Source organism: Streptomyces chartreusis (genome assembly GCF_008704715.1).
Lineage (GTDB): Bacteria > Actinomycetota > Actinomycetes > Streptomycetales > Streptomycetaceae > Streptomyces > Streptomyces chartreusis.
Map to the genome: position 1 here is coordinate 5,596,785 of NZ_CP023689.1, position 57,671 is coordinate 5,654,455.

Genomic DNA, 57,671 nt, shown 5'->3' on the forward strand with positions numbered 1-57,671 from the left:
GCAATCCGCGTCTCGTCGGCTATCTGACCGGGCCCGGTGTGGACGCCCGCCAAGTGCGGGACGAGCTGGCGCAGTTGCTGCCCGCGTACATGATCCCGTCCACCTGGCTGGTCCTGGACGCCATGCCGCTCACGCCGAACGGCAAGCTCGACCGCAAGGCGCTGCCGCAGCCCGCGCTCGGCGGGCAGGAGTCGGTGCGTGGGCCGCGTACCGAGCGTGAGCGGGTGCTGAGCGGGATCTACGCGGAGGTGCTCGGCACCCGGGACGTCGGGATCGACGAGGACTTCTTCGCGCTCGGCGGCGACAGCATCCGTTCCATCCAGGTCGTCAGCCGCGCTCGGAGCGCCGGCCTCGCCCTGACCACGCGGGACGTCTTCGAGCACAAGACCGTCGCCGCCCTCGCCCGTGCCGCCGGCAGCCTCGACGCCGACGCGACGCGTGAGCCGGAGGACGACGCGGGCGGCGTGGGGCCGTACGAACTCACGCCGATCATGGGGCAGTTGCACGAGGATGCCAGGTCCCTGACCGGGCCCGTCGTCAAGTACAGCCAGCATGTCGTCGTGCATGTGCCGGCGGGGCTCGACGCCGAGCTGCTCGAGGCCGCCCTGCACGCCCTGGTCGACCACCACGACGCCCTGCGCACCCGCGCCACCGAACCGGCACCCGGACTGTGGCACACGGAGGTGCTGGAGCGCGGCGCGCTGGCCGGCGTACGGCTGGTGGCGAGTGCGGACGCGGGCGGCGCGCGGGGCAAGGACCTGCTCGCGTTCGCCGAACGCCAGGCCGCGGCGGCACGTGCCCGGCTGGACCCGGGCACGGCGGTGATGCTCCAGGCAGTGCTGATCGACCCCGCCGTCGCCGACCGCGGGCCGGTGGGGGCTGATCGCGCAGTTCCCCGCGCCCCTGAAGGTCGGCCCGGCGGCAGCCAACCCAGGGGCGCGGGGAACTGCGCGGCCAGCCACCGTGAGCCCGCAGCCGGCGACGTAACCGATCCCACCCCGCCCGGCACCGCCCTCCTCGTGCTGTGCGGGCATCACCTCGTCGTCGACGGAGTCTCCTGGCGCATCCTGCTGCCCGACCTGGCCGCCGCCTGCAAGGCGCTCGCCGAGGGCCGCACCCCCGCGCTCGACCCCGTCGGCACCTCGTACCGCGCCTGGTCCCGGCTGCTCGGCGAGCAGGCCCGTACCGAGGTGCGCGGCGCCGAACTCGCCCTGTGGCAGGGGATCCTGGACGGCCCCGACCCGCTGGTCGGCACTCGCCGCCTCGACCTCGCCAAGGACGTGTACGGCACCCGGCGCACCCTCCGTCTCGAACTCGGCCCCGACGTCACAGGCCCGCTCCTCACCGACGTCCCCGCGGCCTTCCACGCGGAGGTCAACGACGTCCTGCTGACCGGGCTCGCCCTCGCCGTCGCCGACTGGCGCCGCCGGCACGGCCACACCCACTACGCGCAGACCCTGATCGAGCTGGAGGGCCACGGCCGCGAACAGCTCACCGACGGCCTCGACCTGTCCCGCACCGTCGGCTGGTTCACCAGCGCCTTCCCGGTGCGGCTCGACCCCGGCGCCCTCGACTGGGACGAGGCGTGGGCGGGCGGCCCCGCGCTCGCCACCGCCCTCAAGCGGGTCAAGGAACAGCTGCGCGCCCTGCCCGACCGGGGCGTCGGCCACGGCCTGCTGCGCTACCTCAACCCGCACGCCGCCCGCGTCCTCGCCCGCCACGAGCGCCCGCAGCTCGGCTTCAACTACATGGGCCGCTTCGACGCCCGCGAGAACCGGCTGTGGGAACCCGCGGGCGGCGACGGCGTCGTCGGCACCGGCGCCCACCCCGCCATGCCGCTGCCGCACCTCCTCGACGTCACCCCGGCCACCGAGGACCGCCACGACGGCCCGCACCTGATCGCCAACTGGGCGTGGGCCGGGCAGGCGGTCGCCGAGGACGACGCCCGGGACATCGCCGAGACCTGGTTCCGCGCCCTGGACCTGCTGGTCCGGCACACCGCCGAGCCCGGCACGGGCGGCCGTACACCGTCCGACCTGCCGCTGGTCGACCTCACGCAGGACGAGATCGAGGCGTACGAGAGCGAACTCGCGGACGCGGGCACCGCCCTGACGGACGTGCTGCCGCTCACCCCGCTCCAGCAGGGCCTGCTCTTCCACGCGGACTACGACCGCGACGCCACCGACGTCTACACCCTCCAGATCGTCGCCGAACTGGAGGGCGACATCGACCCGGCCGTGCTGCGCGCCGCCGGGCAGGCGCTCCTCGACCGGCACCCCAACCTGCGCGCCGCCTTCCGCGCCCGCGCCACCGGCGACCCCGTCCAGCTCGTTCCCGACCACGCCGAACTGCCGTGGCAGGAGACCGACCTGCGCGATCTGCCGGAGCCGCAGCGCGGCGCCGAACTCGACCGGATCACCGAGTCCGAGCGCACCCGCCGCTTCGACCTGACCGCCCCGCCGCTGCTGCGGTTCGCGCTGGTCACCCACGGCGAGGGACGGCACCGCTTCATCTGGACCAGCCACCACATCCTCGTCGACGGCTGGTCGATGCCGCTGCTCGTGCGGGAGCTGTTCGCCCTGTGCCGCACCGACGCGGACGTCACACTGCTGCCCGACCCGGCCCCGTACCGCAACTATCTCGGCTGGCTCACCGGCCAGGACCGCGAGGGAGCCCGCGCCGCCTGGCGGGACGCCCTGGACGGCGTCGAAGAGCCGACCCTGCTCGTCCCCGCCGACCCAGACCGGGCCCCGGTCCTGCCGGAGGCCGTGCACGCCGAGGTGCCGCGCGAGCTGACCGCCGCCCTGTCCGGCTGGGCCCGCACCCAGGGCCTCACCCTCAACACCGTCGTGCAGGGCTGCTGGGCGCTGCTGCTGGGCCGGCTCACCGGACGCCAGGACGTCGTCTTCGGCGCCGTCACCTCCGGCCGCCCGGCCGAGGTGCCCGACGTCGAGTCGATGATCGGCATGTTCCTCACCACCGTGCCGGTCCGCGTCCCGCTGGACCCCGGCGCCACCCTCACCGAGCTGCTGCACACCCTCCAGGACCGGCAGACCGCGCTCATGCCGCACGAGCACCTGGGCCTCGCCGAGATCCACAAGGCGGCCGGGCTCGCGGGCGAGGTCTTCGACACGGTGGTCCTCTTCGAGAACTTCCCGCTCGACGCCGCCGGCACCGACACGGGCACCGACGGCGTCCGGGTGCTGCGCACCGAGGCCAGGGACGCCCGCCACCACCCGCTGAGCATGGCGGTCTTCCCCGGCGACACCCTTACCCTGCGGCTCGACTACGCACCCGACCGCTTCACCCGCGCCGACGTCGAGCGCGTCGCCCTGATGTTCCGGCACCTGCTGCGCACCGTCGCCGACCACCCCGCCCTGCCGCTCGCCCGGATCGACGTGACCGCCCCGACGACGCTCGCCGGACCCGGCACCCCCGGCGAACTCGGCGGTCTGCTCGGCACCTGGGACCCCTCGATCCCCGAGGAGAGCCTCGGTGTCGTGGAGCGGGTGCGCGCGGTCGCCGACCGCATCCCCGACGAGCCCGCGGCGACCGACGGCACGACCTCCCTCACCTACCGGGAACTCGTCGAGACGGCCGGCGGCCTCTCCGCCCGCCTCACCGCGGCCGGGGTCACCACCGGCTCCGTGATCGCGATGCTCGCCGACCCCGGCGTGCCGTTCGTGACGGGCGTGCTCGGCGTCCTGGGTGCCGGCGGCGCCTACCTGCCGCTGGACCCGGCCGCCCCCGCCGCCCGCAACGCCGGCCTGCTGCGGGACAGCGGCGCCGGGTACCTGCTGGTGGGGACCGCGTACGAGGCCGAGGCCCGCGAGATCACCGGTGACGTCACCGTCCTCGTACTGGAGGACACCCTCACCGACCGCGCCCTGCCGCCCGCCGTCGGCGGTGGCCTCGACCTGGCGTATGTGATGTTCACGTCGGGTTCGACGGGCCGTCCGAAGGGCGCGATGGTGCAGCGCTCGGGGATGGTGAATCACCTGTGGGCGAAGGTCGGGGATCTGGACCTCGCGGCTGGTGAGGTGGTGGTGCAGAACGCTCCGCTGACCTTTGACGTTTCGGTGTGGCAGATGCTGGCTCCGCTGCTGGTGGGCGGTCGGGTGCGGGTGTCGGGTACGGAGATGGCGGCGGATCCGTCCGGGCTGTTCGCGATGGTGCGCGAAGAGCGGGTGGCGGTGCTGGAGGTGGTGCCGTCGCTGCTGCGGGCCGCGCTGGATGCCTGGGACCTGGACGAACGCGCTCCGGAACTGCCGGATCTGCGGTGGCTGATGGTGACGGGTGAGGCCCTGCCGGCCGATCTGTGCGAGCGGTGGCATGCCCGCTACCCACGGATCCCGCTCATGAACGCTTACGGTCCGACGGAGTGCTCGGACGATGTCACGCACGCGGTGATCCGTGCCGAGGACGACCTCGGTGGCCGGGTCCCGATCGGCGGCGCGGTGCGCAACACACGCCTGTACGTCCTGAGCGACGAGCTCCAGCCGGTTCCGGTCGGCGTCCCGGGCGAGTTGTACGTCGGTGGCGCCGGCGTCGGACGCGGTTACCTGGACGACCCGGCGCGCACGGCCGGCACCTTCATGGCCGACCCGTTCGCCGGGCCCGGCACGCGGATGTACCGGACCGGCGACCGGGTGATCCAACGCCCCGACGGGCAGCTGGAGTTCATCGAGCGGCGTGACCACCAGGTCAAGATCCGCGGCCGACGCGTCGAACTCGGTGAGATCGAGGCCGCCGTACGGGGGCTCGACCAGGTGACCGACGCCGCCGTGGCCGTCGTACCGGACGCGTCCGGCAATCCTCGTCTGGTCGGCTATCTGACCGGGCCCGGTGCGGACGCCGGTCAAGTGCGGGACGAGCTGGCGCAGTTGCTCCCCGCATACATGATCCCGTCCACCTGGCTCGTCCTGGACGCCATGCCGCTCACCCCGAACGGCAAGCTCGACCGCAAGGCGCTGCCCGTGCCGGAGCGGGCCGACGAGGCGGAGCAGGCGCGCGGGCCGCGTGACGAGCGCGAGGAGATCCTCTGCGGGATCCTCGCCGAGGTGCTCGGCATGCCGGCCGTCGGCATCGACGAGGACTTCTTCGCCCTCGGCGGCGACAGCATCCGTTCCATCCAGGTCGTCAGCCGCGCCCGCACCGCCGGCCTCGCCCTGACCACCCGGGACGTCTTCACGCACCGTACGGCCGCCGAGCTCGCCCGCGCCGCGGGCGGCGTCGAGGCCGAGCCCGCCCCGGAGCCCGAGGGCGACCTGATCGATCTGACCGACGAGGAACTCGCCGATCTGGAATTCGAGTTGAGTGAGGATCTGTCGTGACCGAGCCCACAACCGGGTCGAAGAGCGGAGCCAGATCGAGGATCAGCGCGGTGCTGCCGCTCTCCCCGCTCCAGCAGGGCCTGCTCTTCCTTTCCTCCTACGACCGCACCGCCCCGGACCTCTACACCCTCCAGTTCGTCGCGGACATCGACGGCGACGCAGCCGACCTGGAGCGCCGGCTGCGCACCGCGTCCGCCGCGCTGCTGCGCCGCCACCCCAACCTGCGGGCCTGCTTCCGCAACCGCAAGAACGGCGAGCCCGTCCAGGTCGTCCCGCACGAGGACGAGGTGCGGCCGCCGTGGGCGGTGCACGACCTCACCGACCTGCCCGAGGAGGAGCGCGAGGCGCAGGCCCGGCGGATCGCCCGGGAGGACCGGCTGCGGCGGATCGACCCGGCCCGCCCGCCGCTGATGCGGTTCGCGCTGCTGCGGCTCGGCGAGCGCCGCTGCCGGCTGGTGTGGTCCGTGCACCACATCCTGGTCGACGGCTGGTCGCTGCCGCTGGCCGTGCGCGAGCTGACCCTCCTCGCCGACGAGCGGGGCGCGGCGGCCCTGCCCGAGCCGACCGCCTACCGGACCTTCCTGAACTGGCTCGGCACCCGCGACCGCGCCGCGGCCCGCACGGCCTGGGCGGGACTGCTGGACGGACTCGACGGGCCCGTGCGGGTCGCGCCGGAGGCGACCGGCACGGACACCGAACTGCCTCAGTCCGTACGGGACTTCCTGCCCGAGCGGGAGACGGCCGCCCTCACGGCCTGGGCGCGCGGGCGCGGGCTCACCCTCAACTCCGTGGTGCAGGGCTGCTGGGCGGTGCTGCTGGGCCGGCTCACCGGCCGCGAGGACGTCGTCCTCGGCGCCGTCACCTCCGGGCGGCCCGCCGAGGTGCCGGGCGTCGAGTCGATGATCGGGCTGTTCGCCAACACCCTGCCGGTACGGGCCGACGTGCGCCCGCAGCGGCGGGCGGGCGAGCTGATCGAGGAGCTGGCCCGGCAGCAGCTGGCGATGATGCCGCACGAACACCTGCCGCTCGCCGAGGTCCAGTCCGCGAGCGGCATCCAGGGCGAACTCTTCGACACCGTCCTCGCCTTCCAGAGCTACCCGCTGGACGAGGAGGGCCTGCGCCGGGAGACCGGCGGAGCGGTGAGCGCGGCCCAGGTGCACTCGGCCACCCACTACCCGCTGCACCTCACGGTGCTGCCGGGGGAGCGGCTGGAGATGCAGCTGGCGTACCGGAGTTCGGTGCCGGGCGCCGAGAGCGTCCTCGGCCGGCTAGTGCGGGTCCTGCGCCAGGTCGCCGACGACCCGGACGTCCTCCTCGCCCGGCTCGGCGGCCTCGACCCGGCCGAGGAGCGGCGGATCCTCACCGAGTGGAGCGGCACCGCCGAGTCCGGTCCGGCCCCCGCCCGCCGTACGACGATTCCGGAGCTGTTCGCGGAGCGGGCCGCGCGCACGCCCGACGCCGTGGCGGTGACCGCCGGCACCACGAGCCTCACCTACCGGGAGCTGGACGAGCGCGCCAACCGGCTCGCGCACCTGCTCGCCGCCCGGGGCGCCGGGCCCGAGACGTTCGTGGCGATCGCGCTGCCGCGCAGCGCCGACCTGATCGTCGCCGTCCTCGCGGTCCTGAAGTCGGGCGCCGCATACCTCCCCCTCGAACCCGCCCACCCGGCCGACCGCGTCGCCCACACCCTGCGCGACGCACGCCCCGTACTGCTGCTGACCGGCGCCGGCGCCGACGTGCCCGCGGCACCCGACCTGCCGCGCGTCGACCTCGCCGCCGCGGGGACCAGGGCCGAGCTCGCCGCCTGCCCCGCCACCGACCCCCGCGCGGCCGTGGCGCCCGAGCACGCGGCGTACGTCATCTACACCTCCGGCTCCACCGGCCGCCCCAAGGGCGTGGTCGTCCCGCATCAGAACGTGGTGCGGCTGCTCGACGCCACCGACGACTGGTTCGGTTTCGGGCCCGACGACGTGTGGACGCTGTTCCACTCCATCGCCTTCGACTTCACCGTCTGGGAACTGTGGGGCGCCCTGCTGTACGGCGGCCGTCTCGTCGTCGTGCCGTACGACGTCACCCGCTCGCCCGACGCCTTCCGCGAGCTGCTCGCCCGCGAACGGGTCACCGTCCTCAACCAGACCCCGTCCGCCTTCTACCAGCTGATGCGCGCCGACGCCGAGACGGACAGCGAACTCGCGCTGCGGTACGTGGTGTTCGGCGGCGAGGCCCTCGACATCGGCCGCCTCGGCGACTGGTACGCACGGCACGCCGACGACGCCCCGCGCCTGGTCAACATGTACGGCATCACCGAGACCACGGTCCACGTCTCCTACCAGGAGCTGGACGCCGCCACGGCCGCCGCCGGCGGGGGCAGCGTCATCGGCCGCGGCATCCCCGACCTGCGGGTGTACGTCCTCGACGGAGCCCTGCGCCCGGCGGCGGCCGGTGTGCCCGGCGAGCTGTACGTCGCCGGGCCCGGCCTCGCGCGAGGCTACCTGGGGCGCCCCGACCTCACCGCCGACCGTTTCGTGGCCTGTCCCTTCGGACCGGCCGGCGCGCGCATGTACCGCACCGGCGACCTCGGCCGGTGGCGGGCCGACGGCACCCTGGAATACCTGGGCCGCGCCGACCAGCAGGTCCAGCTGCGCGGTTTCCGCATCGAACTCGGCGAGATCGCCACGGTCCTCGGCCGCCACCCCGGCGTCGCCGAGGCGGCGGTCGTGGCACGGGAGGACCGCCCGGGGGACCAGCGCCTGGTGGCGTACGTCGTCTCGGCAGCCGAACTCGGCGCAGAACTCAGAGAGTTCGCGAGCACCCGCCTTCCCGACTACATGGTCCCGTCGGCCGTCGTACGGCTCCCCGCGATCCCCCTGACCGCCAACGGCAAGCTCGACCGCCGCGCCCTGCCGGCGCCCGAGTACGCCACCTCCGACCGCGCCCCGCGCACCCGCGAGGAAGAGGCATTGAGCGCGATCTTCGCCGAGGTCCTCGGCCTCGAACGCGTCGGCGTCGACGACGACTTCTTCGCCCTGGGCGGTCACTCCCTCCTCGCCACCCGCATCGTCAACCGCGCCCGCGCCGAACTGGGCACCGAGCTCGGCATCCGCGACCTCTTCGAGGCCCCGTCGGTGTCCGCGCTGGCCGCCCGAGTCCCGGCCGCCGCACCCGGCCGAACCCCCCTGGCCGCCCGCCCGCGCCCAGCCACCCTCCCCCTGTCGTACGCCCAGCAACGCCTCTGGTTCATCGAACACCTCGGCGCCCCCGACGGCCTCTACAACATCCCCCTCGCGGTACGCCTGTCCGGCCCACTGGACGTGCCGGCCCTGGAGGCGGCACTGGCGGACGTGGTGGCCCGCCACGAGTCACTGAGAACAGTTTTCCCGCAGCACAGCGCCCCAAAGGGGCGCGGGGAACTGCGCGACCAGCCACGACGGACCGGCAGCCGCGAGACCGCACAGCACGGCCCCACCTCACCCGCCGTCGGCCCCGCCGAACAGCGCGTGCTCCCGCCGGCCGAAGCCCCCGTCCCCCTCCCGGTCACGCCCGTCGACGAGGCCGCCCTGCCGGACGCACTGGCCACCGAGGCAGCCCACGGCTTCGACCTCGAGCACGAGGTCCCCGTCAGGGCCCGCCTCTTCACCCTCGCCCCCGACGACCACGTCCTCCTCCTCGTCCTGCATCACATCACCGCGGACCGCTGGTCCCTCGCCCCCCTCACCCGGGACCTGACCACGGCCTACGAGTCCCGCCGCAGCGGCCGAACCCCTGAACTTCCCCCGCCGGCCGTGCAGTACGCCGACTACACGCTCTGGCAGCGCGACCTCCTCGGCGACGAGTCCGACCCCGACAGCGAACTCGCCCGCCAGCTCGCGCACTGGAAGAAGGCCCTCGACGGCCTGCCCGAGGAACTCCAGCTCCCCTTCGACCTCCCGCGGGGCACCCGTTCCGGCCACCACGGCGGCCTCGTACGGGCCGACGCCCCCCGAGAGCTGGTCACGGCACTGCGGCACCTCGCGGCGGAGTGGGGCGTCAGCGTGTTCATGGTGCTCCAGGCCGCCCTCGCCGCCCTGCTCACCCGGCTCGGCGCGGGCACCGACATCCCGCTCGGCTCCCCGGTGGCGGGCCGCGCCGACGAGCGCCTGGACGACCTGGTCGGCATGTTCGTCAACACGCTCGTGCTGCGCACCGACACCGACGGAGACCCCGGCTTCCGCGAACTCGTCCAGCGGGTCCGTGAGTTCGACCTGTCCGCCTACCGCAACCAGGACGTGCCGTTCGAGAAGCTCGTCGAGGTGCTCAACCCCGAGCGGTCGATGTCCCGGCACCCCCTGTTCCAGGTGATGCTCGGCCACCAGCAGGAGGCCGACCTGCCGCGGGGCGCCACGAGCGGCGGCCTGTCCGTACGGCAGCAGGAGGTGCCCGGGGCCACCGCCAAGTGGGACCTGTTCTTCCAGCTCACCGAGGAGGGCACCGACGGTCTCTCGCTCGCCCTGGAGTACCGCACCGACCTCTTCGAGCCCGCCACGGCCCGCCGGATCGTCGACTCCTACCTGCGCCTGCTGGCCGCCGCGCTCGCCGAACCCGGCCTGCCCCTGTCCCGCCTGGACCTCCTCGACCCCGCCGAGCGCACCGACCTGCTGGCCCGCGGCACCCGCCGCACCGGCACCGAACGCACCACCCTCACCGAGCTGGTGGCCCGCCGGGTCGCCGCGGCCCCGGACGCGGTGGCCCTGGTTCACGCCGACCCCGACGGGGCCCTGGTCAGCACGACGTACGCCGACCTCGACGCCGCCGCCAACCGGCTCGCGCACCTGCTCGCCGGGCGCGGCATCGGCCGCGGCGACCTGGTCGCGCTGTGCCTGGAACGCGGACCGGCCACCGTGACGGCCCTGCTGGCCATCGCCCGGACCGGTGCTGCGTACCTGCCGCTCGACCCGGCGTATCCGGCGGAGCGGATGCGGGGGATGCTCACCGACAGCGGCGCCCGGCTGCTGCTGACCCAGGAGTCGCTGGCGCAGGCGCTGGAGCCGCTGCGGGCCGAACTCGTCGTCCTCGACGACCCCGCCGTCCGCGGCAGCCTGGTCCACCTCCCGGTGACCCCGCCCGACGTCGCCCCACCGGCCCCGGACGACCTCCTGTACGTCATCTACACCTCCGGCTCCACCGGCCGGCCCAAGGGCGTCGCCGTCTCGCACCGCGCCGCCGCACGGCTCGTACAGGGCCTGCCCGAGCTGGAGTTCACCGCTCGCGACACCTTCCTGTACTTCGCGCCGGTCGCCTTCGACGCGTCCACCTTCGAGATCTGGGGGCCGCTCACGCAGGGCGCCCGGCTGGCGATCTGCCCGCCGGGACCCGCCGACCCCGAGGCGCTCGGGGAGTTCTGCGGCCGGGCCGGGGTGAGCGTCGCCTTCCTCACCACCCAGTTCGTCAACGCGGTCGCCGACACCCGGCCCGCGGCGCTCGCCCCGCTGCGGATCCTGCTCACCGGCGGCGAGGCGCACTCCCGCGACCACCTCGAACGGCTGCGGGCCGCGCTGCCGGACACCCGCGTGTTCAACGTCTACGGCCCGACGGAGACCACCACCTTCGCCACCCTCCAGGACCTCGCCGCCGCCGAGGACACCCCGGTGAGTGTCCCCATCGGACTGCCCATCGGCGACACCTGCGCCTACGTCCTGGATGAGGCCCTGCGGCCGGTGCCGCGCGGCGTCGTCGGCGAGCTGTACCTCGGCGGGCCGGGCCTCGCCCTCGGGTATCTCGGGCGGCCGGCGGCCAGCGCGGAACGGTTCGTGGCCTGCCCGTTCGGGGAGCCCGGCGAGCGCATGTACCGCACGGGGGACCTGGTGCGCTGGGACTCCCGCGGCCGTATCGACTACGTCGGCCGGGCCGACCAGCAGGTGAAGATCCGCGGCTTCCGCATCGAACCCGGCGAGATCGAACGCCACCTGACGGCGCACGCCGAGGTCGCGCGGGCCGCCGTCCTCGCCCCCGCCGGGCCCGGCGGGCAGCGGCACCTCGTCGCCTACGTCGTTCCCGTGCCGGGCGGTCCGGCGCCCGAACCGGAGGCGCTGCGCGCCCACTTGGCCCGCACCCTCCCCGGCTACATGGTGCCCGGCGCCTTCGTCACGCTGGCCGATCTGCCGCTCACCCCCAACGGGAAGCTCGACGTCCGGGCCCTGCCGGCCGCCGAGGCCGCTCCCGTCGACCGTGTCGTACGGGCGCCGGGCACCGAGGCGGAGCGGGTGCTGTGCGCTGCGGTCGCCGAGGTGCTCGACGTGGGGCCGGTCGGACCCGATGACGGGTTCTTCGCGCTGGGTGGGGACAGTCTGAAGGCGATTCTGCTGGTCAGCGCTGCCGCGCGGGGTGGGCTGCGGATCAGTCTTGCGGCCGTTTTCGAGCACCGGACCCTTGCAGCTCTCGCCGGCAGTGCCGAGACGGGTCGTAGTTCGGGTGCGGCGCCGTCTGGGCTGGTCGCGCAGTTCCCCGCGCCCCTATGGGGCGCTCCCGTGCTGGCGATTCGCTCCACCGGCTCCCGCCCCCCGCTGTTCTGCGTCCACGGTGGGCTCGGCTTCGGGATTCCGTTCGTCGCGCTCGCCGAGCATCTCGATGCCGAGCAGCCCGTGTTCGCGCTCCAGGCCCGTGGGCTCGGCGGTGACGAGCCGTTGCCGCGGGATATCGCCGAGGTCGCCGACGAGTACGTGGAGCGGATCCGGGGCGTGCAGCCCAGCGGGCCCTACCACCTGCTCGGCTGGTCCTACGGCGGAGTCGTCGCCCATGAGATGGCGGTGCGGCTGCGGGCGGCCGGAGAGGAAGTGGCCTATCTCGCCAACCTCGACGCCTTTCCCGACGACGCGCGCGGCGCCGCGCCGACCGACGAGGAGTTCCTCGCTGACTTCCTCACCGAAGCCGGCGTCGGCACGGACGGCGTCGGCCGGCTCACCCCGGCCGCCGTCGCCGCGCACCTCGCGCGCACCGGCGGCCCGCTCGCCGGGCTCGGCGAGGCGACGCTGGAGCGGCTGATCGGCGTCATGCGCAACAACCTCGCACTGTTCCAGCGGTTCACGCCCGGCCGGTTCGACGGCTGCCCCATGACGCTGTTCCTGGCGACCGGCGGCGGCCTCGGCCAGGAGGAACGCGCACTGCGCACCAAGAGCTGGGAGCCGCACCTCGCCGGGGCCCTCGACGCGTACGACGTCGACTGCGGCCACCAGCAGATGCTCGGCCCCGGTCCGGCGGCGGTCATCGGCCGTCGCGTCGAGCGAGACCTCGCCGCGCTGACGGCCGCCCGCTGAAACCACGTACCCGAATGTCCGACCCATCCGCACAGATCTGGAGAACCGTCATGGCCAACCCCTTCGACAACGAGGACGGCACCTTCCTCGTCCTCGTCAACGACGAGGGGCAGCACTCCCTGTGGCCGTCCTTCGCCGCCGTGCCCGACGGCTGGCGGGTGGCGCTCGACGCGAGCGACCGGGCCACCGCCGTCGCCCACGTCGAGAGCAACTGGACCGACATGCGTCCGCTCAGCCTCCAGCGGCAGGCGGGCTGAGCGTGTCCTCGTCCGACATAGCCATCCTCGCCGAGGGCCTCGGCAAGACGTACCGGTCGCACACCGCGCTGCACGGCATCGACCTGTCCGTGCCGGCCGGCAGCGTGCTCGGGGTGCTCGGGCCCAACGGCGCCGGCAAGACGACCACCGTGCGGATCCTCGCCACCCTCGTCCAGCCGACCGCCGGGCGGGCCACCGTCGCCGGGCACGACGTCGTGCGCGACAGCGTCGAGGTGCGCCGCCGCATCGGGCTCGCCGGGCAGTACGCGGCCGTCGACGAGCTCCTGACGGGCCGCGAGAACATCGTGCTCCTCGCCAGGCTGCTCCGGTTCGGGCGGCGCGGAGCCGCCCGGCGCGCCACCGAACTGCTCGAACGCTTCGAGCTCACCGAGGCCGCCGACCGTCCCGTGGGCACCTACTCCGGCGGGATGCGCCGCCGGCTCGACCTGGCCACCTGCGTCATCGGCGAGCCCGAGGTGCTGTTCCTCGACGAGCCGACGACGGGGCTCGACCCGACGAGCCGGGTCGTCCTGTGGGACGTGGTGCGCGACCTGGTCGCCGACGGCGTGACCATCCTGCTCACCACCCAGTACCTGGAGGAGGCCGACGAACTCGCCGACCGCATCGCCGTGATCGACGCCGGACGCGTCATCGCCGAGGGCACCCCGCAGTCCCTCAAGCGGCAGGTCGGCAGCGAACGCCTCGAGGTCACCGTGGCCCGCCCGGAGAGCCTCGGCGACGCGGTGGCCGCCCTGGCCTCGCTCGGCGGCCGGCCCCCGGTCGTCGACGAGGCCGCCCGCCGAGTCTCGGTCCAGCTGGGCGACGACGGCCTGGACGAGGTGTCCCGCGCCGCCCTGGCGCTGCGCGAGAAGGGCGTCGCCACCGCCGACTTCGAACTGCGCAAGCCCACCCTCGACGACGTCTTCTTCGACCTCACGGGCACGGGCCGCAAGGAAGGGACCGAGGAGACCCGGTACCGGAAAGAGGAGATCCACTGATGGCCACGGCAACCGCGACCCGCCCCGCACCCTCCGGCGGCGCGTTCGCCGGGCACGTCGGCGACACCCTCGCGCTGGCCGGCCGGCACCTGACGCACCTGCGGCGCTCGCCCGGCCGGCTGATCCTCGTCACCATGAACCCGCTGGTGATGCTGATCGCCGTCGGCTACCTGTTCCGCAACTCCATGCAGGTCCCCGGAGGCGTCGCCTACGAGGACTTCATCATGGCCGGCATCGCCATCCAGGTCGGCCTGACCAGCGTCGGCCCCACCGCCATCGGCGTCGCCCTCGACCTGCGGCACGGCCTCGTGGACCGGTTCCGCTCGCTGCCGATCTCACCGGCCTCGGTGCTCGTCGGCCGCACCCTGTCCGACCTGTTCGTCGGCGCCGTCAGCCTCACCACGGTGTCCCTGGTCGGCCTCGCCGTCGGCTGGCGCCCGCACGAGGGCGTGCTGCGCACCGCCGCCGGATTCGGCGTCCTGCTCGCCTTCGTCTACGTGATGCTCTGGGTCGGAATTCTCCTCGGCACCACACAGAAGAACATCGAGGCCATCGACGGCACCGGCGCGCTCGTCCTCGTCGTGTTCAGTTTCCTTTCCAACGCCTACGTCTCGGTGAGCGGCCTGCCCGGCTGGCTGCGCCCGGTCGCCGAATGGAATCCGGTGACGTCCGTCATCACCACCTGCCGACGGCTGTGGGGCAATGACCCCGCGGGCGCAGCCGGCAGCGGATTCCCCGCCGAGCACCCCGGTCTGGTCACCGCCATCACCCTGTCCGCGCTGCTGGTCGTGGCGGTCGCGGGGAGCGTACGGGGCTTCCGGCGGGCCGTCGGACGCTGACCGGCAACCCCTGTCAGCGGTCCATCAGTTGGACGTCAGCGCGCAGTCACCGGCGCTGGCTAATTTCGTGCCAGAGCTGAACCTGAAGAGAGGAACGAACAAATGACCACGGTCGCACCCCAGCACCTCTCCCGTATCCGGGAAATCATCGCCGAAAACATCGACGTCGACCTCGACGGGCTTTCCGACACCGCCCTGTTCATCGACGAACTCGGCGCGGACTCGCTGAAGCTCATCGACGTCCTCAGCGCCCTGGAGATGGAGTACTCCATCGTCATCGACATGAACGAACTGCCCAAGATGACCAACGTGGAGGCCACTTACCAGGTGACCGCCGCGGCCGCCGGTTGGTGAGCAGAACCCACGGGGGGAGGAGAACCCACATGTCCACCGCAACCGCACGCCGCCGGGTCGTCCTGACCGGCTTCGGGGTGATCTCCAGCATCGGCACGGGGGTCGAGGAGTACACGGCGGGGCTGCGGTCCGGCCGCTCCGGAGCGCGGCCCATCACCCGGTTCGACACCGAGGGCTTCGGCCAGAACACCGCCTGCGAGGTCCCCGACTTCGAGCCCGGGCGCTGGATCCACAACGTCCCCCTGGACGACATGGGCCGCGCCGGCCAGTACGCGGTCGCCGCCGCGCGGATGGCCGTCGACGACGCCGGGCTCACCGAGGACGACCTCGGCGAGCGGCAGGCCGTCATCACCGTCGGCACCACCGACGGGGAGTCGCACGACATCGCCGTGCTGCTGGAGCAGGAGCTGGCCGCCGGGGACCCGGAGGCGATGGACCCGGTGCTGTCCCGCCGTATCAACGCGGGCCGGCTGTCCACCGTCATCGCCCGCGAGCTGCGCATGCCGAACGTGGAGGCCACCACCGTCACCACGGCCTGCGCGGCCGGCAACTACTCCATCGGCTACGGCCTGGACTCGATCCGCTCCGGCGAGGTCGACATCGCGCTGTGCGGCGGCGCGGACGCCGTGTGCCGCAAGGCGTTCGCCCTGTTCAAGCGGTTCGGGGCGCTCACCCCCGACGTGGTGCGGCCCTTCGACAAGGACCGCCAGGGCATCCTCACCGGCGAGGGCGCCGGCATCCTCGTCCTGGAGAGCCTGGAGTCCGCCCTCGCGCGCGGCGCCCGGATCCACGCCGAGGTCCTCGGCTACGGCCTGTCCTGCGACGCCGCGCACCCCACCGCGCCCAACCGCGACGGCATCGCCCGCGGCATCCGCCTCGCCCTCGACGACGCCGGCGTCAAGCAGGAGGAGATCGACTTCATCTCCGCGCACGGCACCGGCACCAAGGCCAACGACAAGACCGAGTCGGCCGCCATCGTCGACGTGTACGGCGACGCCCCGCCGCGCACCGTCGCCGTGAAGTCGATGCTCGGTCACTCGATGGGCGCGGCCAGCGCGCTCGGCGCCATCGCCTGCGGCCTCGCCATCGAGCACGGGTTCATCCCGCCCACCATCAACCACCGCGAGACCGACCCGGACTGCCCGCTCGACGTCGTGCCCAACCAGGCCGTCGAGGCGGACGTGCGGATCGTGCAGAACAACTCCAGCGCCTTCGCCGGCAACAACGCCGTCCTGATACTCGGCACGTACGGGGAGTGAGTGACGACCATGAGCACCGCAACAGCCAGACCGGAGGCCACGCTGCCGCCCGGCACACCCGTCATCACCGGCTGGTCGGCGGTCTCGCCGTACGGCATCGGCCGTGAGGAGTTCGCCGCCGGGGTGCGCGCCGGGGCCAAGACGGCCGTCAAGGCGGACGCGGGCCTCGGACCGCTGCCGTCGTCCGACGTGTGCACGGTGCCCGGCTTCGACATCCAGGAGCAGCTCGGCCCGCGCGGCACGGCCAAGATGGACCGGCTCACCGCGCTCGCCCTGGTCGCCTCCGACGGACTGCTCCTGGACGCCGACGGCAACCGGGCCGTGGCCACCGACGAGCTGACCGGTGTCGTCCTCGGCATCACCATGGGCAGCCTGGAGAACGTCACCGACTTCCTGCGCCAGTCGTACACCAACGCCCGCCCCTTCTACGTCGACGCGGGCCGCATCCCCTTCGGCAGCCTCAACCACGCCGCCGGTGCCACCGCCATCCGGCACGACCTCAAGGGTCCCAACACCACGGTCGCCGGCGGTCGGGTCAGCGGGCTCCTCGCACTGAACTACGCGCGTCGCCTGATGGGTCAGGGCCGGGCGACGAAGTATCTGGTGGGCTCCGCCGAGGAGTTCTCCGCCGCGCACGCCTGGTTCGAGCACACCGCCACCGCTTCCGGCGACCCGGCCCCGCTGCTCGGGGAGGGCTGCGGACTGTTCCTGGTCGAGCAGGCGGAGGCCGCCGAACGCCCGCCGCTGGCCGCCGTGCTGAGCGTGGAGACCCGCGTCGACATCGACGACGACCCCGGCGCGGCCGTCACCGCCTGCGCCCGCCGCGCCCTTCAGCGGGCCGGCGTCGACGCCGGCGAGGTGTGGGCGGCCGTGCCGTGTGCCGCGCCCACCGCCGCCGGACGCGCCGAGCACGAGGCCCTCGCCGCGCTGGTGCCCGCCGACGCGCTGTCCCGCGTGCCGTCCATGGAACTGCTCGGCGACACCAGTGCCGCCTCCGCGTCCTTCCAGATCGCCGCGGTGCTCGCGGTCGCCGAGGCCGACGCGGACTCCCGGGGCCGTACCGCCCTGGTCTCCGCCGTCGACCGTGACGGCGCCGTCGCCGTGGCGGTCCTGCGACTGATGGGGGAGCAGCGATGATCGCGCTGGTCAGCGGCGGTTCCCGGGGCATCGGCAGGTCGATCGTGCTGCGCCTGGCGCGGGACGGGCACGACGTCGCCTTCTGCTACCGCTCCAACGAGGACGCCGCCGAGCGCCTCGCCAAGGAGGCCGCCGAGCACGGCACCCGGGTCACCGCGACCCGCTGCGACGTCGCCGACGGGGACGACGTACGCGACTGGTTCACCCGCACCGAGCGTGAGCTCGGCCCCGTCGACGCGGCCGTCACCTCCGCCGGCATCACCCGGGACCGGCCACTGGTGCTGATGCCCGAGGACGACTGGAACCAGGTGCTGCGCACCAACCTCGACGGCGTGTACCACGTGTGCCGGGCCGCCGCGTTCTCCATGAGCAAGCGCAAGTCGGGCGCCATCGTCAACCTGTCGTCGGTCGCCGGGGTCTACGGCAACGCGGGCCAGGCCAACTACGCCGCCTCCAAGGCCGGGATCATCGGCTTCACCAAGTCCCTCGCGAAGGAGTGCGGGCCGCGCGGTGTGCGCGCCAACGTGGTCGCGCCGGGCCTCATCGAGACGGACATGGTCGGCGAGATGCCGGAGGCGGTGCTCCAGAAGCAGCTGAAGAACGTGGCGCTGGGCCGCCTCGGCCGGCCCGAGGAGGTGGCCGACCTGGTCTCCTTCCTGGTGTCGGAGCGGGCCGCGTACATCACCGGATCGGTCTTCGAGATCCACGGCGGCGGCACCTTCTGATGAGCAGCAGAACGCGAGAGCACAAGCGCGGCGCACAGGACCTCGACGGCCGGCACTTCGACGCGATCGTCGTCGGCAGCGGCATCGGCGGCCTCGTCGGCGCCGGATATCTGGCCGCCGACGGCCGCCGGGTCCTCGTCCTCGAACAGCACGACGTGGCGGGCGGCAACGCGCATGTGTTCCGCCGGCGCCGCAAGTACGAGTTCGACGTCGGCACCCACTACCTCGGCGACTGCGGCGAGGACGGACTGCTGCCGGCCGTCCTGAACGGGCTCGGCGTGCGCGACCGGGTGAGCTTCCGCCCCATGGACAACGAGGGCGGCTTCGACCGGATCATCACGCCCACGGCAACCGTGGACGTCCCCGCCGGCTGGGAGGCGTACCGCACCCGCCTCAAGCAGGCCCTGCCCGCCGAGGCCGACCGCATCGACCGCTTCATCGACCTCGCGACCGCCGTGGCCGGCGCCAGCCGGGCCGGGCTCATGGGCGAGTCGATGGTCGAACTGTTCCGCCGGTCCCCGGGGACCATGCGCTGGACCCGCCGCACCCTCGGCATGGCGCTCGACCACTGCGAGCTGTCCCCGAAGGGCCGCACCCTGCTGGCCGCGCAGGCCGGCAACTACGGCGCCATGCCCGACGGGATCGGCTTCGCCGAGCACGTCAACATCATGGACCACTACCTGCGCGGGGCGTACTACCCCGAGGGGGGCGGCCAGACCCTCGTCGCCGCGTTCGTGGAGGCCCTCGAGTCCTACGGCGGAGAACTGCGCACCCGCAGCGAGGTGCGCCGCATCCTCATCGACGACGGCCGCGCCACCGGCGTCGAACTCGCCGACGGGCAGAAGGTGTTCGCGCCGCTCGTCGTCTCCAACGCCGACTACCGGCGCACCGTCCTCGACCTGTGCGGCGGGGAGGAGTCCTTCTCCGCCGACCTCGTGGCCCGGACCCGCGGGGCGACCATGCGCAGCGCGGTCGTCGCCGTGTACGTCGCACTCGACACCGAGCTGGAGGGCCTGCCCAACGCCAACATCTGGTGGCACGACAGCGACGACATGGAGTACGCCCACGCCTCGGTCCAGGAACGCTACGAACGCGACGGCGTCTTCGACCGCGTGCCCCAGCTCGCCTTCTCCTTCGCGTCGCTGAAGGACTCCGGCTCCGCGGCCGTGTGCCCGCCCGGGCACAGCAACTTCCAGCTGATGACGGGCTGCCCGCCCGGCTACGGGTTCTGGGGCGTCGGCGCCGGCCCGGTCGACGGCGAGCCCTACCGCCGCAACCCCGCCTACCTCGCCCGCAAACGCGAGGTCACCGAGCTGATCCTGGACGCCGCCGAGAAGGTCCTCGGCCCGATCCGGGACCGCATCACCCATGTGGAGACGGCGACCCCGCTCACCAACGAGCGCTACATCCGCGCCAGCGGCGGCACCCCGTACGGCATGGCCAGCTGGGGCTCCGAGGGCCGCCGTCCCGACGTGCGCACCGACGTCGAGGGCCTGTACGTCGTCGGACAGAACGTCCGCTACGGCAGCGGTGTCGGCGGTGTCGCCACCGGCGGCATGGCCGTGGCCTCGCAGATCCTCGACCGGCCGCTGCTGGCCGAGGTGTACGCAGGCACCGTGCTCGGCGACCCGGCCAGGCTGCCCGAACGACGCGCGGACTGGGACCCGTTGCTGGTGTCCCGGGGACGTGCGCGGCACGGCGCGAAGGGGCTCGCGCGCATCGGCTGACGGCCGCGCCCCGAGTCCCGTACGACCTTCCCTCACTTCTCAGGAGCAGCATTCCCATGAATCAGGTCCCACCCTTCGCCGTGGTATCCGGCGCCCAGGTGCACGAGGTGCTCGACGGGCACGAGAGCGAGGTCGTCGCCGCGGTCGAGGCCGCCTACCGGCTGCACGGCGAGGGACAGACGGTCAACCCCGACTCCTACTTCCTGCGCTTCCCCGACCGCCCCTCGTCCCGGATCATCGCCCTGCCCGCGTCCGTCAAGGGCGAGGTCGGCGTGCACGGCATGAAGTGGATCTCCAGCTTCCCGGAGAACGTGGCCGCGGGCATCCCGCGCGCCTCGGCCGTGCTGATCCTCAACGACGCCGAGACCGGCTACCCGTTCGCCTGCCTGGAGAGCTCCATCATCAGCGCCGCCCGCACCGCCGCCTCCGCGGCCCTGGCGGCCGACCGGCTCAGCACGGCACGCGGCACCCGGCCCACCCGGGTCGGCTTCATCGGCGTCGGCCTGATCGCCCGCTATCTGCACACCTACCTCGCCGCGAACGGCTTCGACTTCGAGGCGATCGGCGTGCACGACCTGTCCGCCGAGCACGCCGAGGGCTTCACCGGCTATCTGCGCGGGGCCGAGGGCGCAGGCGTCGAGATCACCGTCCACGACAAGGCCGAGGACCTCATCCGCGCCTCGGACCTGGTCGTCTTCGCCACCGTCGCCGGTGAACCGCACGTCACCGACCCGCAGTGGTTCACGCACAACCCGCTGGTGCTGCACGTCTCCCTCCGCGACCTGTCCCCGGAGATCGTCCTCGACTCCTGGAACGCCGTCGACGACATCGAGCACTGCATGAAGGCCGGCACCTCACCGCACCTGGCCGAACAGCGTGTCGGCCACCGCGACTTCGTCGCCGGGACGCTGTACGACGTGCTCACCGGGCGCATCACCCCGCCCGCCGACCGGCCGGTGATCTTCTCGCCGTTCGGCCTCGGCGTGCTCGACCTGGCCGTCGCGAAGTACGTCCACGACCGGGTCGCGGGCGCCGGTGAACTGCACACCGTGCCCGGCTTCTTCCACGAGATGAAGCGGTACGGCTGACGGCACCGCCGACGCATCCGCTGACGAACGACTGACGGCGCGCTGACGGCCAGGTTCCCTGGCCGAGGCGCGCCTTGTCCCTTCCCCAGGCCGCACAACAGAATCGAAATCATGAGATCTTTCGCCAGTCTGGCCGATTTCTCCGCCGCCACCGGTGAACACCTGGGCTACAGCGATTGGCTGGAGATCACCCAGCACAAGGTGGACCAGTTCGCCGACGCCACCGGCGACCTGCAGTGGATCCACGTGGATCCGGAGCGTGCGGCGAGCGGCCCGTTCGGCGGGACCATCCTGCACGGCTACATGACGCTGGCGCTGCTGCCGGAGATGATGCGCGCGATCTTCGACATCGAGAGGATCGAGATGGGCGTCAACTTCGGCCTGGACAAGGTGCGTTTCCCGCGCCCCGTCCCCGTCGGCGCCCGGGTGCGCGGCGGCGCCAAGCTGACCGGCGTCCGCGAGACCCCCGCCGGCCACCTCGCCGCCGTACGCATGACGGTCCAGGTGGAGGTCGACGGACAGCCGCAGTCGGCCTGCGTTGCGGACACGCTGTCCCTGTTCATCGCTCCCGCGACCGCGGGCGGGTAGAAGAAGCACCCCTTTTCGGCCGCACAAGAGGGGAGTTTTTCCCACCGCGCCGGCACCCCGGCGGTCGCAACAATGAGGGCACGGGCGCTTCGGCCCTTGAACCGCACAGGCAGCAGAGAGGAGCGAGTCGTATGGACCGCACGATGCAGCTCGGGGTGAACCGCCCGCCGGACGAGATCAGGGGATTCTCGGTCGCGGCCGGAATAGTGGGACTGCGACGGGCGATGGCCCTGTGCTGGATGTCCATGTCGGCCTTCGGCAGGTCCCTTGCGGTCTCCGGCGCGATCTGGCTCGTCGGCCCCGGCCTCGGCGTGGTGCCGCGCGCCATGGAGGGCGTGCGCAACCTGGCCGCCCGCCAGCGCGAACTGGCGCTGCGCTGGTCGGGGGTGGAGATCCCCGGCCCGCCCGGACCGCTGCCGCCCGTGCCCGAGGGCGCCTCCGGGGCGGCGGCCCGCTACCGGTGGATCATGAGCGACCCGCAGACCCGGCGGGAGTGGGTGTGGGTGCTCGTCGACCCGCTGGCCGGCGCGTTCTTCGCCTTCTTCCCGCTCGCCCTGATCCTGAGCGGCGTGTGGGGCGTCTTCCTCGCCTTCTTCGGGGTTCCGCTGTCCGTCGAGTGGGACGGCCTGTGGTACCAGTTCATCCCGATCGAGGGCCAGGCCACCGCCGTCCTCGCCGGTGTCCTCGGCGTCCTCCAGCTGCCGCTGGCCCTGTGGTCGGCGCCGCGCGCCGTGCGCAGGCACGCCCTGTACACCCGCTCGATGCTCGCCCCGAGCGAGAGCGAGATGATGGCCAGCCGCATCCAGCACCTGGCCACCACCCGCTCCGACGCCGTCGACACGCAGATGGCGGAGATCCGCCGCATCGAACGCGACCTGCACGACGGCGCGCAGGCCCGCCTGGTCGCGATGGGCATGACCCTGGACGCCGCCGAACACCTCCTGGAGACCAACCCGGAGGCCGTGCGCGCCCTGCTCATCGAGGCGCGCGAGTCCTCCTCCAAGGCGCTGGAGGAACTGCGCAACCTGGTCCGCGGCATCCACCCGCCGGTCCTCGCCGACCGCGGACTCGCGGACGCCGTAAGGGCGTTGGCCATGGTCTGCCCGGTCAACACCGAAGTGCAGGTCGACCTGCCGGGCCGGCCCGAGATGCCGGTCGAGTCCGCCGCGTACTTCGCGATCTCGGAGATCCTGACCAACGTCGCCAAGCACTCCGGCGCCGACCGGGCCTGGATCGACATCCGTTACGATCGCGGAATGCTGCGCATCACCGTCACCGACGACGGTCACGGCGGCGCCGACGTCTCGCGCGGCAGCGGCCTGCGGGGCATCGAACGCCGGCTCGCCACCTTCGACGGTGTGCTGGCCGTGAACAGTCCGGTGAACGGACCGACCATGGTGACGATGGAGCTTCCGTGCGTATTGCCCTCGCCGAAGACCACTTCCTCCTGAGGGACGGACTCATCCGCCTCCTCGGCGCCTACGGCCACGAGGTCGTCGCCGCGGTGGACAACGGTACGGAACTGCTGGACGCGCTCATCAGGGAGCAGCCGGACGTCGCGGTCGTCGACGTCCGGCTGCCGCCGACGTTCACCGACGAGGGCCTGCGGGCGGTGCTGGCGGCCCGCGAGCAGATGCCGGACCTGCCGGTGCTGCTGCTGTCCCAGTACGTCGAGCCGCTCTACGCGCGGGAGTTGCTGACCAGCGGCGGCCGGGGCGTCGGCTACATGCTGAAGGACCGCGTCACCAACGGCGCCCAGTTCCTGGACTCCATCCGACGGGTCGCCGAGGGCGGCACCGCGATGGACCCCGAGGTGATCTCCAAGCTCCTGGTCCGCAAGGAGCGCGACGAGGCCGTGGGGAGCCTGTCGGAGCGGGAGCGCGAGGTGCTGGAGTGGCTGGCTCAGGGCCGCTCCAACGCCGGTATCGCGCAGGGCCTGTTCATCTCGGAGAAGGCCGTCGCCAAGCACATCAGCAACATCTTCACCAAGCTGGGGCTGCTGCCGACGGACGGCGACAACCGGCGGGTGCTGGCGGTGCTCACGTATCTGGACCAGTGAGGTCCGGCACCGACTCGAAGGATGGCCGGAACCTCACGCTGCGTGTGGTCAGCCGGCCTCCGGCTGTCCCCCCTTGTGGCGCTGGTAGTGCCGGGCGACCCGCATCCGGTTGCCGCAGCGGGCGGCCGCGCACCAGCGGCGGCGCGGGTGGGCGGGCAGGAAGAGCATCACGCAGTCGTCGGCCTCGCACTTGCGGATCGAGCCGACCGCCGGATCCGCCAGCAGCTCGACGGCGGCCTCCGCCAGCCCGGCGGCCAGCCGCACCCCGGGTGAGCCCTCGCGCCGCCGTACGACGGCCACCGCCGACCCGTCCCACACCGGCTCACTGATCGCCGGCGCGGCACGCTGCGCCCGGTTGAGCCCCTCGACGTCCTCGTCCGGGGGCCGCTCCCCCCTGCGCACCCGGTCGAGGGCACGCGCGATGTGCTCCCGCACGGCGAGCACCGCGGCCAGATCCGCGCCGCCGACCTCCTTGGGCACGTCCTCCGAGAGCCGGTCTGCCTCCAGCACCCACCAGGCCCGCAGCCCGTCGGGCGTGGTCAGCAGGTCGCCGGTGGACGGCCGGGTGTTGACCAGGTCCAGGGCCAGGGGCTCTCCGGTCAGCGGTGCGGAATCGCTCATGAGGCTAATGGTACATCCAGGGGTTGACACGTTAGTAGGCATCGGCGCACGCTTGCTCTAACGCATAAAGCAAGCCGTAACCCATTAGAACCTCGGCTCGAAGGAGACCGCTCATGCTTGCTCCGACCCCCCGCATCGCCCACCGCCACCTCGACGTGGACGGCGTCCGCGTCTTCTACCGGGAGTCCCTCCCCGACCGCCCCGACGCGCCCGTACTGCTGCTCCTGCACGGCTTCCCGTCCGGCTCGCACCAGTTCCGCGGCCTCATCGACGCCCTCGGCTCGCACTACCGGCTGATCGCCCCCGACCACGCCGGCTTCGGCCACACCCGGGCCCCCGACGGCTTCACGTACACCTTCGACCGGCTCGCCGACATCACCGAGGGCTTCGTCCGGGGCCTGGGCCTCGACCGGTTCGTGATGTACGTCTTCGACTTCGGCGCCCCCATCGGCCTGCGCGTCGCCGAGCGCCACCCCGAGTGGATCGCCGGACTCGTCGTCCAGAACGGCAACGCCTACGAGGAGGGCCTCTCCGACATGGCCCGGGGCCTGATCGGCCTCACCCCCGAGACCCCCGGCGCCGACGCCACCATCGACGGCGTGCTCACCCTCGACGGCACCCGGAGCCAGTACGAGACCGGCGTAGCCGACCCCTCCCTGATCGCCCCCGACAACTGGACCCTCGACCAGCACTTCCTGGACCTGCCGGGCCGCAAGGACGCCCAGCGGTCACTGATCTTCGACTACCGCTCCAACTTCGCGCGCTACGGCGACTGGCAGGCATGGCTGCGCCGCCACACCCCGCCCACCCTCATCACCTGGGGCCGCAACGACCCCTTCTTCACCGAGCCCGGCGCCCGCGCCTACCTGCGCGACCTGCCCGACGCCGAACTGCACCTCCTGGACACCGGCCACTTCGCCCTGGAGACGCACCTGCCGGAGGTCGCCCCGCTGATCGCCGACTTCCTGGACCGCGCCTGGAAGTAGTCCGGGACGGCCGGGCCTGCGCGGACCCGCACCAACGGTGCGAAAATCGATACGGACCTCTGTGGCGCGGACAGCTCCGCAAAGCCGGCGCGGAGAGGGAACGCCGATGGACCTGGAAACTGTCGCCGACGAGCTGTACAGGCTGCGGCCGGAGCAGTTCACCGCCACCCGCGCGGCCCGGATGGCCGAGGCCCGCACGGCCGGCGACCGGGCCCTCGCCGACAGCATCGGCAAGCTGCGCCGCCCGAGCCTGTCGGCCTGGGCCGGCAACCTCCTGGTCCACGAGAGCCCCGGCGAGGTCGAACCGCTGCTCCGCCTCGGCGAGGGCCTGCGGCAGGCCCACCGTGACCTGGACGGCGCGCAGCTGCGCGAGCTGAGCCGACAGCAACGGGTCCTGATCACGGCCCTGTCCCGGCAGGCAGGACAACTCGCCGCGCAGGCCGGCCACCCGATCACCGAAGCGGCCCGCCACGAGGTCGAGAACACCCTGCGCGCGGTGCTCGCGGATTCCGACGCGGCGCGGGAGTGGGCGAGCGGCAGGCTGGTCAGACCACTGGCCGCGGGCACGGGCTTCCCCGCGATGGGGGAGGGGGCCGCGCCCGCGCCACCGCGTCCGGCCGCCAAGAAGGCCGGCGCCGTCAAGACCTCCAAGGCCGCCAAGTCGACGGGGCCGGGCAAGGCCGAGGCCGCGGAACGCCGTCGGCGGCTCACCCGGGCCCGCAAGGAGGCGGACCGGGCCGCGCGGGAACTCCGTACCCGACAGAAGGCGGCGGCGACCGCGAGCCGGGAGGCGTTCGCGGCCAAGAAGAACTGGGACGAGGCCCAACAGCGCGTCAGCGACCTCACCGCCGAACTCCAGCACGCCAGGGAGGCGCAGCAGCAGGCCCGTTCCGCGGAACAGACGGCACGCGAGCGGGCGCGCACGGCGGACCGGGGTGTCAGGGAGGCGAGGCGGAAGGCGGACGCGGCGGCGGAGGAGGCACAGCGCCTGGAGGCACCGGAGCAGTGAGGCGGGCGGCCCGTGCTGCCTCTGATGTCTCCGTGCTGTCACCGATGTCACGGAACCCGAACTCCCCGCGGATTGGAGCGGTTCCGGCATGAACGGATCCGGTCCGGCGGCCGTATCCTTACCCGATCGAGGTGCGCATTAGGGCGAATTCACCGATCTTCATGGGGTTTGTGCACACGGGTCGCGAGTACTGCGACCTCGGGGGGATGAGAGGCGACCATGACGGCAGCGAGCAACGCGGTGCGCAGCGGCACCGTGCTTCCGGTGCGGGCGGCACGCGGGGCGATGTGGACATTCGTCATCGTCAACGTGGTGATCGTCGAGGCGTTGTTCATCAGCGCCGGTGAGGGCAAGAACGGCGTGCTCACGGTCGCCAAGTTCTTCGGCCTGCACGCGGCCCTGCTGATGCTGTTCCAACTGCTGCTGGTGGCCCGGCTGCCGTGGCTGGACCGCCGTATCGGCATGGACCGCCTCACGGTGTGGCACCGCTGGACCGGCTTCACCCTGCTGTGGACGATCCTCACTCACGCCACGCTGGTGGTGCTCGGCTACGCGACGCTCGACGACACGTCCATGGCGAAGACGTTCGTGGCGCTGAGCGGCGTCCCGGCCTCCCTGCTCGGCATGCTCGCCGCGGCCATCGTCGTCGTGATCGGCGTGATCTCCACCCGCGGCCTGCGCCGCCGCCTCCAGTACGAGGTCTGGCACGGTCTGCACCTGCTGCTCTACGTGGCCCTGGGCCTGGCGTTCGTCCACCAGTTGCAGGAGACGACGACGTTCACGTCCTCCGCGTTCGCGACGGCGTACTGGTGGATCCTGTGGCTGTTCGCCTTCGGCTCCCTGCTGACGGGCCGGCTCGTCATGCCGCTGTGGCGCAACTCCTACCACCGCTTCACCGTGGCCGCCGTGGTGCCGGAGTCGGACAACGTGGTCTCCGTGTACGTCACCGGACGCCACCTCGACAAACTCCCGGCCCGGGCGGGCCAGTTCTGCATCTGGCGGTTCCCCGGACACCACCACTGGTGGCTCGCCAACCCCTTCTCCCTGTCGGCGGCGCCCGACGGACGCGGCCTGCGCCTCACGGCGAAGGCGGCCGGCAGCACCAGCGCGGGCCTGCGGAACGTCCCCGTCGGCAGCCGCGCCTACGTCGAGGGCCCGTACGGCGCGTTCACCTCTCTCCACCGCTCCCGCCCCGGCGCCCTGCTGATCGCGGGCGGCGTCGGCATCACCCCCGTACGCGCCATGCTGGAGGACCAGACGAGCGGCGACTTCGTCGTCCTGTACCGCGTCCGCAGCGAGGCCGACGCCGTACTCCTGGACGAGGTCCGCCATCTGGTGGCACTCCGCGGCGGACGCCTCCACCTCCTCACCGGCCGCACCGGCGAGAACGCCGTCCCACCCTTCGACCCGGCCAACCTGCACCGACTGGTCCCCGACATCACCGACCGCGACGTGTACGTCTGCGGCCCACCGGCCATGACGACGGCCGTACTGGGCGGACTGCGGCAACTGCGGGTTCCGGCGGACCAGGTGCACGCGGAGAGGTTCGGCCTGGCCTGACGGATCCTGTCGTGCGGGACGGCGGCCTCCGGAACCGAGCGGCCGTCCCTCACTCCCGTCCCCCGGGTGACACATGCTCACCTTCCTGCGCTCCTCGAACGGGAGGCCGAAAACGGCCTCCCAACTCCGAGGAGGTTCTGTTCACTTGCGCATCCACAAACGCGCCGCCCTCGCGGCCGCAACGGCACTGATCGGCTCGCTGACCCTGATCGGGGCGGGCTCGGTGACGGCCACGGCAGAGGAGACCGCAGGGGCGGCGGGCGTGGCGCTGCCGAGCGCCTCGTTCCGGGACATCGTCGTCGACGGAGTGCACGACCGGGTGTTCGTGAGCGACCCGAGCGGCGGCACGATCGTCGTCACCGACTACGAGGGCGCGGTGGTCGGGCAGATCACCGCCGAGGAGGGGGCCGCCGGCCTCGTGCTCTCGGCGGATGCCGACAAGCTGTACGTGGCCCTGTCGACGGCCGACGCGATCGCAGAGATCGACACGGCCACCCTCACCGAGACCAACCGCTGGCCGACGGGCACGGGCACCTCGCCCCAGACCCTGGCGATGGCGGGCGGCAAGCTGTGGTTCGGCTACACGATCGCCAGTAGCGGCGGCATAGGCGTACTGGACGTCGCTTCCCCGTCCCCCACGGCGACGCCGGTCCCGAGCGGCCGGTACTGGTACTACGCCCCGACCCTGGCGTCGTCCCCCGCCGACCCGAACGCGCTGGTGGCGGGCGAGGAGGGCGTCAGCCCGGCAACGCTGGCGGTCTACGACACGTCGACGGGAACCCTGCAGAAGCGCGCGGAGCGAGGCTTCTCGTCCGCCCCGTCGATCTCGTACATGAACGACTTCGCGGTGACGGCGGACGGCCAGAACATCGTGGTGGCGGCGAACAACCCGTACGACCACCAGATCGTGCGCGTGTCGGACCTGTCGTCGAACGGCTCCTACTCGAGCTGGCAGTTCCCGAACGCGGTGGCGGTGGCGACGGACGGCACGGTGGCGACGGGCGCGGACGGCGACTTCGTCAAGACCTACCGCCCGGGCACGACCTGGCCCGCGCTCCACGAGTACGCCGTCGACGACCTCCAGCGTGACGGCCTCGCCTGGGCGCCGGACGAGAACCGCCTCTTCGCCGTCACCGGCTTCTCCTACGGCAGCGCCCCAACCCTCCACGTCCTCCCGAACGCCGGCAAACTCGACACCACCCTCTCCCTCCAGTCCCCACCGACATCCCGCAGGGGCAAGCCCCTGACGGTGACGGGTTGGCTGACGGCAGCGGAACCGCTCCCGGCAGGCACGACGGTGGAGGTGACCCGCACCGACCCGGACCACCCGACGGGCACCCGGGTGGGCACCTTCCCCATCTCCGCCACAACGGGCGAGTTCACGTTCACGGAAAGCCCGCGCACGCTGGGCGACATCACGTACACGGCCACGTACAGCGGCGACGGCGGACACGTCCCGGCAACAGCGGAGACGACGGTGACAATCACCAAGTAACCACGCAGTCCACCCACCGATGGCCTCAATCCCCGGGGTGCGGGGCCATCGGAGCCACCCACGACAGCATGTCGATCCCTGCGGCTCAGACGCGGGTGGCGTTCTGGTCGAGGATGTTCCGCAAGCGGTCGACGTCCGCCGGTTCCGTGACGCCTCGCTTGGGGAGCACGACGATGCCGACGCCGTACTTGTCGGGCGTCATCAGCACATACAGCGCATCGGTCTCCGTGTAGCGGCTGATCATCGGCCACCGGTGCATCGTCTCGCTGTCCCGCGAGGTCAGCCGCACGCCGACGTCATCCACAACGGCCCGGAACTCCCCCTGAGGGGCGACCATCCGATGCACCTGACGCCCTTGCAGGGCAGGCATCAGCACGTACGCCCCGACACACAAGGCCAGCGCCGCGAGGCAGAGCACCGTCACACCGAGGTCGGGACCGTTGGGCAGAGTGAAGCTCACGGCAAACGCGCCGAGCACGACGATCGCGCTGGCCAGAATGATCCGGCTCTGCAGCCGCCCCGCCGGCGTGGCCCGCATCCGCGCGCGAAGCGCCCCCGTCGCGTCCGCACTCGTCGGCACGTAGGCCAGCTCAACGGCGCTCGCTTCCTGCACGTTGGCCCCCAGATCATCGCGCTGTCGAGCGGCGATCGTAGCGGGGCACGCATGCCCATACCCTCCGGGGCCACGCTCGCCGAGCCGGCGCAACCTGTTGCCGGGCGAGCGATCGTTCGTCGATCCGGCTGCGGCAGTGTCGGTGCGTCGCCGTTGGTGTCAGCCCGACACCTACGCGCTGATGGGCAACTCCCGTGCCTGCCGACGAGCATCGGCCCTCAGTTCCACACTGAGGGCGGCTTCCCCGGCCTTGCCGAAAAGTCATGCGCTTGCCGCCGCCCACACGGCGCAACTCAAGTCCGAGCAGGCAGCCGAGAGTGAGCCGCAGCGTCGAACCGGCTGCGTTGCCTCGGTAGTGGTGTCGCACGCGCTTCCGCAGGTTCTGCGTGCTGGTCCGGTTCGCCATGTACCGCGGGGCAATACCGACGTAGAGCAGGTGTCCGGCCACCAAGTCCGGGTGGGGCGCCTGCTCGAAGTGCCATCCGTAGACCCCCGCCACCGCCGGAACAGGGCTCGGGCGCCCCAACACCTACTACGCGGACCACAGTCGCTCCGGACTCCCCGGCAACAACTGGCGTCAGCGGCCGGCTGGCCACGATCGGCGGGTTCCGCACCACCGTGAACCAGCCGGGCGGCCTCTGGGTCGGCACCAGCTGAACGGGTCGCAGCCGCCGCAGCCCGTGGCGGCTGCGACACACCCGAACCTCCAGGCCTCTGATTCGCAGGCAAGAGCAGCCGTGTCCTTCAGCATGCGCCGCGCCATGTTCCAGGCGCATGCTGGGAAGGCGGCGACGAACCTACCTGCGGCGCGCACATCCGTGGCACCGCCTGGGTAGCGCCGTGGCACGTCAGAAGGTTCTTGGTGGCCTTAGGGCGCCGACGCCGAGCGCGCCCGCACGACCTCGCGCCCGAGTATTCTCCGAAGCCCAGGCTCGCCTTGATCGTGACTACGAGGAGGGCGCGTGATGTCGGATCAGTTGAACGCCGCACTTTCGGGCCGGGCCCCTACAGCGCTTGCCGAAAGCGTCTCTCTAGCGACTCCACTGGCTGCACCCCGCATCGCCGGTCGTGACGCTGCTTCGGCAGCTCTCGGTACGTACCAGCAGGCGCTCACCGCGCCTGAAGCTACAGTCCGGCTCGCGGGAGACGAGGTGGAGGGGATCGTGTACAGCGCGAGCCCGGGCGGACGTGAGACAGAGATCGTGGCGCTCGCCCGGCACAATGCTGCGGGCCTGATTGACACGATCGACGTCTACGGTCGGCCGTGGCCATTCATGGCCGCTCTGCGTGAAGTGATTGCGAAGACAGACCCCGCTCTCGCAGACCCGAGCCTCGGATCCGAACCATATGCCCCGGATGGGCCGACACCGGTCTGGGTCGACCATCCAGCTGTCCCGCCGCTGGCGCGGGACGTCACCCTGTACTCCCCGATCCTGCGCGAAGAGCCGACGGGTAAAGCTGTCGTCGGGCCCGTCTTCAAAGCAGCGGCGCAGAGTTTCAGCGACCTCAAGGTACGTGCCGTCCTCGAAATCGAGGGCCAGTCGGGATTCGCGGTGGTGATCGACGAGTACGTGGACGGCGGCCACGTTCAGCAACTGGTCGAGATCTTTACGCTGAACGATGCGGGCGAGGTCGGGGCGATCCGAATCTTCACCCGCCCATGGCTCGTGACCGCCCATTTCCGAAAGAGCATGCACGCCCTGCTGAAAGACACTCTCGGCCCCGAGTTCTGGGAGGGGCCAGACACGGAAGACCCCTTGCCCACTCCGTGACATGAGGCCCCGCCGGGACTCAGACGGCCTCCTGGAGACATCCCGCGATGACTGCGCGGTGTGCGTGGAAAGCCGGGTACAAGAGGTGTCCAGGCGGGATGAGCAGCGGTGACGAGCAGGAGTTCGGTCACGTTGTAGGCGCACAGATCCTTCAGGTGGTGGGTGTGGATCTTCAGCTTCTCCGCGAGGCGGCGGTATCGCTGGCTGACGCCTTTTGGGCACGAGCGGGACGGTGCTGTCGGCTTCGCCCGAGAACACGAAGGCGTCGCGGGCGAGTTCACCGCCCAATGCCTTGCAGCGTTCCTGGGCGCGGGATCGGTGGGCGGCCAGCACGGAGCGTGTGACGACATCGATGGCCTGCTTACGGCGCTGGTGAGTCTTGGTGTCCTTGATCCTTCGACGTTGTTGGAGTGCTTCACTACGAGTTCGAGACGGTCGAGGTCGATGTCCGACCAGCGCAGCGCGCACATCTCGCCGCGGCGTGAGCCGGTGACCATGGTCATGAACAGGAAGGTTCCCCAGTCCAGGTCCCTCGGCCAGGCGGTATTCAGAACCAGGGCCGCTTCCTCGGGAGTGGGTGGGTCGGGGTTGGGCTTGGGTTGGGATGGCGGCTCGGCGAGGGCCGCCACGTTTGTGGTCACGTAGCCCCATCGCACACCGCGGTTGAGCGCCGGGCGCAGGGTGAAGTGAATCTTGCGGATGGTGTTCGGGGCGAGGGGCTCGCAGACGTGCTTCTGCTTCGTCTTGGTGTCGGTCTTGCCGTTGCGCCGGCCTTCGCACTGTTCCTGACACTGTCGAAGACGGGCGTAGAACAGCTCCAGCATCTCGGCGGTCAACTTGGCCGCCTTGAGCTCGCCGAACGTGGGCTTGAGGTAGTTGCGGATGATGCCCTCGGCCCGCTCGTACGACGACTCGTCGTGCTACGGGACACCCAGCCACCGGACGAGCAAGAACGCCACGGAAACCTGCTTCTTGGGGTGGCGGGTCTTCTCCGCCTCGACCTCCGTCTCGGCCTGCTCGTGGAGATAGAGATCCTTCTTCGTGAGCGGGTCACGCCCGGCGTAGACCCGGACCTGGAAGCCGGTCCCGTTGGGGGCGGGGATGCTGCCGCGCTGACGTCGCTTGTTATTGGTGTTCGCCATGGTTCTGGAACCTATTCATGGTTAATGCCATGGCTACGACGAACAGCGCGCCTACCTGGGAGGGGTAAACGCGCTGGTCAGGCAATGTGCCCCCGGCAGGATTCGAACCTGCGACACCCGCTTTAGGAGTTCGATCCGACGCCCTTAGGTGTCGGCTGTTGCAAGGCTTGGGCTGATGCCTACGACCGCCCGGAGTTGGCGGCGTCCGGGGCCGTTGATGTCAGCCGTGGATGTCAGGCGACCCAGTCTGTTTCGGCTACGGGCGACGGTACTCGGCACGGTCGGTTCCGGCTGCCGGCACCCGGGACATGCCCAAGTAGCACGGGTAGTCGGGGTCACCTTTACTACGGGGCGGATGTGGTCGATGGCGTCGGGCAGGCCAGGGCGCAGACGACGCAGACGTCGGCGCGCATGAGGCGGGCGCCCAGTTGGCGGTACTCGTAGCTGGTAAGTTCGTCACGGTCTGTCATGCCAAACCTTTGTGCCCGTGTTCCTGTGTCTAGTGCTCGTCGTGCGGTTCCTGGAAACTGTCAGCCTGAGGGCGAGCGATCGCTTGAACTGTTGGCTAAACGTGAGCAGTTGTACGGGCGGCGTACAGGAATGCTCTGGGGGGAGATTTCGACGTGGGCTCGAAACGAAGTCGTAGTCGTCGCCGAGTGCTAAGGGAGGCAGCGGCAGAGGAGAGGCGGCGTGCCGTCGACGCCGCTCGGGAGAGGCGTGCTGCCACGGCAGCAGCCGTCGCCCGAGGCAGGAAGAGCAGGGCTGAAGCACGTCAGCAGATCAAGTGGTGGAACATGGCCGGCTTGGACACGGAGTCAAAGGGCGCGTCAAAGCCCAAGAGCGTGTGGGTCTCTGTGTTCCCAGGTGGTTCCCCTGGTCTTGGTAGGTAGGCGGCTGAGCATGACGAAGCCCTAGACCCCCTCGATGCGAAAAACGTGCGGAAAGATCGCTGACCAGGGTCGTTGTGTATACGTGCAGTTCAGAGCCTTGGTGTGTGTGGGTCGGCGTGGTGCGGCGCGGCGTCATTTTCTGGAACGGTCTCGTTGGTTGGTGAAGTCGTCCCGTGTCGATGTCACCAACGGCCAACCATCGCTGCTGTGACCTCTGAGCTCGTGAGGGGTTGCCCCCACCAGGCTTTCCAACTGTGGTGGTGGGGTGTGTGCAGGGCCGTTCACCTGCGTTCATGGGCGGCTGATCACAGACGTGGCCTCGGCACGTGGTCCCGTTTTGAACACTCGTGAACGGTGCTGAATGAGACGGGCTGGCCCGCTCGCGCTTGCCCGCCGGCTAGAGCTCCTGGCTCGCTGACGTGGCCCAGTCGCGGAACCGGCTCAGAACTTCGCTGAGGTTGAGCGGGCCGCAGGAGGCCTCAAAGACGTCGTTCGACACCTTCGTCATCACCCAGTCGGAGTTGCTGCGTTGGATGTCCGTTCTCACGTAGGGCCGGCCGGATAGTGTCGTCTCCTCAAGGTCGATGTGTACTGTCCAGCCTGGGTTGTCGAGCGTCGCGATTCGAACGCCCCATTCGTGCTCCCAATCGCCGTCGCACTGGGCTTGGTACCACTGCTCCAGCCAACTGAGTTCTCCGCCTGCGTCTGCCATGACCGCTGATCGTACGAGGTCGTGATCTGGCTCGTACAGGGCATCTGCTGCTGGCCCTCAGCTTGGGAAGCTGCGGGCATTCGCAGTCCGTCTGGGCTCTGACCTGCGTGTACGGCTGCGGTGAGGCCTTGCGAGGATGGATCGCTTTCAGCGTGGTTCCCCGCTGTTCCCCGCTCGATCTGGTGCGCCTGTGGTGTGGTCACGGTGCGCACACCATGACCGCACCTTCTGATCTGTGGCGCTCTAGAGATCGGGCGTTGGAGGTCATACAGGTTGCGGGGAGGGCGGTGAGGGCCGGTGGTGTCTGCTGACGGTTGCTGGGGTTGCTGTACTTCGTTGCTGTACAGCAGGATCCTGACCGGGGGTGAGGCTATGGAGCGGGAACAGCTCGAACAGCTGCTGGGCGGAGGCGACGAAACATCGTTGGCCGCACTGTCCGCTCTCCGCGCTGGCGCTTCTCACGCCGTCTGGGACGGAACGACGTCAGCCAAGTCGCTTGCGACGATATACGGGCGCCGACTCCGCAACACCCTTCGGAGAGGTATCGAGACCTCCGGCTTGGCGCGTGCCGTGCAACGCCTCGACCTGTACGGCCGACCGGTTCGGCTGGGCCAGATCAGGACTGCCGACGGATCGTGGGCCTTCATGCTGTTTCTCGACGAGGACGGCAGCACGCTCGTCGCGTGCACCGGCGTCCGGCAGACGCAACCGGCCCCGCCACAGCCAGACACTTGCTGAAACTCTGCACCGCCCAACACGCTTTCCAACTGTGTTGGTTCATAGCCGGGGCACGTACAGCCTCGTTCACCTGCGTTCACGGGTGGTCGGAAGCCTCTGCCCGGCTAGCTGCGGAACGCGTCTGAACGCCCCCGAACGCCGATGAATGAGACGGAAACTGAGACGGGGCCACAGCGCTTGCCCTCTTACGCCGGTGGACTATTTTCCAGTTCCGCCATTGGTCGGTGAGTTCGCGTCGGCCGAGCCGTGCCATTTGTGCGGCACCTGATCGGCCGGCCAGGCCAGGTCACTACGGGGAATCTGGCGCGTCACGGCTGCGCAACAGACCAGACGCAGGTCGGCGGCGATCGCAACCCTGTGGCTGTGCATATCGACGTCAACAGCCTCATCAACATCGGCGGCACGCTCGCATCCGTCGCACTTGGTGCGGGGCTGACCGCCAGCATCAACTCCCGTGTGGCCGCCCGTACCGAAGCCAAGCAGGACCGAGATACCCTCGGTGCTCAGTTCGACGCCATGGTGCTCGCCGTTGCCGGACTCCGCGCAGCGGTTGAGGCAGACCATGTCTTGTGGAGCGGCTGGAAGGAGCAGGCACGCACATTCCTGCTGGCGGCGGTGACCGGTCTCGCCCCGGCTGCGTTCGTCAATGGCTCCGACCGTCGCGAGGTCGCCGCCGCGCTCGGCGGCGCGGGCTGGTTCCTGGCCCACGAGCGGCATCAATCGAGGGCAGCCTCGGCCGGCATAACCCCGAAGCTCGAAGCAGTCGTAGCTGCCGCCGCTCCGCTTCAGCGACATCCCAGCAGTGAAGTCGTCGACGCCGCCGACAGACTCGTGGCGGCCGCCTTTAGCTATCACGAGTCGCGCGCCCCTCAGTACCTCGACTCAGCAGCCGCCGACTTCGGCAACGCGGTGCGCTCAGTGCTCAACCCCGTCCCGCGGCGGCGTCTCTCGCGGCGCCGCAGCGGCCAGTAACGTCCGGGCAGCCTGGGGCGTACGCGATCGCGAGCTCTTGCGAATGCAGGCGTAGAGGGGTGTGAACCCGTGCGCCGTGAGTGATAAAACCTCGCCACGCCTCCCATGCACCGCCTCAAAGGCGAGCCTGTTCATCATTCCGGCATAGAGGGGATCGCTGTGAAGTCGGTGAGGTGGTTCTTCGAAGAGTTCACCTTCAAGGGACTGCTGCTCATCCCAGCCGCGATCCTGGTGGTCGCTGCGTTCGCGGCCGTGGTCATGCTGGTGTCACCAGGTGACGGGCCACGGCGGCCAGCGGACTCACCCACCCCCACGAGCTTCACCCCCGCTTGGGAGTGCGCCCAAGACCCTGAGACAGGCGATGTTGATGACTGCTGGGAGCTGAGTACGCCGTAGTTCACGTGTCGGGCCTGCCGAGCTAGCGGGCGCGGAATGCACCGACTGGCGCCCCTTAGCGTGCCGTGCCCTTCAACGTCTTGTTCCGGCAGTGACGTCCGATGGTTGGCGTAGGGGCTAGATTGCCATTTTCGCTGAGTCGCCCGTGATGATGGCACGGACCTGGCAGCCTATGAACGGCAACGAAAGGACCTGAGATGCCCATTCTCTTCTTCGCCGCTGCTGGTGCCCTCGTGGCAGGCGGAACCGGCGGAGGTTGGTACATGTGGAAGCGTGGTCAGCAGGAAGCGGCCAAGCGGCTGCAGCATGAGGACGCCGAGGCCGCCAAGCAGGCGCTTAGAGATGCCATTGACCTTGCTGACTTGCGTAGCGAGGCGAAAGCGGCAGGCTTGGACCCGGATGAGGTCGTTGCCGGATACGAGAAGTTGCGCGACTCACAGCTGTCGACTGAGGACGTACTCAAAAGGCTCGGCCGCGCTTCCATCACCGGCTGAACAGCTCTTCCTCATCTGGGCCCGACCGCAGGTCCTTGGCCAGCACACTGAAACTCAGAGAGCGTGCACACGGCTTCGGAGGCTGCTCAACGCGGCAGGTCACGATCTTGCGCGTGCCAGATTGGGCGGGACGAGTCCACGGACAGTCCGCCGCTGGCAGACACCGCTTTAGGAGAGAGGCGGGGAGCTGGGGCTGACCTGGAGCTTCGATACCTGGCCGGGCTGCTGTGAACTCGAACGCAAGACACCCTCGTTGACCGTGGCTGACCCAGGCGTCTGGCACGGCAGTGGCACGAACCTCAGCCGAAGACAGTCAGCCACGACGGCGGGTGCGCTGACCGATTACGCACGCGTGTGTCTAGCTGTACCCCCGCAGGCCTCAGCCCCCTTACTGGTTTGTGTCGTCGACCAGAGTGAGTTCTGACGGCGGATCCGTGACGACGATGCGCAAGCCCTCAGCTTGGGAAGCTGTAACCGCCCTCTACCTGCCTCAGCGATGTTGCTCAGGTTCGTCGTGGCCTAGCTGATCGCGTGCGAATGGGCACTCGCCTCACACGGCCGTTAGGTGCCCGCCGCTTGTCTCCAGAGACTCACACCACCAGGTGAAGCCAGGAAGCCTGGAACTCGTCAAGAGAATCTTTCTCTTCAGGGTAGCTGAAAGCTGGTGAAGTCCTTGCAGAGACAGTCCAATCATTCCATCGCCGGATAATCCTGAAATCTAGCTCTCCGTGTGCAGCCACCCATCTTGCACCCCATTTAAGAGTGTATCGGAAGAACGTTACGTAGGGATATTCTGAGTCTGATGCAGCTCGAGCTCGCGCTTCTTCAAGAAGCGACTCAGCCTCCAGATATGTATCCAAAAACCCAGACTCTGGATCATTTTCATCTAGAGATTTCCTAAAAAGGACGGTGGCGAGAGTGTTTAGGGCGTAAGCATCGCCATGCTCGCGAACAGCGCGCCGAGCCCACGACGTAGCAGGAGCGTGATTGCCGAGGTTGCTTGAGGCCAGTGCCCTCTGCTCCCAATATCTTGCGTTCCATCCATATACTTCATCTTCATTGACGTCCGCATACCACTGGAGCAGTCTGCCTGCGCCTACCCAATCGGCCAAGACTTCATGGTCCAGAAGTTGGCGGACAAGTCTATACGAGTAAGTTCGCGCACCTATTGCCGCCGGTGACAGTTGAGATCCAAAGTGCCGAGCCATTCTAAGCGTGACCGAGTAGTTTTCTTCCTTGGTGAGTGATGTCGAAAGCAGGTACGACCCAAATACGCGATGCCGTGGCAGCAATCGAGAATTTCGCACATGCAAGAAATCTGCGAGTACTGCATCTGCAGCCAATGCGGCATTAAGATCAGCAAGGGTCAACCCTGCGATAGTCCTTGCCGCCCCGACTGGCAAACCATATCCGAGTGCTGCCGCGATCGACGTGGCATGAAAAACGATCCTGAGTGATTCGTCCTCCAAGTCCCGATATCCGCTTACCATCCTTTCCCGGAACCCCTCCGCACCCTCAAGACGAGACATTGCGGAGAATAGGTCGCGCTTATGTTCCCGTATAAAGTAATTGATGGCTTCGCGATGGGCTGCATCGGTCAATATTCCCAGTCTATCTGCTGCTGTGAGTCTATTGACGACAGACTCGGCCTCTCTATCGGTAATTCTGTCGCTGGTCGGAACTTCTTCGAATACCTCTCGTGGGAACCCGCGACGAAGTTCTTTTAGGCGTGAAGTCCGTTCTACCATGAGAACGTGAGCAGGTATATTCAGCTCCAAAGATCGCACAGCCAGGTGAGCGAGGTCTTGGGAAAAATCAGCGGCTCCATCGATAATCAGTAGGCTCTGTGGGTAGTGCCGCATCCACCACAGGATGGAGTTAACGTCCGGGCGAACTTCTGGGTCAAACTCGTATACCCGCCATCCGTCCTTTGCCAGTGTGGCGGCCACTCTGAGAGAAGTAGTAGATTTCCCGGTGAAACGCGACCCAGTGAGGGCGATGAACCTCTGCGAAGGCTGCTTTGCGAGGGATTGAAGGACGGCGCCCGTCGCTACTCTCTCTGCATCTTTCCGATCGGTAATGTCAGAAGCTTTAGGCTCATGCCCTGCATAAAAATCGTGTTTCGGATCCCTCCTGTACGCTCCTGAGTTGAAATCCAAATTTCGCCACTGGTGCAAGAACTGCAGAGCGGACGGGCTCTGAATATCGGCTGCCTCTTCGGGAGTTCGCGCGACTTCTCGCGCATACTTTCCCCAGGCCTCCTTGACGAGGGCAAGGAACTGGTGAGCCCTTAGGTGTATCGCTTTGAGCCCCCAGCGAGCAAACCTTGCTTCGTCGAACTCGCTGATGCTAGGAAGAATTATCAGGGATGGTGCGGCATCGGGGCTTGATATTCTACCCTGACCCAAGACATTTTCTAGATCGATTTCCTCTCTAAGTTTGGCTCCAATGATAATTGTGGGAGTGTCGGCATAGCGATCGGCAAAGATGTTATGCCAGCGATGCCGGAGTGATTCTGCGAGCAGATATGAGGAGATGTCGAAAACTAGATCCTTCGCGTTGCGCGTCCATGCAGTACCGTGCAGATGGACTAGTGCTACCTGATCGATGGATGGGGTCTTGTGTGCATCCACCCACGAAAGAGACAGCGGCTTCTGGATCGCATCATCGGAAAATTCCTGGTAGGCGTGTTCGACAACGTCATCGATATTGAGGGTCCAAATGTAGCGCCAAGGGATCGCCACAAGATCGCGCTGCCATGACGGCGGCGTGCAATCGGTGAATCGGTTCGCAAGGTATTCGGTGATCTTCTCTCCGTCTTTTGACGTAAGATCTTTTACGAGGTTGAAAACTTCGCCGAGTCGGCCTTCGGGGTCGCCAGGTATTCCATAGTCCGACGATAGTTGCTGAGCAAGGTCCCAACCGCCAGGGAGATCCCCGAGCGGTCCTTTGGCGCCTTGGCTTGCTCCGGCTCCTAGGAGCAATTGATATTGCCCTCTGACGAGGCCCCGCATCAAGGAGTCCCACTGGTCCTGAGGAAGAAGTTGAGTGGTCAATTTGATCCCCCGCAGACTAAATGATCTCTGCGCTTCACGCTCATATGTTGAGCATCGGCGGAGTGGTGGAGGTAGCGCGTAATACATTGCTCCCTCTTAACAAGGATGCCTCGCCAGCGGATTTGGTGCACGCCGAAGGGGCCGTCGCGCAAAGAGCTACTGCGTCACCCAACAGCTTGTGGAGTTGCCTGGTGTGAGCGGTCAGGCACCATTGAGCCGTGGAGGCGACCGCTCGGCCACTCCGTAGTCTTTCTCCGGCATCAGGCGGCTGATTGCTGAGAGCGCGGCACGGGCGCCGGCCGGGCTGGAGCGGGGCGGAGACAGGAGCGCAGGCCCGGCCGGGGGCCGGGCCGCCCGCGGGGAGCGGAGCGAGCCGCCTTGAACCAGTAGAGAAAGTTGTAACTCAGTCGGTCACGTGGGGCTTGAAGTCGTATGCGCAGGCTGGAAGTTCGACCCTCTGCCGGTGAGCGAGCGGTAGGAAAATGACCGGCCGTACTGTCCATGTGATGCGTGTGCTTGCCTGGTCCACCGAGACAGAGCAGGGTTCTGCGCGGAGCAGGGCACGCCTGGTCTCGATGCGGCCCTCATATAGCCACTGCCACGCTTGCTCTGACGCTGCGGCATCGAGGGCTGGGCTGATGGTGCGCAGTGCGACGGCTATCCACCTGTCTGCTTGCGTCGCTGAGTACGCGTCGAAGGAAGCGTGCAGTGCTGGCCGTTGGTCCTTGTCGAGGTTCTGAGTCCAGCACTCGCACCAGTAGCCGCGGGGGAGGTCGTTCACGTGGCGCCTCCTGGCGGATAGGCGATGAGCACATAGCGGGTGTTCTCGTCGTACAACGTGAGTTGGTAGGCCGTGCCTGTGGCGAGGTAGGTCAGGGCGCGCTCGTGCTCTGCCTCGTCGGTCAGCCAGTAGTGCCCTGGCTGGGCGTATGCGGCGTCGATCTGGTCTGTGATGTGGCTAGTGCGTTCGCGGAGCCAGCGCAGTGCAAGGCGGGGGCTGGCTGCACCGTGGGATCCCAGCAGGATGGCGCTCGTCTGGTGCAGGGGGTAGGCGGCTGCCCAGCAGCGGTAGGCACCCCAGTTGTCCTCAGTCGATAAGAGGTTCGCGGTCGCCACTGTCAGCACGGGCGGTCTCCTGGGCGGACATCCCTGTAGAGCTCCGCGGTGACGGTGTGGCCGCCGTCGCTGTCATGGACCACAACCCGGTGCGCGATCGCCGTCACCATGCCCAGGCCCCGGCCGTGCTCAGCCTCCGGCTCCTGGTGCTCAATCTTCGGAGCCGTGCCGGTGCCGCCGTCATCCGTGACCGACAGGGCGATGACCTGCGGCGAGACAGCGAGGGCCAGGTGGAAGCTGCCGGATGTGAGGCCGCTGGCGGTGTGGAGGATCGCGTTCGCGCTCAGCTCGCTCACGATCAGCTCGGCGTCTTCCGCTAAGGGCGACCCCTGCAGGATGTCCCGCGTCCAGCGCCGCGCTCTGCTGACCTCTTCCGGAAATCCTGGGCAACTGAGCCCCCAGACCCGAGCAGTGCTCGTATACTCGTGCATACAAGTTCCTTCGTGCTGGTAGGCCGCCATGTGCAGCGGGTTCGGGCTAGACGAGTTTCACGCCGTCGTGGGCGCGGATAGCCGGCGGGGATGCCGCGTCAAGAGCATCCAGGACGCGGATCGCGTACGCCTCGTCGGCGAGTTCGGTGACTTCTTCGCGGGTGGCCCAGCGCAGTGCGCGGGTCTCGTCGCCTGTGGTGGGCGTGCCGTCGGCGGCCTCGCAGCGGAAGACCAGCGAGACGATCAAGCCCGTCATGTTCTTGTAGACGCCGGTGAGGGTCGCAGGGAGTGCGATCTTGATGCCGGTTTCTTCGAGGACTTCGCGCTGGAGGGCCTCGGGGATGGTTTCCTCGCGTTCGAGGACTCCGCCCGGGGGTTCCCACTTGCCGTTGTCGCGGCGCTGGATCAAGAGGGCGCGGCCCTGGGCGTCTACAACGACTCCTGCAACGCTCACGGAGTGCGGACGGTCCATGCTCACGTTCCTCGGCCCTCTCGGCTGGCTAGGCTCTCCACCGTAGCAACAACACTCGCCCACTCGTCTAGATACCTAAAGGAGTACACGTGACGTCTCTCCCGAGCCTCCTCGGCGACCTGGACCCCACGAGTGATCGTGCGGTCTTCCGGCAGATCGCCGATCAGCTGCGCGAGGCCATCGACCGTGGGCGATTCAAGGAGGGCGAAAAGCTGCCCTCCGAGGCGGAGCTTGTCGACCACTACGGAGTTTCCCGTATGACGGTCCGAAACTCCTTCTCCATCCTCCAGGGCGAGGGCCTAGTCCACGCCGAGCACGGCAAGGGCGTCTTCGTGCGACCACGACCGCCCGTGCGACGCCTCGCCTCCGACCGGTTCGCCCGGCGCCATCGCGAGCAAGGCAAGTCCGCCTTCATCGTCGAGGCCGACGCCGCAGGCAGTCACCCCCAGGTCGACAGCCTGGAAGTCAAGGAAGAGAAGGCCAGCCAGGACATCTCCACCCGGCTCGGTTCCGTACGGCGTGTACTCGCCCGCCGGCGCCGGTACCTGCTCGACGGACGACCAGTCGAGTTCGCCACCTCCTACCTGCCCCTCGACATCGCGCGCGGAACGCAGATCGCCGAACCCAACCCCGGCCCCGGCGGCATCTACGCCCGACTCGAAGAGCTGGGCCACCACCTCGACCACTTCGAAGAGGAGATCCGCGCCCGGATGCCCTCGCCGTCCGAAGTGAAGACGCTCCGCCTGGCCGCTGGCGTGCCCGTGATCCACCTGATCCGCACCGCGTACGACACCGCGGGGCGAGCCGTAGAAGTCTGCGACACGGTGATGGCGGCGGACGCCTACGTCCTGTCGTACCAGCTCCCGGCCACGTGAGGGCCTGACCGGCGGTGGTGCGCGGGGCCGTTCTCCCGAACTCGTACACCCCAACAGGCATACTCGTATAGACGAGTGGCCAAGTTGTGTGGCAAGGTGGTCGGTGTTCCCGGAGATCGGGTTCGAAGGCTGCATCTTGTATAGACGAGTAGATGGGGAGAAATCTTGCGCACCATCCGTGTGGAGACCTCGGCCGCAACGATCCTGCTGACTGAGGCACCCGAGCCCAAGGTCCGCGACCGGCAGACCGGCGAGATCGCCAAGGACACCGTGAGCGGCGAGGCGCTGATGACGATCGGCGTCGTCTACATCGAGGAGGGGGAGTCGTCCCTGATCAAGGTGACCCTTCCGGAGAGCGGGGTGTCCGAGGGGCTGACGCTCGGTGCTCCGATCTCGCTGCCGGGGCTCGTGGCCCGGCCGTGGGAGAGCGTGTTCAACGGTCAGCAGCGTCACGGCATCGCGTACCGCGCCGCCGCTGTCACTCCGGCCGCGTTCCCGGCCGTCACCGGGGCCGCTGCCTGATGACCGACATAGCGACGCTTCTGGAGGTGGGTGGTCCTGTCGCCGCGCTCGGCGGCGGCGGGGCTGCCTACGCCCGGGCCAAGCACCCCGGGATCTACTGGTCGACGGTCGGCCTACCGATGTCCACGGCTCGGCTGCTCAGCTCGTACGGCTCGGTCATGGAAGCCTGCGGCCTGACCGTGGCGCCCTCCCGGCTCCGGGTCCTGGCGGTCAAGGCCACCACCCGCCGCGAGGTCCGCCCCGTCCCGCCGCGTCGCGGCATCATCCGCCCCACCATGACCGGGCTCCGACTCCGCCTGCGACTCGCACCAGGGCAGGAACCCGCCGACGTCGCCGCCTCCGCCGAACGGCTGCGGCACGCCTGGGGAGTTCACGCCGTCTACGTCACCACCATCAAGCCCGGTGTCGTAGAGCTGCGGCTGGTCGGCTTCGACGTGCTGCGCAAGGTCCGTATGCCGCGCAAGGTCGCTGCCGACTTCCTGAAGGTCCCGGTGGCCCTGCGGGAAGACGCCACGCCCTTCGTACGCGACTACCGAACCGTCCCCCACGGCCTCACGCTCGGCGCCACCCTGTCCGGCAAGTCCATGTACCTGCGGCATCTCGTCGCCGGGCTCGCCCGACAGCCCGTCGCCCTGGTCGGCATCGACTGCAAGCGGGGCGTCGAACTGGCACCCTTCGCCCCGCGCCTGTCGGCTCTCGCCACCGACCCTGACCAGGCCGCAGAGTTGCTGCCCGCGCTCATCAAGGAAATGGAGGACCGCTACGACCTGATCAAGGTCCGGCAGGGCATCGCCCCGGCCACTCCGGACGAGGAAGTCACCTCCGACATCTGGGGACTACCCGAGCACGAACGGCCCGTGCCCGTCGTCTTGCTCGTGGACGAGGTGGCCGAACTCTTCCTCGTCGCAACGAAGAAGGAAGAGGAACGCCGGGACGAGATGGTCACCCAGCTCATCCGCCTCGCCCAGCTCGGCCGCGCGGCCGGCATTTATCTGGAGGTCTGCGGGCAGCGCTTCGGCGCCGAGCTAGGGAAAGGAGCGACCATGCTGCGAGCCCAGTTGACCGGCCGCGTCTGCCACCGCGTCAACGACGAAGCCTCCGCCAAGATGGCACTCGGCGACATCGCCCCCGAAGCGGTCTCCGCCGCCTGCGCCATCGCCCCCGAACAGCCCGGCCTCGCCATCGCCGGTGACACCTCCGGTGGCTGGTCCCGCATCCGCACGCCCTACCTCTCCCTCGCCGACGCCGCCAAGACCTGCCACGCATCGGCCCACCTGGTCCCCGACCTGCCTGCGCTCAAGCCCTTCCGGCCCCACGTGCCCGTACGGCTGGTCGAGCCCGCGGCCCCGGTCGTGAAGCCGCGCCCGGTGACCGACTGACCTGCCCCCCACCGGTCGGCGTGACCGCCTCGCGCCACGTCCCTACCCCTCCCATGCCTGAATCCGGAAGGAGCCGCAGCATGCGCGCCCAACTGGCCCGTATCGATGCGGTGCTCATCCAAGCCGTCATCGCCGCCGCCCTGTCCTTCGCCCACCTGCACGACGTCGCCTCGGCGGCCGGACAGGACGGGTGGAAGGCGTGGGCCTACCCGGTCTCGGTCGACCTGCTGCTTGTCGCCGCCTGGCGCCGACTGCGGAACGGCGACGCGAAAGCCGCCGGGTGGTGCTGGTTCGTCATCGCACTCGTCGCCTCCCTCGGCGCGAACGTCGCTACGGCCGGACTGCTCGACATGGAGCACGTGCCAGCCTGGCTGCGCATCCTCGTGGCGGGTTGGCCCGCGGTTGCCTTCCTCGGCGGCACGCTCCTCGCTCACTCGGCGCCGACTGAGCAGGCCGATCCCACCGCGAGCCAAGCGACCGAGACTCGGGACCAGTTCGAGGACATCGAGGACCAGGAGGGGACGCCCGCCCCTGTACTGGAACTCCCGGAACCTCCGGCCGCCGAGCCGGATCCGATCCCGGCCCTTGCTCGTCCGCCCGCCGTCTCCGTCCCGGCCGCCCTCGTGGAGCACGCCCGCAAAGTCGCCGCCGAGCACCACACCCGCACCGGAACGGCCATCGACACCCCAACCCTCCGTGCCCGACTCGGCGTCCCTCCGCCGATGGCCGACGCCATCGCCGCCCAGCTCTGAGAGGAGAGATCCATGAGCGCCAACCGTCGTTTCCGCTCCGTCACCCGCATCGGCCCTGTACAGGTCGGCACCTCCTACGACGGCCGTGGCCGGGAGAAGCACACCGCCGCCTGCACAGCCCCGCGCTGCGGCTTCTCCGCCGACTACGACAGCCGCGCCGCCGCCGAACTCGCCGCCCGCACCCACCGCTGCCCCGTCCGCTGAAAGGACTCGCACCCCGTGACCGTCAGCCTGCCGCTCGTCGTCGTCCTCGGATTCTTCGCGTGGGGAGCGGTCAAGTTCCTCGGCGTCCGTACCTGGATCGTCGCGCTGATCGCCCTCTTCGGCTTCTGGCTCTCGCACACCTTCATGGCCCCGGCCATCGAGTCCGGCACGCGCTCCGGCGTGGACGTCATAAACGACTCACATGACTAGACGAGTAGATAAGGAGAGTCCCGCCGTGTTCCTGCCCAAGTACCCCGACAGCCCCACTCCGCCGCCCGCGCACATCCACGTCCCGGCAGCCCCGGCCCCTGCACAGCGCGCGCTTCCGCAGGTCTCCATCAGCAGCGGCGCGATAGCGACCGTGATCGTCGGCGGAGTCGTGCTGACCGCGCTTCTGGCCGCCGTCGCCGTCACGGCCATCTCCGTAGCCGTCGCTGCCGTGGTCCTGCGCTCGCTGCTCCGCGAACACCACCGGCGCTGAAGGCGCCCGGCTCCCGGGGCGGCTCGACACGACCAAGCATCCGCCGCCCCGGGAGTCCGTCACTCCTGACCGAGCCAGTCAGAAGGAGAGAGCCATCCTGTCCCGCGCCACTCCGGCCCCACTCCCGGAACTCGCCAAGCTCGCCTCGCACGGCACCCTGCCCGGTATCCTCCGCCAGCTCTCCGGCCTTGGCGGTTGCACGCACCCGATCCGCCTCGACGGCCACCGCACCGAGTACGACGTGAACACCCGCACCGGCGAGATCGGCAACATCCTCCACCGCCTCGACTCCTCGACCCTCCCCGCTGGCCACCTCCTCGTCCGCTGCAACAACCGCCGAACGACCCGCTGCGCGGCCTGCGCTGAGGTCTACCGTCGCGACACCTTCCACCTGATCACGTCCGGCCTGCGCGGAGGCAAGGGCACCCCCGAACGCGTCGCCGCCCACCCCCGCGTCTTCGCTACCTTCACCGCACCGAGCTTCGGCCCGGTCCACAACCGCCCCACCGGCCCGGCCGGTTCAGTCCGCCGCTGCCGTTGCGGCACCCTCCACGACCAGGACGACGACGCACTCGGAACCCCGCTCGACCCCGACACCTACGACTACGAAGCCGCCGTCCTGTGGAACGCCCACGCCGGACCGCTCTGGCGCCGCTTCTCGACGTACCTGCGCCGCGAGGTCGCCAAGCGCGCTGGCCTCACACAGCGCGCCTTCCGTCAGTACGCCCGGGTGTCGTTTGCCAAGGTCGCCGAGTACCAGAAGCGCGGTGCTGTCCACTTCCATGCCGTAATCCGCATCGACGGCCCGGAGGGCGGCGAGACGCCACCTCCCGCGTGGGCCACCGCCGAGCTGCTCGCCGATGCCATCAGCACCGCCGCTGCCCACGCACGCGTGGACGGCCCGGTCGTCGACGGACGCGCGCACACCTTCGCCTTCGGCCGCCAGCTCGACGTACGCACCATCCGCAGCGCCGACTTCGATGGCGGCAAGGAACTCACCGAACGAGCCGTCGCCGCCTACATCGCCAAGTACGCCACTAAGGGCGCCGAGACCGCCACGGGAGCTCTGGACCGCCCGCTCAAGTTCCTCGCCGAACTCGCCCAGCTCGACATCAGCGACCACGCCCGCCGCCTGATCCGAACCGCCTGGACCCTCGGCGCACGCAAGGACCTCGAACACCTCCGCCTACGGGCCTGGGCTCACATGCTCGGCTTCCGCGGCCACTTCTCCACCAAGTCCCGCCGCTACTCCACGACCCTCGGAGCCCTCCGCGATGCCCGTGCCGATTGGCGCCGTGCCCAGGCGGCAGCAACAGCCGAGACAGCCCCGGACACGACCCTCGTCCTCTCGCACTGGGTCTTCGCCGGAACGGGCCTTTCCTCCGCCGAAGCCTGGCTCGCCGCGTCTCTCGAACCCGCCCCTGGAACAGAAGGAGAGCCGACGTATGCGTGACGACGAGCTGCTGACGGTGGCTGAGGTCATGGCGCGACTCAAGCTCGGTCGGTCGACGGTGTACGACTTGATCCGCTCCCGTCGGCTCCCCTCGATCACTATCGGCCGCTGCCGCCGTATCCCTGCACGGGCTCTCAGCGACTACATCACCAACGAAATGGAGGCGGCAGCCTGATGGCCGGCCAACGTAAGCGCAACCCGAACGGCGCGGGCACCATCACCAAGCGCAAGGACGGCCGCTATCAGTGCGCGGTCTACGTGCTCCAGCCGGATGGCACCCGGGCCCGGAAGTTCGCCTATGGCAAGACCTGGCAAGAGTGCGACACGAAGCGCCGGGAGCTCCTGGCCAAGGTCGACCAAGGCGTGCCGGTGCCGACCCGTTCGGCCAAGCTCTCCGAGTGGCTTCCGTACTGGCTGGACAACGTCATTAAGCCTCGTCGGAAGCTCAGCACCTACGACAAGTACGAGGCGCACGTCCGCATCTACCTGGTGCCTCTGCTCGGTGCCAAGCGGCTCGAATCCCTCGGCGTCGCCGACGTGCGCCGCTTCCTCGTCCGCCTGGAAAAGGAGACAACTGCGGCAACCGCCAAGGAATCGCACCGAGTTCTGCGCTCGGCTCTGTCGTCCGCCTGCCGCGAGGAACTGATCACGCGCAACGTCGCCAAGCTCGTCGAGCCGCCACGTACCGACAACCGAGAGCTGAAGCCCTGGACCCTCGACGAGACGCTCGACTTCCTCGCGGCCTCCCGAAAGGACCCGCTCTACGCGGCCTTCGTGCTCGCCATCGCCATGGGCTTGCGTAGAGGCGAGATCGTCGGCCTCCGCTGGTCTGACCTCGACCTCGACAACCGCGTCCTCTACGTCCGCCAGCAGACCCAGCGCCGCCGTGGCGTCCTGTACGACGACGACCCGAAGAGCCGCCGTCGCCGAGCTGTCCCGCTGCCCGCGCTCTGCATCGCGCCCCTTCGCTGGCACCGGCTGCGGCAAGCAGCTGCTCGCACCAAGGCGGGGGAGAGGTGGCATGAGTCCGACTACGTCTTCGCCACCCGCACTGGCCGCCAAGTCGAGCCCCGGAACATCTACCGCTCCTTCACCCGCGTCGCCGAGTCCGCCGGCCTCCGCGTCATCCGCCTCCACGACGCTCGCCACGGCACGGCCACCCTCCTCACTGCGGCCGGAGTAGCACCCCGCGTCGTGATGGAGATCCTCGGACACTCACAGATCAGCATCACCATGGACGTCTACACGCACGTCGTGCAGGACACCCAGCGTGAAGCCATGAGCCACATGGACCGGCTACTGCGAAAGCGGTGGCCCGGTCGTCAGTGACCCACCCCGTTGATGTCAGAAGTGGATGTCAAAGACCCCGGACCATGATCGGTCCGGGGTCTTTCGACTGGTGCCCCCGGCAGGATTCGAACCTGCGACACCCGCTTTAGGAGGGCAACAGAGCCTGTAGCCAGTGGCTCCTACCTGCATCTTTCGTCTTCATGATGACACCAGAAGCGCCTGGGAGTGCAGGTTTCGCCTGTGGTTCACGGCTACCTCAGGGGTTCCGATCTCCTCCTGGGGGACTCACCGGAGCTCCCGCACGGGTTGCGCCCAGGCCTGGGCGAGCTGGACCAAGCACTCCGCCAAGACCGGTGTGCCGCTCGCTGGCTACCTCGAAGTGATCGACCAACGGGACGACAATGCCCTGCTCGGCGTGCTCTAGGCGTCCTGACGGCCGTCGACCGGCAGGCGCAACTCCGGCACCCCACCTATGGGTGCCGGAACGCCGCCGAACGGCCGCCTCAGCACGACGAGCGGACTCGGAGGGCGCCCATGGTGAAGGGTGGCACGAAAACGGAGGCGGTATCACCAGGCCCGGGCGTCAGACGGATGGCACGCCCCACTCCTGGTGCGGGTGGAGATCGTCGCCCTGCTCGCCATCATTTGCGCCGGCATCGCGGGCTGGCTGATCTACTTCCTGGTTGTCGACGACCGCGTCGACAACGCCGCGGAGGCCATCAAGACCACGCTCGCCATCCTCACGCTGGTCGGCGCCGTGCTGGCTGGCGTGTATGCCTACCGCAAGCAGCGCATCGCCGAGAGCGACGCCCACCGCGCCGACGCCAACCAGTTCGCCGACCGCTACACCACGGCGGCCGAACAGCTCGGCCACGACAAAGCCGCAGTCCGCCTCGCCGGCGCCTACGCGCTCGCCCGGCTCGCAGACGACTGGGAAGAACAGCGGCAGGTATGCATCGACGTCCTGTGCGCCTACCTGCGCATGCCCTACCAGCCGGAGCCGGACCCGGATGCCCCCGGACACAAGGAGGGCGAACGCGAAGTACGGCACACCATCATCCGACTCATCGGCAACCACCTCCGCCTGCCCGCCGAGCACCGGCACTCCTGGCAGGGCCTCGACTTCGACTTCACAGAAGCCACATTCGACGCCGGGGACCTCTCTGGGGCGGTGTTCTCCGGCGGCAAAGTCTCCTTCAACAGGGCAGTGTTCTCCGGCAGCAGCGAGGTCGACTACACCGGCGCCAAGGTCAGCTTCAGCAAAGCGAAGTTCTCCGGCGCTGAGGTCGACTTCAGCGGCGCGGAGTTCTCCGGCGGCTCGGTCTACTTCTACAAGGCGGAGTTCTCCAGTGCCAAGGTCGACTTCAGCAAAGCGAAGTTCTCCGGCGCTGAGGTCGACTTCAGCTACACGGAGTTCTCGGGCAGCACGCTCTACTTCACCAGCGCGGAGTTCTCCGGCGGCTCGGTCGACTTCAGCGGCGCGAAGTTCTCTGATGGCAACGTCGACTTCCACAAGGCGGAGTTCTCCGGCGCCAAGGTCAACTTCACCGTTGCGGAGTTCACCGGCAGCACGCTCTACTTCACCTTCGCGGAGTTCCCCGGCAGCAACGAGGTCGACTTCACCGGCGCTGAGGTCGACTTCAGCAGAGCGGTGTTCTCCGGAGGCGAGATCTACTTCAGAAGCGCGAAGTTCTCCGGCGCCAAGATCGACTTCAGCGGCGCGAAGTTCTCAGGCAGCAAGGTCAACCTCAGCGCGCAGTTCTCCGGCGGCTCGGTCAACTTCTACGAGGCGGAGTTCTCCGACGGCACAGTCGGCTTCACCGGCGCGGTGTTCTCCGGCGCTGAGGTCGGCTTCAGCGGCGCGAAGTTCTCCGGCAGCAAGGTCAACCTCGACGCATTTTTCATCGGCGTCAAGGCCGACTTCAGCAGAGCGGTGTTCTCCGGCGGCACAGTCGACTTCAACAATGCGGTGTTCTCCGGCCGCACAGTCGACTTCTCCGGCGCTGAGGTTGGCTTCAGCGGCGCGGTGTTCTCCGGCAGCACAGTCGACTTCACCGGCGCGGTGTTCTCCGGCGGCTTCTTGGACTTGCGAGATGTCAGCTCGTGGGCGACGCCGCCCCGCTTCCATGATCAGGTACTGGGTCACCCACCTGCCGGACTACTCCTCCCCTCCCCAACTGCGGGTTGATCTAGGGGCTCACATATCCGGCTTTCGTCGCCCGTGTGAGGGATCGACACCGTGCCTGCCGGGCGGGACGCTCTGCAGAAAGTCGCCATCAGGGCCCGGTCGCGGAGCGCGGTCGGGCCCGCGCCGTCCAGCGGCCGATCGCAAGCTGACGTGCTCTCACGACCCCTCGCGAGGCGCCGGTAGAGGCTCACGGAGTCACAGTTATGCCGCTGGGGATGTCAGTCCCACGCGGCATCACGCGCTCATGACCTAGCAGTTCAGGAGAAGATGATCCGCACCTGGTGTCGGCAGCAAGGCCACACCATCGGGCGCGAGGTCTTTCGCGACGAGGGTTACTCAGGGACCCTTCCTGCTCCCGAGCGTCCCGCGCTTGCTGATGCGCTTAGCGAAGTAGAGGACGGCCAGGCAGCAGGGATCGTCGTTGGCCGGCTCGACCGGCTGGCCCGTCGTCTCGTTACGCAGGAAGCCATCCTGGCCCAGGTGTGGAAAAACAACGGGCGCGTCTTCACTGCTGACCAGGGCGAGATCCTCCAGGACGATCCCGAACACCCCATGCGTACGGCCATGCGGCAGATGATGGGCGTCTTCTCCGAGCTGGAGCACTCAATGATCGTGGCCCGGCTGCGGGCGGGGCGTAAGGAGAAGGCAGTCCAGGGCGGGTACGCCTACGGCGCCCCGCCCTACGGCTGGCAGGCCGTTGCCGGAGAACTTGTCGAACAGCCTGCCGAACAGATCGGCCTCGTCCGGGCTCGTGAACTCCGGGCGGCGGGTGCCTCACTTCGCGAGATCTGTCGCCGCCTGGAAGCGGAGCGGCTCCCGCCGCGCCGCAGTGATCGATAGCATCCGGAGGCTGTGCGACGGATGCTTCAGCACGAGGCGCCGTATACCCTCCGGCCGCGCACGACCTGAGACCGGGTGTCGTACCAACGCTGGTAGCAGTGACGCCATCCCTGCAGCTACCAGGCGGAAGGCAGGATGAGGCCGTCGGGCAGGGGCTCCTCAGACGCTGGCACAACACCCGATGGCGGTCGCCCCCTCGCAGACGACAGGTCCACCGTGGCACCGGAGAACGTTGCGCCGCGGAAGGAGACGGTTTCGCCGGAGAGCGCCGCACCGAGGAAGACGCTGCCGCCGGAGAGCACGCCGCAGAAGTCGACCGTGCTGCCAGAGAACGTTGCGCCATTGAAGGTCACTGTGCCGTCGGAGAAGGTTGCGCCGCGGAACGAGATTGAGGCGTCGGAGAACGCCGCGCGGCTGAAGTCGACTCTGGCACCGGAGAAGGTCGCACCCCTGAAGTCGACTTCGCTGTCGGAGAACGCCGCGTCGCTGAAGTCGACCGTGCCGTCGGAGAATGCCGCCCGCGGAAGGTGACCTTGCCGCCGGAGAACGCTGCGCCGCTGAAGTCTCCACCGTCGAAGGTGACACTGGTGAAGTCGAAGCGAAGGCCTCGCCATGAGTGCAGATGGTCCGGGAGAAGACGCAGGTGGTCGCGGATGAGGCGGATGACCGTGTGTCGAACTTCTCGTAGGGCCTGGTAGGTGTGCCGGGTGTTAGCGTCGCCGTCAGCCAGTTCGCCCTCGGCGGTGTACGGCAGGCGGAGATAGGCGCACAAAACGTCGATGCAGGTCTGGCGTAGAGCGGGGGTGGGGGCGTCGTCGGCGAGGCCGGCGAGGGCGTGCACGGCGCCGAGGGGTACAGCCGCGGACTCGTTGCCGAGCTGGTCGACAGCGGTAGTGAACCGCTCGGTATGCAGGCGGGTGGCCTCGCGCAGGGCGTCGTCCTCGTTGATGCGCTGGCGCCGGTAAGCCACGACCAGGGCGACCAGGGCGCCAGCGCCGGCGACCACGCCGAAGGACAGCTTCGCCAGGTCGAAGAGCGTATTGGAGCCGATGCGGTGCTCGGCCTTCAGCCCTTCGGCGCCGAGCAGTTGCCACCCGGCATAGAACACCACGGCGGCTGCGACGACCGCCGTGGCGAAGGCCAGGAACAGGACCCGGCGGATCGGCCACAGGCGCAGGCCTTGCGGCTGTTCCCGTCGACGCCGGGGTAGGAGTGCTCTCACCCCTCCACCACAACATCACGGATCGCCACCCGTGGCGGCAACGCGCCGCCGCACGTGGCCTGTCGCCGTGATGCCGCATGGACTGGGGACTCACTTATCCGGAGTCCACTCGTGCCCGCTCGGTTCGTTCGGCGTCACGGTCCTGCCGGTAACAGTGACGCCGGGTCGTATATCTGTGGAGCCGCTACTCGGCCCACCACGCGTCAATGCTGTCCAGGCGGAAGCGCACCACCCGCGGGGTGCCGGAGGAGATGCCTGGGCCTTCCATTGCGCGCAGGTGCAGGAAGTGCCCGAAGCCAGGCGTGGTGCTCGTCAGCTCGCCCGGTGGTGGCAAGGACTCCGCGAAGCGATCCGCGGGGACCACGCGGCCCTTGAACCGGACGCCCCCCACCACGACGCCCAGCTGGTACGGGCCACCGGGCGGATCCCCCACTTCCACATTTTCCTGCATGTCCCGGAGCACTTTGTCGAGGTAGTCCATGTAGCTAAGCGTGGGCACGCGGATGATCTTCCGCATGCGCTGGTAGCCATCCGGGCGTTGGACGGCCTCGACGCATGTTGCACCGATAACCTCCAGCCCTCCGGAGCCGGAGGGCTGCGGGTAGGTCCTTCGAAGCCACGGTCACGCCGGTAACAGTGTCAGCCACTCAACGCCTCTCCAGGAGGACATGGAGCAGGGTGACAACGGCCACCCCGACCAGGAGAGCGGTCCCGAAGGCGGGGTGCAGGAAGGCGACGTACGTAGCCCCGGAGCCCGCGAGCAGCAGGACGGCCGTGCGGACGTCGATCGGCCCGTTCATGCGGCCCCCCTCCGTCCCCGAGAGCGGACCGCCCGCTGAGCTCGGACCATTCCCCCATCTCCCTCGTCGACCAGGCGCTGCACGCGCTTCTTCAGGCGCTGGAGGGCGTCGTCGAACGCGCGCCGCGGAATCTGGTGCTCCCGGGCGGCGCGCGTGAAGTCCCAGTCATACGCGAGCAGCAGCGCGCACAGCCGCGCCTCCTTGTCCGACGCCACGTCGCGGAGCACGCGCTGCAGGGCATCACGTACCAGCACCTGCTCGTACGGGTCGACGAACAGCGTGGCCACCTCTAACAGGCGGGTATGGCCGGCCAGGTTGATGCGCTGCAGCTGTGCGTCCCGCTCTTCGTTCCACCACCGCTGGTAGACGTCGGCGAACTTGCTGAGCAGAGGCCGCGTGAAGTACGTCGTGGGGTTTGGCCGTAGTAGGGCTCCGTACAGGATCGACCTTGTCGCAGCCTTCCTCCGAGTCGGAGAACTCGATAGCGCGCAGATCGAATCGTTCGCCGTGACGCGGGTCCCAGCGCTTGCTGCGCAGAGCGATATCGACGAACTCGGGCAGTACCTCGAGGACGGTCTGCACGGCGAGAGCGATGCGGGTGTCGACGTCGAACAGGCGTTGGCGGCCGCCTTCCAGGGAGAAGGATGACGTCCAGCTGTCTGCGGCCCGGACCCGTCGGGTGATCGTGCTGTCCCGCATCCAGCTGTTGAGTGCCGTGACGCCGTAGGCCCACAGACGATCCTTTAGCCGACGCGTCTCCGGGCCGTCGAAGCGCTCGGCCCGGGCGCGGGCTACCTGTTCGGCATCGGCAGCGAGCCGACGGCGACGAGCCAGCACCGGGTCCTCGTCCTCCAGCATCCCCGTGGTGGAGCCCCGTTGCGCCGACAGCGCTCGGAGTAGTGGGTGCGTAGTCACACTGATCCCTTCAACCATCGTTCTACGTCGTTACCGACGTCTGTAGGGAGCAATGGACGAAAATCTCGCGCGGCAATGTCCCGTGATTTTTGGGCGGGGGATTTCCGTCCCAGCGCCGATCGCGGCTGACGCGCCTTCCGGTAGCAGCGACGGCGCCGAGCTGGTCAGCTAGCGCACGTGCCCTATGTGGGCTCCCAGGAGTTCATCAACTTCATCCGGGACGGCAAGGGCGACAGCTTCCGCAAGCGGTACCGGGAGATGGACATCCTGATGGTCGACGACGTCCAGTTCCTGACGGGCCAGGACCCGACCGCAGGCAGAGCTCTTCCCCCACCTTCAATGCGACCGTCATGCACGCCGACCGCAAGATCTGCGTACTGAGGGCGAGACCCGCTCCCACTGCATCCAGGTCACAGAACTCACGAACCGCTTCAAGAACTGCTGGCCAAGAACGACGCCATCTCGGGCGGCTCCGGCCGAGGCTCTGCGAGCGGCTCGATCGTCGCGTCCCCCCTCGGCACCACCGACCGCACCCGACCTCGACCGTGCACGGCGCGCTCCGCAACATCAAGGACGACAACGATGAGGACGACGACCTCGTCTTCCTGAAGTCGATGCCGGACTTCATTGTGGCGAAGGTCGAGGTGTCCATTGAGCAGTAGCAGGCCGTCACGAGGTTGTCTGCGTAGCCGCTCTGGGCTGTGTTCGACGACTGCGTGACCTGCCACAAGGAGCTCCTGGAGGGCACCGCCGGCATCGACCGCGACGCGAACCTCGACGTCGAGTGCGGCACCGACAAGGAGTTCCTCCCTGTCATGCAGGACAAGGACGAGGGGCCTCAACTCAGCTGTACGAGGTCAGCGGCAACTTCGCGGCATAGATCAGGGTCGCTCCCCACAGGCTGGCGCGCCGACATAGAGATGTCCGTCACGGGCAAGCTCGAGCAGAACGGCCATTGCACACGACGGCCGCAATGCTGCAGGCGCCCGCTGAGCTGCGGTTTGTGCTCCTTGCCGCCTCGCTGTCAGTGCGGGGCCCATAATTCGCCCTCTGCTGCGTCGAGTTGAGCGCGCGGGCACAGTGCGCGCCCCAGGTTTGTCAGTCCCGTGCCTTAGATTCGACGGTGCGCCAACCCTTCGCATGACGAAGGGAGATCCTTGGGCGCGGCCCGCCTCCTACAGCTGCCGCAACCCGCTGGATCTCCCTCTCGCCTGTCGTCGGGTCCCACCGCTGTGATCGAGACAGGAGACCCATGAACGAACGTACCTCACGCCTAGGACATCGCTCCTCCGCAGCGCCCTCAGCGGAGGAGCCGCCGTTCCTTACGGTGCACACCACGGTGGTGCTCCTGGCAGCGCTGTTCATCGGCTGCGTGGGCGGGGGTCTTACCTTCCTCAGCGGCAGCCCACTGGCCGGAGCCGTCCTTGCCGGACTCGCCGGCGGGGGCGCCAGCGTCCCCGTATTGCGCTCCCTGATCCGATAACCGGGAAGGGGCCGGAGGGATGTGCCGCATGGTCACCGGGGTCCAGGGAGGGCCGGACCCCGGTCGCCGGACACGAGTGCGTCGCGGCCAACCCTCAGTTCGGGCACGTACTTGTACAGCGTCGTGCGCGAGACACCGAGCAGCTTCGCGATCGAGGTGACCGTGTTCTCCGGCTGCACGAGCAGGGCCCGGGCGTGCCGGATCTGTTCCTCCGTCATCGCCGGAGGCCGCCCGATGCGCTCGCCGCGGGCCCGCGCTGCCTCCAGGCCCTCGTGCGTGCCCTGCACGATGAGTTCCCGGATGAACTCCGCGAGGGCCGCGAACACGTGGAACACCAGCCGCCCGCCTGGGGTGGTTGTGTCGAGCGCCTCGTGCAGAGACTGGAAGCCAATGTCTCGCTGACGGAGACCCCCCACGATCGAGATCAGGTCTTGGATCGAGCGTCCGAGGCGGTCGAGGGAGGGCACCACGAGGGTGTCCCCAGGGCGGAGGTAGTCGAGCGCCGCACGCAGTTCCTCACGCTCGGCGTCCTTGCCGGACTTCTTGTCGGAGAACACCCGGACGCAGCCGGCCGCTGTCAGCGCGGCGATCTGGCGGTCGAGCAACTGACCTTTCGTGGATACGCGCGCGTACCCGACACGAGCGCCGGACGGACTGGCGGGGAAGATCCCCAGCGGGCCTTCGGCGTCCGCCCATTCTGTGGGGGTCGTCGTCATGCATGACACCGTACAGAAAAGGGGCCTGGCGCGTTGTTGGACACCCAGAGTTGTTGAACACCCTTGTTGGACACCGGAGGTCGAATCCAGCACGGCATGTCGACGTCTCGGCGTCGTTGTCCAACAATCGATCGATTAATGGACATCCTCTCCCGACGGGCAGTCAACTGCCATGCTGAGCAGCTGAACTCCCACCTCACCCCTTGGAGAGCACTGTGGAGCTGAGCGCCACCGGCGAGCCTGCCATCGTGCAGGAAGACACTCAGGTCCACGTTGGCATCGACCTTCGGCTGGGCACTCTCACCCTCACCCGGAACGGCAAGGACCTCGCGGTGTACCACGCCCTGGTGCAATTCGCCTCTGCCCACGCGAACCTGTAGTCAGCGCAGGGGGTCAAGTTCTCGGCGAAGGGGCCGGACGGCA

The 57,671-nt window shown here is 69.3% G+C and carries 51 protein-coding genes and 1 pseudogene (1 of these 52 only partly in view); 36 read left to right on the forward strand and 16 right to left on the reverse strand.

Annotated features, from left to right (window positions below; translation table 11 throughout):
- The 14 genes from CP983_RS44785 to CP983_RS24635 form a co-directional block, all read left to right on the forward strand.
- Positions 1–5,333, forward strand: partial view of a non-ribosomal peptide synthetase gene (locus CP983_RS44785; protein ID WP_229914782.1) — the 3' portion only. 2,710 nt of this gene lie to the left of the window's left edge; only the last 5,333 of its 8,043 coding nucleotides appear in the window; the start codon falls outside the window, past its left edge; it ends in the stop codon at positions 5,331–5,333.
- On the forward strand, positions 5,330–12,622 hold the full coding sequence (locus tag CP983_RS24575) for an amino acid adenylation domain-containing protein (protein WP_189748768.1): 7,293 nt from the start codon (positions 5,330–5,332) through the stop codon (positions 12,620–12,622). The genes CP983_RS44785 and CP983_RS24575 overlap by 4 nt, the downstream gene beginning before the upstream one ends.
- A gap of 50 nt (positions 12,623–12,672) precedes the next feature.
- Positions 12,673–12,879, forward strand: a complete 207-nt coding sequence (locus CP983_RS24580; protein ID WP_107905917.1) for an MbtH family protein — start codon at positions 12,673–12,675, stop codon at positions 12,877–12,879.
- Between the two features lie 2 nt (positions 12,880–12,881).
- Positions 12,882–13,877, forward strand: coding sequence for an ATP-binding cassette domain-containing protein (locus CP983_RS24585; protein ID WP_107905916.1), 996 nt, complete (start codon positions 12,882–12,884; stop codon positions 13,875–13,877).
- Entirely contained in the window at positions 13,877–14,716 is an 840-nt protein-coding gene (locus CP983_RS24590) for an ABC transporter permease (protein WP_229914781.1), read from the forward strand. The genes CP983_RS24585 and CP983_RS24590 overlap by 1 nt, the downstream gene beginning before the upstream one ends.
- A 102-nt stretch (positions 14,717–14,818) precedes the next feature.
- The gene (locus CP983_RS24595) at positions 14,819–15,070 is read left to right on the forward strand and encodes an acyl carrier protein (protein ID WP_107905915.1); all 252 of its coding nucleotides are present in this window, start codon (positions 14,819–14,821) and stop codon (positions 15,068–15,070) included.
- Positions 15,071–15,099: 29 nt separating this feature from the next.
- Entirely contained in the window at positions 15,100–16,329 is a 1,230-nt protein-coding gene (locus CP983_RS24600) for a beta-ketoacyl-[acyl-carrier-protein] synthase family protein (protein ID WP_125526283.1), read from the forward strand.
- A gap of 9 nt (positions 16,330–16,338) precedes the next feature.
- Positions 16,339–17,466, forward strand: a complete 1,128-nt coding sequence (locus CP983_RS24605; RefSeq protein WP_125526284.1) for a beta-ketoacyl synthase N-terminal-like domain-containing protein — start codon at positions 16,339–16,341, stop codon at positions 17,464–17,466.
- Entirely contained in the window at positions 17,463–18,191 is a 729-nt protein-coding gene (fabG, locus tag CP983_RS24610) for a 3-oxoacyl-[acyl-carrier-protein] reductase (protein WP_107905912.1), read from the forward strand. The genes CP983_RS24605 and fabG overlap by 4 nt, the downstream gene beginning before the upstream one ends.
- The gene (locus CP983_RS24615) at positions 18,191–19,918 is read left to right on the forward strand and encodes a phytoene desaturase family protein (RefSeq protein ID WP_150501810.1); all 1,728 of its coding nucleotides are present in this window, start codon (positions 18,191–18,193) and stop codon (positions 19,916–19,918) included. Before fabG ends, CP983_RS24615 begins: the two co-directional genes overlap by 1 nt.
- A gap of 56 nt (positions 19,919–19,974) precedes the next feature.
- On the forward strand, positions 19,975–21,006 hold the full coding sequence (gene sbnB, locus CP983_RS24620) for a 2,3-diaminopropionate biosynthesis protein SbnB (RefSeq protein WP_150501812.1): 1,032 nt from the start codon (positions 19,975–19,977) through the stop codon (positions 21,004–21,006).
- Positions 21,007–21,117: 111 nt separating this feature from the next.
- Positions 21,118–21,594: a MaoC family dehydratase gene (locus CP983_RS24625; RefSeq protein WP_030955220.1), complete on the forward strand. Its 477-nt coding sequence runs from the start codon at positions 21,118–21,120 to the stop codon at positions 21,592–21,594.
- A gap of 131 nt (positions 21,595–21,725) precedes the next feature.
- A complete protein-coding gene (locus CP983_RS24630) occupies positions 21,726–23,045 on the forward strand; it encodes a sensor histidine kinase (RefSeq protein ID WP_107905908.1) in 1,320 nt (439 codons plus the stop codon).
- Entirely contained in the window at positions 23,009–23,653 is a 645-nt protein-coding gene (locus CP983_RS24635) for a LuxR C-terminal-related transcriptional regulator (RefSeq protein ID WP_030955222.1), read from the forward strand. Before CP983_RS24630 ends, CP983_RS24635 begins: the two co-directional genes overlap by 37 nt.
- A gap of 48 nt (positions 23,654–23,701) precedes the next feature.
- Here the strand turns inward: CP983_RS24635 and CP983_RS24640 are convergent, their stop codons facing one another.
- Positions 23,702–24,274, reverse strand: a complete 573-nt coding sequence (locus CP983_RS24640) for a CGNR zinc finger domain-containing protein (RefSeq protein ID WP_150501814.1) — start codon at positions 24,272–24,274, stop codon at positions 23,702–23,704.
- A 113-nt stretch (positions 24,275–24,387) separates the two neighbouring features.
- Between CP983_RS24640 and CP983_RS24645 the strand changes: the two genes are divergently transcribed.
- The 4 genes from CP983_RS24645 to CP983_RS24660 all read left to right on the forward strand — a co-directional run bounded on the left by CP983_RS24645 (position 24,388) and on the right by CP983_RS24660 (position 29,324).
- Entirely contained in the window at positions 24,388–25,260 is an 873-nt protein-coding gene (locus tag CP983_RS24645) for an alpha/beta fold hydrolase (RefSeq protein WP_107905907.1), read from the forward strand.
- A gap of 106 nt (positions 25,261–25,366) precedes the next feature.
- On the forward strand, positions 25,367–26,269 hold the full coding sequence (locus tag CP983_RS24650; protein WP_150501816.1) for a hypothetical protein: 903 nt from the start codon (positions 25,367–25,369) through the stop codon (positions 26,267–26,269).
- 219 nt (positions 26,270–26,488) lie between these two features.
- On the forward strand, positions 26,489–27,829 hold the full coding sequence (locus tag CP983_RS24655) for a ferredoxin reductase family protein (protein ID WP_163016934.1): 1,341 nt from the start codon (positions 26,489–26,491) through the stop codon (positions 27,827–27,829).
- A gap of 145 nt (positions 27,830–27,974) precedes the next feature.
- Positions 27,975–29,324 carry a hypothetical protein gene (locus tag CP983_RS24660; protein ID WP_150501818.1) on the forward strand — a complete coding sequence of 450 codons (1,350 nt, stop codon included), beginning with the start codon at positions 27,975–27,977 and terminating at the stop codon, positions 29,322–29,324.
- Between the two features lie 85 nt (positions 29,325–29,409).
- Here CP983_RS24660 and CP983_RS24665 read toward each other — a convergent pair whose 3' ends face one another.
- Positions 29,410–29,937, reverse strand: coding sequence for a YcxB family protein (locus CP983_RS24665; RefSeq protein WP_150501820.1), 528 nt, complete (start codon positions 29,935–29,937; stop codon positions 29,410–29,412).
- Between the two features lie 13 nt (positions 29,938–29,950).
- Entirely contained in the window at positions 29,951–30,343 is a 393-nt protein-coding gene (locus CP983_RS45085; protein WP_341874904.1) for a GIY-YIG nuclease family protein, read from the reverse strand.
- Between the two features lie 559 nt (positions 30,344–30,902).
- Between CP983_RS45085 and CP983_RS24675 the strand changes: the two genes are divergently transcribed.
- Positions 30,903–31,709, forward strand: a complete 807-nt coding sequence (locus tag CP983_RS24675; protein WP_150501822.1) for a hypothetical protein — start codon at positions 30,903–30,905, stop codon at positions 31,707–31,709.
- Positions 31,710–32,629: 920 nt separating this feature from the next.
- Here CP983_RS24675 and CP983_RS24680 read toward each other — a convergent pair.
- The 3 genes from CP983_RS24680 to CP983_RS24685 all read right to left on the reverse strand — a co-directional run bounded on the left by CP983_RS24680 (position 32,630) and on the right by CP983_RS24685 (position 34,453).
- Entirely contained in the window at positions 32,630–32,851 is a 222-nt protein-coding gene (locus CP983_RS24680) for a hypothetical protein (RefSeq protein ID WP_150501824.1), read from the reverse strand.
- A 344-nt stretch (positions 32,852–33,195) separates the two neighbouring features.
- The gene (locus CP983_RS44990) at positions 33,196–33,321 is read right to left on the reverse strand and encodes a hypothetical protein (protein WP_268256222.1); all 126 of its coding nucleotides are present in this window, start codon (positions 33,319–33,321) and stop codon (positions 33,196–33,198) included.
- A gap of 817 nt (positions 33,322–34,138) precedes the next feature.
- Positions 34,139–34,453 carry an immunity 53 family protein gene (locus CP983_RS24685; protein ID WP_150501826.1) on the reverse strand — a complete coding sequence of 105 codons (315 nt, stop codon included), beginning with the start codon at positions 34,451–34,453 and terminating at the stop codon, positions 34,139–34,141.
- 1,101 nt (positions 34,454–35,554) lie between these two features.
- On the opposite strand from CP983_RS24685, the gene CP983_RS24695 reads away from it, so the two are divergent.
- Together CP983_RS24695 and CP983_RS24700 are read left to right on the forward strand one after the other, a co-directional pair.
- On the forward strand, positions 35,555–36,163 hold the full coding sequence (locus tag CP983_RS24695; RefSeq protein WP_150501830.1) for a hypothetical protein: 609 nt from the start codon (positions 35,555–35,557) through the stop codon (positions 36,161–36,163).
- Between the two features lie 593 nt (positions 36,164–36,756).
- On the forward strand, positions 36,757–37,053 hold the full coding sequence (locus CP983_RS24700; RefSeq protein ID WP_150501831.1) for a hypothetical protein: 297 nt from the start codon (positions 36,757–36,759) through the stop codon (positions 37,051–37,053).
- 590 nt (positions 37,054–37,643) lie between these two features.
- Here CP983_RS24700 and CP983_RS24705 read toward each other — a convergent pair.
- The 5 genes from CP983_RS24705 to CP983_RS24725 form a co-directional block, all read right to left on the reverse strand.
- Positions 37,644–40,067, reverse strand: coding sequence for a P-loop NTPase (locus CP983_RS24705; RefSeq protein ID WP_167537757.1), 2,424 nt, complete (start codon positions 40,065–40,067; stop codon positions 37,644–37,646).
- Between the two features lie 445 nt (positions 40,068–40,512).
- Complete coding sequence (locus CP983_RS44790; RefSeq protein ID WP_150501835.1) at positions 40,513–40,890, reverse strand: hypothetical protein; 378 nt, start codon at positions 40,888–40,890, stop codon at positions 40,513–40,515.
- Positions 40,887–41,234, reverse strand: a complete 348-nt coding sequence (locus CP983_RS24715; RefSeq protein WP_150501837.1) for a hypothetical protein — start codon at positions 41,232–41,234, stop codon at positions 40,887–40,889. The genes CP983_RS44790 and CP983_RS24715 overlap by 4 nt, the downstream gene beginning before the upstream one ends.
- Positions 41,228–41,656 carry an ATP-binding protein gene (locus CP983_RS24720; RefSeq protein WP_150501839.1) on the reverse strand — a complete coding sequence of 143 codons (429 nt, stop codon included), beginning with the start codon at positions 41,654–41,656 and terminating at the stop codon, positions 41,228–41,230. Before CP983_RS24720 ends, CP983_RS24715 begins: the two co-directional genes overlap by 7 nt.
- A gap of 46 nt (positions 41,657–41,702) precedes the next feature.
- The gene (locus CP983_RS24725; RefSeq protein WP_150506860.1) at positions 41,703–42,110 is read right to left on the reverse strand and encodes an NUDIX hydrolase; all 408 of its coding nucleotides are present in this window, start codon (positions 42,108–42,110) and stop codon (positions 41,703–41,705) included.
- Positions 42,111–42,217: 107 nt separating this feature from the next.
- Between CP983_RS24725 and CP983_RS24730 the strand changes: the two genes are divergently transcribed.
- The 12 genes and pseudogenes from CP983_RS24730 to CP983_RS24785 all read left to right on the forward strand — a co-directional run.
- Positions 42,218–43,003, forward strand: a complete 786-nt coding sequence (locus tag CP983_RS24730) for a GntR family transcriptional regulator (protein ID WP_150501841.1) — start codon at positions 42,218–42,220, stop codon at positions 43,001–43,003.
- Between the two features lie 165 nt (positions 43,004–43,168).
- On the forward strand, positions 43,169–43,525 hold the full coding sequence (locus CP983_RS24735; RefSeq protein WP_150501843.1) for an SCO3933 family regulatory protein: 357 nt from the start codon (positions 43,169–43,171) through the stop codon (positions 43,523–43,525).
- Positions 43,525–44,904, forward strand: coding sequence for an FtsK/SpoIIIE domain-containing protein (locus CP983_RS24740; protein WP_150501845.1), 1,380 nt, complete (start codon positions 43,525–43,527; stop codon positions 44,902–44,904). The genes CP983_RS24735 and CP983_RS24740 overlap by 1 nt, the downstream gene beginning before the upstream one ends.
- Before the next feature lie 80 nt (positions 44,905–44,984).
- Positions 44,985–45,656 (forward strand): DUF2637 domain-containing protein, encoded by a 672-nt coding sequence (locus tag CP983_RS24745; protein WP_150501847.1) that lies wholly within the window; start codon positions 44,985–44,987, stop codon positions 45,654–45,656.
- Between the two features lie 12 nt (positions 45,657–45,668).
- The gene (locus CP983_RS24750; RefSeq protein WP_004986816.1) at positions 45,669–45,860 is read left to right on the forward strand and encodes a mobile element transfer protein; all 192 of its coding nucleotides are present in this window, start codon (positions 45,669–45,671) and stop codon (positions 45,858–45,860) included.
- Positions 45,861–45,875: 15 nt separating this feature from the next.
- Positions 45,876–46,070, forward strand: a complete 195-nt coding sequence (locus CP983_RS24755) for a hypothetical protein (RefSeq protein ID WP_150501849.1) — start codon at positions 45,876–45,878, stop codon at positions 46,068–46,070.
- A 25-nt stretch (positions 46,071–46,095) separates the two neighbouring features.
- On the forward strand, positions 46,096–46,341 hold the full coding sequence (locus tag CP983_RS24760; RefSeq protein WP_150501851.1) for a SpdD protein: 246 nt from the start codon (positions 46,096–46,098) through the stop codon (positions 46,339–46,341).
- Positions 46,342–46,498: 157 nt separating this feature from the next.
- Positions 46,499–47,794, forward strand: coding sequence for a replication initiator (locus CP983_RS24765; RefSeq protein WP_150501853.1), 1,296 nt, complete (start codon positions 46,499–46,501; stop codon positions 47,792–47,794).
- Entirely contained in the window at positions 47,787–47,969 is a 183-nt protein-coding gene (locus CP983_RS24770) for a helix-turn-helix domain-containing protein (RefSeq protein ID WP_150501855.1), read from the forward strand. Before CP983_RS24765 ends, CP983_RS24770 begins: the two co-directional genes overlap by 8 nt.
- A complete protein-coding gene (locus tag CP983_RS24775) occupies positions 47,969–49,123 on the forward strand; it encodes a tyrosine-type recombinase/integrase (RefSeq protein ID WP_150501857.1) in 1,155 nt (384 codons plus the stop codon). Before CP983_RS24770 ends, CP983_RS24775 begins: the two co-directional genes overlap by 1 nt.
- Before the next feature lie 577 nt (positions 49,124–49,700).
- Complete coding sequence (locus CP983_RS24780; protein ID WP_150501859.1) at positions 49,701–51,272, forward strand: pentapeptide repeat-containing protein; 1,572 nt, start codon at positions 49,701–49,703, stop codon at positions 51,270–51,272.
- Positions 51,273–51,527: 255 nt separating this feature from the next.
- A pseudogene (locus tag CP983_RS24785) lies at positions 51,528–52,112 on the forward strand (recombinase family protein); the annotation flags it as partial.
- Between the two features lie 349 nt (positions 52,113–52,461).
- On the opposite strand, the gene CP983_RS24790 reads toward CP983_RS24785, so the two are convergent.
- From CP983_RS24790 to CP983_RS24800, 4 genes are all read right to left on the reverse strand, one after another.
- Positions 52,462–53,334 (reverse strand): hypothetical protein, encoded by an 873-nt coding sequence (locus CP983_RS24790; protein ID WP_244364959.1) that lies wholly within the window; start codon positions 53,332–53,334, stop codon positions 52,462–52,464.
- 184 nt (positions 53,335–53,518) lie between these two features.
- On the reverse strand, positions 53,519–53,815 hold the full coding sequence (locus CP983_RS24795; RefSeq protein WP_150501863.1) for a hypothetical protein: 297 nt from the start codon (positions 53,813–53,815) through the stop codon (positions 53,519–53,521).
- A gap of 166 nt (positions 53,816–53,981) precedes the next feature.
- Positions 53,982–54,134: a hypothetical protein gene (locus CP983_RS44070; protein ID WP_167537758.1), complete on the reverse strand. Its 153-nt coding sequence runs from the start codon at positions 54,132–54,134 to the stop codon at positions 53,982–53,984.
- Positions 54,131–54,421 carry a hypothetical protein gene (locus CP983_RS24800; RefSeq protein WP_150501865.1) on the reverse strand — a complete coding sequence of 97 codons (291 nt, stop codon included), beginning with the start codon at positions 54,419–54,421 and terminating at the stop codon, positions 54,131–54,133. The genes CP983_RS44070 and CP983_RS24800 overlap by 4 nt, the downstream gene beginning before the upstream one ends.
- Before the next feature lie 109 nt (positions 54,422–54,530).
- On the opposite strand from CP983_RS24800, the gene CP983_RS24805 reads away from it, so the two are divergent.
- A complete protein-coding gene (locus CP983_RS24805) occupies positions 54,531–54,782 on the forward strand; it encodes a hypothetical protein (protein ID WP_150501866.1) in 252 nt (83 codons plus the stop codon).
- A 444-nt stretch (positions 54,783–55,226) separates the two neighbouring features.
- A complete protein-coding gene (locus CP983_RS44795) occupies positions 55,227–55,430 on the forward strand; it encodes a DnaA ATPase domain-containing protein (protein ID WP_373309827.1) in 204 nt (67 codons plus the stop codon).
- Positions 55,431–56,564: 1,134 nt separating this feature from the next.
- On the opposite strand, the gene CP983_RS24820 is transcribed toward CP983_RS44795, so the two are convergent.
- Positions 56,565–57,248 carry a recombinase family protein gene (locus CP983_RS24820; protein ID WP_150501870.1) on the reverse strand — a complete coding sequence of 228 codons (684 nt, stop codon included), beginning with the start codon at positions 57,246–57,248 and terminating at the stop codon, positions 56,565–56,567.
- 215 nt (positions 57,249–57,463) lie between these two features.
- Between CP983_RS24820 and CP983_RS44800 the strand changes: the two genes are divergently transcribed.
- Complete coding sequence (locus CP983_RS44800; RefSeq protein WP_244364960.1) at positions 57,464–57,628, forward strand: hypothetical protein; 165 nt, start codon at positions 57,464–57,466, stop codon at positions 57,626–57,628.
- The last annotated feature ends 43 nt before the right edge of the window (positions 57,629–57,671 follow it).

What these genes read in the sequence shown, in the direction of transcription:
- CP983_RS24580 (WP_107905917.1), top strand. Translation starts at nt 12,673, where the DNA reads ATGGCCAACCCCTTCGACAACGAGGACGGCACCTTCCTCGTCCTCGTC.
- CP983_RS24590 (WP_229914781.1), top strand. Translation starts at nt 13,877, where the DNA reads ATGGCCACGGCAACCGCGACCCGCCCCGCACCCTCCGGCGGCGCGTTC.
- CP983_RS24595 (WP_107905915.1), top strand. Translation starts at nt 14,819, where the DNA reads ATGACCACGGTCGCACCCCAGCACCTCTCCCGTATCCGGGAAATCATC.
- CP983_RS24600 (WP_125526283.1), top strand. Translation starts at nt 15,100, where the DNA reads ATGTCCACCGCAACCGCACGCCGCCGGGTCGTCCTGACCGGCTTCGGG.
- CP983_RS24605 (WP_125526284.1), top strand. Translation starts at nt 16,339, where the DNA reads ATGAGCACCGCAACAGCCAGACCGGAGGCCACGCTGCCGCCCGGCACA.
- fabG (WP_107905912.1), top strand. Translation starts at nt 17,463, where the DNA reads ATGATCGCGCTGGTCAGCGGCGGTTCCCGGGGCATCGGCAGGTCGATC.
- CP983_RS24615 (WP_150501810.1), top strand. Translation starts at nt 18,191, where the DNA reads ATGAGCAGCAGAACGCGAGAGCACAAGCGCGGCGCACAGGACCTCGAC.
- sbnB (WP_150501812.1), top strand. Translation starts at nt 19,975, where the DNA reads ATGAATCAGGTCCCACCCTTCGCCGTGGTATCCGGCGCCCAGGTGCAC.
- CP983_RS24625 (WP_030955220.1), top strand. Translation starts at nt 21,118, where the DNA reads ATGAGATCTTTCGCCAGTCTGGCCGATTTCTCCGCCGCCACCGGTGAA.
- CP983_RS24630 (WP_107905908.1), top strand. Translation starts at nt 21,726, where the DNA reads ATGGACCGCACGATGCAGCTCGGGGTGAACCGCCCGCCGGACGAGATC.
- CP983_RS24640 (WP_150501814.1), bottom strand. Translation starts at nt 24,274, where the DNA reads ATGAGCGATTCCGCACCGCTGACCGGAGAGCCCCTGGCCCTGGACCTG.
- CP983_RS24645 (WP_107905907.1), top strand. Translation starts at nt 24,388, where the DNA reads ATGCTTGCTCCGACCCCCCGCATCGCCCACCGCCACCTCGACGTGGAC.
- CP983_RS24650 (WP_150501816.1), top strand. Translation starts at nt 25,367, where the DNA reads ATGGACCTGGAAACTGTCGCCGACGAGCTGTACAGGCTGCGGCCGGAG.
- CP983_RS24655 (WP_163016934.1), top strand. Translation starts at nt 26,489, where the DNA reads ATGACGGCAGCGAGCAACGCGGTGCGCAGCGGCACCGTGCTTCCGGTG.
- CP983_RS45085 (WP_341874904.1), bottom strand. Translation starts at nt 30,343, where the DNA reads ATGGCGAACCGGACCAGCACGCAGAACCTGCGGAAGCGCGTGCGACAC.
- CP983_RS24675 (WP_150501822.1), top strand. Translation starts at nt 30,903, where the DNA reads ATGTCGGATCAGTTGAACGCCGCACTTTCGGGCCGGGCCCCTACAGCG.
- CP983_RS24680 (WP_150501824.1), bottom strand. Translation starts at nt 32,851, where the DNA reads ATGGCGAACACCAATAACAAGCGACGTCAGCGCGGCAGCATCCCCGCC.
- CP983_RS44990 (WP_268256222.1), bottom strand. Translation starts at nt 33,321, where the DNA reads ATGACAGACCGTGACGAACTTACCAGCTACGAGTACCGCCAACTGGGC.
- CP983_RS24685 (WP_150501826.1), bottom strand. Translation starts at nt 34,453, where the DNA reads ATGGCAGACGCAGGCGGAGAACTCAGTTGGCTGGAGCAGTGGTACCAA.
- CP983_RS24700 (WP_150501831.1), top strand. Translation starts at nt 36,757, where the DNA reads ATGCCCATTCTCTTCTTCGCCGCTGCTGGTGCCCTCGTGGCAGGCGGA.
- CP983_RS24705 (WP_167537757.1), bottom strand. Translation starts at nt 40,067, where the DNA reads ATGCGGGGCCTCGTCAGAGGGCAATATCAATTGCTCCTAGGAGCCGGA.
- CP983_RS24720 (WP_150501839.1), bottom strand. Translation starts at nt 41,656, where the DNA reads ATGCACGAGTATACGAGCACTGCTCGGGTCTGGGGGCTCAGTTGCCCA.
- CP983_RS24740 (WP_150501845.1), top strand. Translation starts at nt 43,525, where the DNA reads ATGACCGACATAGCGACGCTTCTGGAGGTGGGTGGTCCTGTCGCCGCG.
- CP983_RS24745 (WP_150501847.1), top strand. Translation starts at nt 44,985, where the DNA reads ATGCGCGCCCAACTGGCCCGTATCGATGCGGTGCTCATCCAAGCCGTC.
- CP983_RS24750 (WP_004986816.1), top strand. Translation starts at nt 45,669, where the DNA reads ATGAGCGCCAACCGTCGTTTCCGCTCCGTCACCCGCATCGGCCCTGTA.
- CP983_RS24770 (WP_150501855.1), top strand. Translation starts at nt 47,787, where the DNA reads ATGCGTGACGACGAGCTGCTGACGGTGGCTGAGGTCATGGCGCGACTC.
- CP983_RS24775 (WP_150501857.1), top strand. Translation starts at nt 47,969, where the DNA reads ATGGCCGGCCAACGTAAGCGCAACCCGAACGGCGCGGGCACCATCACC.
- CP983_RS24795 (WP_150501863.1), bottom strand. Translation starts at nt 53,815, where the DNA reads ATGGACTACCTCGACAAAGTGCTCCGGGACATGCAGGAAAATGTGGAA.
- CP983_RS44070 (WP_167537758.1), bottom strand. Translation starts at nt 54,134, where the DNA reads ATGAACGGGCCGATCGACGTCCGCACGGCCGTCCTGCTGCTCGCGGGC.
- CP983_RS24820 (WP_150501870.1), bottom strand. Translation starts at nt 57,248, where the DNA reads ATGACGACGACCCCCACAGAATGGGCGGACGCCGAAGGCCCGCTGGGG.